This is a genomic window from Flavobacteriales bacterium (assembly GCA_016779935.1).
Classification (GTDB): Bacteria; Bacteroidota; Bacteroidia; order Flavobacteriales; family UBA7312.
Genome location: JADHMQ010000013.1, coordinates 1 through 45,270 on the forward strand (window position 1 = coordinate 1; position 45,270 = coordinate 45,270).

The following is a 45,270-nucleotide window of genomic DNA, read 5'->3' on the forward strand; positions in this document are numbered from 1 at the left end:
TCGTTTAAATCCCAATAGGATGTTCGAATACCTGATGTTAAATCAAACTTGCCTAACTGTTGACTGAACTGCATATAAGCTGTATGTCGGTTAGAATTTAAACTTATAGATGTTCTAAGTGCATCGTCTAAATAAAAAGGAGAGGAGTTTTGAATGCCAACACCTATTGAATCGGCAGGATGAGGAAGAGAAAAATCAGATGAATCTATAAGTGTCCATTCATTAATTTCATCTTTTATGATTTCCCTTTGTGATTTGATACCCCATCTAAACTCAAAATCATTTTTAAAATATACACCCTTATGCTCTGCATTGTAAACGGTAGCTTTAAGATAATTTCTAGCATGGTTTAAATGAGAGCCAACACCAATATTGAAGGTGGATTCACCAAAGGTTTCTGAACCCAAATCGTTATCCACTTCGGAGAGCCAATATTGCCCCAAAATATCAAAGGTTTCACTTTCAAATGTCTGAAAAGCTGAAAGCGTCATTTTAAGGTTTAAATTACTTTTAGGCGAATAGCTAAACTCTTGAGCGCCAAAAAACGTTTCATAGCTATCCACTTCTTGACCTTCAAAATAAATCCTCAGTTCTAAAGGCACACTTATAGTACCAAATCGAGTAGTCTTGTTTGTTGGAATGTGCTGATATTTATTTCTTGAGTAGTTGAGAAGAGTACTCATAGAAAATTTGTTGCTAAATTTATAATCAATGTATGACTGTAGATCTGTAAAAGTCGGTTTATACTCGCCTTGTGTTTCTAGACTATTTAAAAGGTATTGATTGGATTTATTTCTGACACCTAATAAATAGGATAATTTTTTAGTTTTATTAGCACCTTCTAAATGGAGATTAGCACCCAATAAACTTAAGGTTGCTGAGCCACCAAAAGAACTTGGTTTTTTGTATTGAATATCTAGTACAGAAGACATTTTATCTCCATACTGAGCACTGTAACCTCCAGCAGAAAATTTTATTGAGGATACCAAATCAGAATTGACAAAGGATAAGCCTTCTTGTTGTCCGGAACGAATAAGAAAGGGTCTGTATATTTCAATGCCATTTACATAGACAAGATTTTCATCGAAATTACCACCTCTAACCGAATATTGAGAGCTAAGTTCAGATGAAGAACTAACACCTGGGAGTGTTTTAATTAAACCCTCTACACCACCACTAGTGGAGGGAAGATTAACAGCATTTTTTACATCTACCTTTTCAAAAGTGTTTGTTCTAGTCTTTTGATCTTCAATTTCTACATTATCTATGGAGACACCTATTACATTTAGAGAGACGTTTAGCTTATAGGTTTGTCCATTTTTAAGCATAGGTAATTTAATCTTCTTAGACTTATACCCAACAAATGAAAAAATAGCTTCTTGAGTTTGATTTGCAGAAATTTTAAGAGAATAAAAGCCTTTTGAATCGGAAATTGTTCCTTTATTCTTATCAACAATAGAAATATTTGCACCTTCAATAGCCTCACCATTATCGGACATTAGAAATCCCTCTATGGTTTGTGCATTACTAGAGAATACAATGGTTAAGAATATGAGAATAAGAAAATGTTTCATTATCAGCTGACAAATGTATTAATAATCATCATAAAAAATCCCGTATTATTTTTCTTAATATTCTAACTTTGTTACCATTGATAACTTTCTAATTTTCAATATATTATTTATGAAGAAAATATTGGTTCTATGTACAGGCAATTCATGCCGCTCTCAGATGGTTGAAGTATGCTTGAAATCTCTTTTGTCTGAAGATAAATTTTCTGTTTTTAGTGCTGGGATTGAAGCTCATGGCATTAATCCATACATGAAAAAGGCTATGGAAAAGCTAAACTATTCTCTTGATGGTCATACGTCCAACACTATGGATGAATACGATGGAATGCATTTTGATTATGTCTTAACAGTTTGTGATCATGCTAAGGATAATTGCCCTTATTTCAAAGATGCTACTAACAGGATTCATCATTCTTTTGAAGACCCTGCAGATGCTGAAGGAACTGATGAGCAAAAGATGGTCGTTTATGAAAAAGTAAGGGACGAAATTATTGAATACTGTAAAGCTTTAGCAGGCAGTTTGTAAAATTTTTACCTGTAAAATTCAGCTTCGTATGTCGTTGAATTATCTACTTTATCAGTAACAATTAACTTGAACTGATGCTTTCCGGCTTTTAAATCGCTTTTAAAAAAGTGAGTTAATTCGTTGCTTTTAGGTTCAAATTCCATTAAAACCCATTGTCCATCAATGTAAGCATTATAGCTTTTGATACCACTAAAATCATCATATGTAGTCATTTTTAGAGTTGAGCTTTTCATGGTTTTTCCCGGATAGATATTTAGTCCAATAACAACTGGTGCAATTGTATCCACTGCAACGCTGTATTTACCGAAAGTATTAGTTTTGGTAGATATATATCCGTTTTCATATTTTCCTCCGATGTAACTTAATTTATCATCATCGTCTAGTTTACAGATGAATGCTTTAGGACGCAATGAGGCTGGAACATCCGTTTTCATATTAATAGAATAACTGTAATGAACAGCAGTTTTAGAATTATGAATATGGTGTATTGGAGAAAATAGTACTGAGTCTGAAGTCATTTTGTAGTCAAAATATAAATTATCATACAAAGAGTTGGCAGGAATGTCTATTGTTATATGTTCATTTTTAAAAAAATTTCTTTTGTTAAAAGGAAATTTCTTGACGTAAGTAATAGAATCTTTTGGAATAGATTCATCATATGGCACTTTATCAACGTGAAATGAAAGTAAAGATGAGTTTCCATGTAAGTCATCGATAAAAATTTCTACAAATTGCACACTATCATGAGGTGTTATGGTACCATCATTACTTAAAAAGTCATATATACTTAACTTATTATTAGGTTGAATAAGACACTTATGAAGTTTCGTATTACTTTCTGCTTTTTCAGAATAGTCTAAGTGTGAATTGATGTAACGACTTTCTTTGAAAGAAAATTCCTCCATACTTAATGAGTAAAATAAGAGGTTATCGACAAAGATTTCAATGGAATACACTCCATTCTTATTATTAGCACCATTTAATAGGTCATAGGTGTGAATACCTAATGCATAAGGCCCTGAAACTTTAACAGTATCTTTTAAAGTATACTCGCCACCACTGCCACCAATCACTTTTATAAGTTTGTCCGAACTTTGACCATCGATTTGTGTGTTCTGAGATTGAGAATACACTTTCAAACTCTTAATAATAGGAGAGATATCGTCTCTTACTTTTAGCCCAAAATGCAGTGCATTAATAGGGTTTTGATTACCACTGTTTCGAATTTCAAAGTGAAGGTGAGGAGCAAATGAGCCACCAGTATTTCCAGATAAACCGATAATATCGCCTTTTTTCACTCTAAATGAATCTACTTTAGGGAACAACTCAATTTCATATTTTTCAGAGGCATACTGTTGTTCAATAACATAGTCTTGAATTTTACCAGTGTATCGCATAAGATGAGCATATACAGAGCTAAAACCGTTATCATGTTTTACATATATAGCCTTTCCATAACCGCTCGTTGACACTTTAATTCTAGATATATAACCATCTGCAACGGCATATACCTTAAGCCCCGATTTACCTTGGGTTTTTAAATCTATTCCCGCATGAAAATGATTAGGTCTTAACTCTCCGAAAGTTCCAGATAAAAGCAAAGGTATGTCTAGGGGAGAGCGAAAAAAATCTTGTGGGTAGTCTTGCGATTTAACTTCCTTAATACAAAGGATAAAAATTATGCAAACTATTAACTTATGCATCTTAAATAAAATAAGGTAAATAATGTTGGGGCAAAAATAACACTAAAAAAATAACGTAATACTTTGCAATTATGTTATTCAATGTTAAATTTGCTAAATCGTTTCAATTGAACGTGATTTCGCGAAAATTATGAAAGCAACTATTCAAAGATTATATAGCAAAATGGAATCTTTGATTGCTAAGTACGAGTTTGTGAACGAGCAACATAAACTGTCGCTCGATCGAATTGATGAACTTTCTAAAGCGATAGAGCTTCATGAACAAGCCATCAAACAATTGGAAGAGAAAAACAAAATCTTAAAGCTTTCTACCTCTATTCAATCAGAACAAGGAGATAATAAAGCAGCGAGAAAGAAAATAAATGAGTTGGTGCGGGAAATAGACAAATGCATCGCTTTATTGAACAAATGATTTTAAGCGCTCTATGAAAGAGTTAAAGATAAAAGTAACAGTCGCAAACAGAGTTTACCCACTTACTATTAGAAGGGAAGATGAAGAAGGAGTGCGTAAGGCTGTGAAAACCATTGAGGATAGATTGAAAATCTATGAATCAAGGTTTGAAGCGAGAGACACACAAGACTTATTAAGTATGTGTCTGCTAGAAATGGCTGTTAAAGTTCTAGGTGATGAGCAAAAAGTGAAAGTTGACAGTAGCTTAGAAGATCAATTGTTAGCAATGGAGTCTATAATCGACAAACATTTATAAAAAAACGTTCTTTACATTTTAACCCGCATCAATCCAGTTTTTAAACTCAACACGTTTTAATCTGGGGAATGACTTATGCTTTCAAAAACCGGCCTCAACCTTCGTGGTTTCTATTTATAGGACAGTGGACTTTTGCGATTGTGTAGCAACCCCAATCATATTTTTAAGGAGTTTATTAGCTCAATGATTGGTGTGGGTTTTTTTATAATTCTAAAAACTAAAAACAATGAATGTATTCATTTTAATTTTATTGACACTTTTTGGTCTAATAGTAGGAGGGGTAGTGTCATATTTTATTTTTAAAAATAATCTAAAAACAAAATCAAACTCATTGCTATCAGAGGCTAAGAAAGAGGCCGAACAGATAAAAAAAGATAAAATTCTTCAAGCCAAAGAAAAGTTTATTGAACTTAAATCTGAACACGAGAAAGTCATTAATCAAAGAAATCAAAAGATTTCCCAATCTGAAAGTCGAGTAAAAGAAAAGGAAAGTAAACTATCCCAAAAACTTGGACAGGTAAATAACAAAGAAAAGCAACTCGATGAAGCCCGTAAAAATGTTGACAGGCAACTTTCTATTTTAAAAGATAAAGAAAGTAAATCAGAAAAATTATTACAAAAACAAGTAGAAGCTCTTGAAACCATCTCTGGTCTGTCTGCAGAAGAAGCCAAGAAAGAACTCATTCAAGCCTTACAAGATGAGGCAAAGACAAACTCTATGGCTTACGTACAAGAGATTGTTGAAGAAGCTAAGTTAACGGCTACTAAAGATGCCAAGAAAATAATCATTCAAACCATTCAACGTACGGCAACTGAACAAGCCATTGAAAATTCGGTTTCTGTATTCAACATCGATAGTGATGATGTAAAAGGACGAATTATTGGTCGTGAGGGAAGAAATATTCGATCTTTAGAAGCTGCAACAGGCGTTGAAATTATAGTTGATGATACACCTGATGCAATTCTTCTTTCATGTTTTGATCCAGTTAGAAGAGAGATTGCTCGTTTAGCCTTACATAAATTAGTCACTGACGGACGAATTCATCCTGCTCGAATAGAAGAAGTGGTTAAACAAACTAAAAAACAAATCGAAGAAGAAATAATAGATATTGGTAAGCGTACCTCTATTGACTTAGGCATTCATGGCTTACACCCTGAGATTATTCGAATGGTAGGGCGTATGAAATATCGTTCCTCTTATGGTCAGAATTTATTGCAGCACTCTAGAGAAGTGGCAAATATGTGTGCCACCATGGCTTCAGAGCTAGGCTTAAACGCTAAGGCTGCCAAAAGAGCAGGATTGCTTCACGATATTGGTAAAGTGCCAGATGATGAGCCAGAACTACCTCACGCTATTTTGGGTATGAAAATAGCACAGAAGTACGGAGAGAAAGAGCATATCTGCAATGCTATTGGTGCCCACCACGACGAAATTGAAATGACTTCTATGATTTCACCTATTGTTCAAGTTTGTGATGCCATTTCAGGCTCAAGACCAGGAGCTCGTCGTGAGATTGTAGAATCCTACATCAAACGAATTAAAGAATTAGAAAGTACTGCACTTTCATATCCAGGAGTTGTAAAATCCTATGCTATACAAGCAGGAAGGGAGTTGAGAGTTATTGTAGAAAGTGAAAAGATTTCAGATGCAGATGCTGAAAAACTATCATTTGAAATATCTCAAAAAATTGAAACTGAAATGACCTATCCTGGACAAGTAAAGGTTACGGTTATTAGAGAAACTAGAGCGGTTAACTTCGCGAAGTAGAACGTAAATTATATTGATTTAAAAAGCTGGAGGAATTTAACCATTTCTTCAGCTTTTTCTTTTTTACTTTGAAAAGTATAAGAGTGTAACAGATTATTTATTAATCGCTTTAATATTTCCTTGTTACCACATGGTGAAAAATACGTTGAAGACTCTTTTATCTTTTCCCTTTTAAGAAAGGTTTCTAAATCCTGTCTATTCAGTATAGTCCCTTTACTAAAAGGATTGATATAAAATTTAATAGAATCAACATCAAAATGATGTTCACTTTCAAAGCCCACAATAAAATGTTTCGGCATATTTATACCACAAACTGGAAGACCAATTTTTTGAGAAATATACATATAGATAATGCTCAGTGATAGGGGATTTCCTTTTCTGTTCTCAATCACGTCGTTGATGAAAGAATTTTCAGGTGAATGAAAATTTTTCACATTTCCTCTAAACCCATATCTGTTAAAAAGAATAGTATTTAAAGCAGAAATTTTCTCTATATCACTGTTGCACTTCTCAATAGCAGTTTGAGCTTCAAAACTAATTTTAGAAAGAATACCTTCAAAAGATTCTTTGTTAAGTTCAGGATACTGATACTTACTTACAATCAGCCAGCCATCAAGAATATCTTTAGGCGATGATATCCATAATTTGAGTTCGTCAAGCAAGCTTTTGAATTGGATTTCGTGAATGATTTCTTCAACTCTATCTTGAATGATTGAGTCAAAGTTCTTTTCCCAAGCCTCCTCTAGATTTGGAATGATATTAGTTCCTAAATCTACAAGTTCGTTTTTTACAGTTTTGTAAACTTCTTTGTCAGGATCTTCAAGTAATTCAATAAGAGCTGAAAGAACTTTTGGATTCATACTAATACAGTTTTGCAATTACAGTATCAATCATATTATCAATAGCAGATTTATAATATGTAGATTTTTCACCCGTTGCTCTGTTTGCCAGAATGGTACAAATAGTTAGGCATTTGTGTCCCATTAATTTGCCTAATCCATATAGGGCAGAGGTCTCCATTTCAAAATTTGTAACTCTTAAGCCATTGTGTTCAAATGATTTCAGTCGATCGTGTAAATCTTCAATAGCAAAAGGCAAACGCAATTTTCTTCCTTGTGGAGCATAAAAACCTGGAGCAGTAACTGTAATTCCACTTTTCAAATCTTTAAATTTTGAAAGTAACTCGTTATCAGCTGCGTATATGTATGGATTTGAAAGCTCTTTTGGCCATTTCAGTTGTTTGTCTATAGCTATTTGTAAGTCTTTATCAAATTGGTTGTCAGCATAGAAATGCATAAGATTATCAATTCCCAATCCATGAGTAGACACAACCAAAGAATGAATATCAATATCTTTCTGAATAGTTCCTGAAGTTCCTAATCTGATTAGATTAAGAGATACATCTTTGGGTACCAGAGAATCCAGTTCATTCAATACGATATCAATATTGTCAGTTCCAATACCTGTTGATAATGCACTTACCCTTTTATTTCCAATATAGCCTGTATGTGTAGTGAATTCTCTATTTGAAATCTTGTATTCAATAGAATCAAAACGTTTTGATATCTCACTTACTCTGCCTTGGTCACCAACTAAAAAAATGTCATTAGCTACGTGTTCGGCTAGTAAATTTAAATGATACACACCTTTTATTTCGCTAATACTCGATTTCATACTCATTTTTATTACTTTTGCATATATACAAAGCTATTCAAAATTATGAGTTCTACTAATGAAAAAATTCTTGTTCCAATTGGTTTTACCAATCAATCTATCCTAGCACTTAAACAAGCTGTTATAGTTGCCAATCATACTAATTCTGATTTAGTGCTTCTATCTGTTGTTGAAATGCCCTCAGCACTTCAGAAATTATTTTCTGATTACGAAGAAAAGCAAAAGGAATTCAAAGAAAAAGTAAGAGAAAATTTGAATGCTTTAGTAAGTGAGCATTGTACGGGAGTAAATGATGTGGAATGCTTGGTTGTTATAGGTAAGATTTACGAAAAAATCACCGAAACTGCTGAGATGATTGACGCTAGTTTGATAATTATGGGTACAGACGGTACGCCAAAAGAAATCAAAAAGAAATTTATTGGCTCGAACGCCAATAAGGTGGTTCGTTCAGCTTCTTGTCCAGTAATTACTCTTAAAGGAAAAGAGATTAAAAATCAATGTGACCTTATCGCGCTGCCATTAGATTTGAATAAAGAAACCAGAGAAAAGGTAACACATGCTATTAAGTTTGCTCGATTATTTAATTCGGCAGTTAGGGTATTTTCAGTTTCCTTTGATAATAACGATGATACTGTTAAGAATAAACTTAAAAGAAACCTATCTCAAGTAAATGAGTTTATTCAGTCTAAAGATGTTGAATGTTCAATGGAGTATGTTGAAATAAGCCCTTCTAAAAGTTTTTCAGGCTCAATAGTTGATTACACTCAAGATATAGGTGCTGACTTTTTAATGATAATGACAAAGGAGGAGGATAGTTTAGAATTAAACTTCCTTGGGTCTAACGCTCAAAAAGTGATAAATAAATCAGATATTCCAGTCATGAGTATACGTCCAGTTCCTAAAAAAGATACCAGCTCATTTATGGTCTAGTTAAACAGTTATTGTTCATAAAGTTTTTTATGCAATCTTCTTAAATCAATATTCATTTGTTAGTTTTGTTAACTCATTAATTGATATGAAATTTTTGTCGGCAATTATTGGTGTTATATTACTTCTTCTTACCTCTTTCCTAAATGAGGAGTCAACTGATGTTACAACTATCTCAGCCCCTATTTACCAAGCCGATACCCTTTGGGTTGATAGTGTGTTAACTTCTCTAACACAAGAGCAGAAAATAGCTCAATTATTTATGGTTGCAGCTTACTCTAACAAAGGAGAAAATCACCTTAAAGAAATTGAAAATTTAATTGAAAACTACCACATTGGTGGACTTATGTTTTTACAAGGTGGACCTATTCGCCAATTACGACTTACCAATCATTATCAATCCATAAGTCAAACTCCCTTAATGATAGCACAAGATGCAGAGTGGGGAGTATCCATGCGAATAGACAGTACCATTCGCTTTCCTTGGCAAATGACATTGGGTGCTATTCAAAACGATTCATTGATTTACCAAATGGGACGTCAAATAGGAAGAGAATGTAAGCGATTAGGTGTACATGTAAATTTTGCCCCTGTTGTAGATGTAAACTCAAACCCTAATAACCCCATTATAAACAATAGATCATTTGGGGAAGACCCCCAGCGTGTAGCTCAATTGTCTTTAGCGTATATGAATGGCTTGCAAGACGAAGGTGTTCTGGCTTGTGCCAAACACTTTCCAGGTCATGGCGATACGGACTCCGATTCTCACAAAACATTACCGACTATCAATCATTCAAAAGAACGATTAGACAGTATGGAGCTTATCCCTTTTAAATATCTGTTTGATAAAGGATTAGGCAGTGTAATGGTTGCTCATCTAAATATTCCTTCACTAGATGATACCGATTCTTTAGCATCTACACTATCTAAAAAAGTAGTAACCGATTTATTAAAAGACGAACTAGCCTTCAACGGACTGGTATTCACCGATGCTTTAAATATGAAAGGGGTAAGCAAATTTTTTGAGCCTGGAGAAGTTGATTTAAAAGCGCTATTGGCTGGGAATGATATCTTGTTATTTGCACAGGACGTTCCTAAGGCTATTGAAAAAATTAAAGAAGCTATTGAAAAGAAAATCATTTCTCAAGAGTACGTTGATGAACGATGTAGAAAAATACTCATGGCAAAACAATGGTTTGGACTAGATGAAAGTATTCATTTGAGTGAAGGTAATCTTGTCGAAGATTTAAATGCAAAGGAGTCTAGACTATTAAACCAAGAATTGATTCAAAAATCAATAACGGTACTACAAAACACAGATGATTTACTACCGCTTAAGCAGTTGGACACTTTACATTTAGCAGTCGTATGTATTGGCGAAAATTCTCAGCCCTTTGAAGAAATGCTGAGTCATTATGCTCCTTTAAAAATATATCACTTAACAGAAGAACACTCCGAAGAAGCACGTAATAACTTGCTTCGTGAACTGCAACAGTATAATCTAGTAATAGCATCCGTTCATAAATCCAATAAGAACGCTTGGAAATCCTATCATATACACAAGAACACGGATTTGTTTTTACAAACACTAGCCCTTCAGTCAAAGGTAATATTGAATGTCTTTGCAAATCCCTATTCCATTAGTGATTTATTGATGACTTATTCTTTTGATGGACTTATTTTGGGCTACCAAAATTCTAAAATAGCTCAAGAATCCCTTGCTCAACTTATTTTTGGAGGGATAGGAGCGAATGGTAAATTACCAGTTTCTAACGCTCATTTTAAAGCAGGAAGCGGGCTCAACATTACTGCCAACAGAATACGCTATACATCGACAGAATATATGGGTATATCACCCAAAATACTCATGAAAGTAGATAGTATTGCCCTAGATGCTATTGAGAAAGAAGCCACACCAGGTTGCCAAATCCTTGCTATTAAAGATGGAGCTGTTTTTTACCAGAAGAGTTTTGGACACCATACCTACAAAAAAAAGCAAGAAGTTAAGAATACCGATGTCTATGATTTAGCTTCATTGACAAAGATTATAGCCTCAGTTCCTTCCATAATGCATTTAGAAGAAAACAATACCATTGACTTGGATAAATCACTATCCAATTACTTTGAACTTGCCAATACTTCTGATAAAAAGGATTTGAAAATTAGAGAAATTCTAGCTCATCAATCTGGATTAGCGGCTTGGATTCCGTTTTATATTGAAACCCTCCAAGAAGATGGTAGTTTGAGAGATACTTTATACAGTACAACATACTCAGATACCTTTAATGTTAGAGTTGCCGAAAATATATATTTACATCGTGAATATCCTGATAGTATCATGGAGCGAATTTTGGTTTCCGAATTACAAGAAAAAGAGTACAAGTACAGCGATATAGGTTTTTATATTTTCAAAGATATAATAGAACAAAAAACCAATATGCCTTTGGAAACATTTGTTCACAACACCTTTTATTCATCCCTAGGACTGAGCACTATGGGGTATTTACCCAAATTACGCATTGACTCTAGTCGCATTATTCCAACAGAGTTTGATTATTATTTTAGAAGCCAGTTGTTAAGAGGTGATGTGCATGATATGGGTGCAGCGATGCTAGGTGGTGTTGGTGGTCATGCCGGTTTGTTTTCCAATGCTAACGACTTAGGCATTTTTATGCAAATGCTATTACAAGGCGGACAATATGCCGACAAACGCTATTTTGAAACTAAAACAGTCAATAAATTTACAGATTGCCAATATTGTACACTAGAGAATAGAAGAGGAGCTGGATTTGATAAGGCCGTGCTGGAAGGGCAAGAGGGAGGTCCAGCTTGTGATTGCAGTCCATCCTCTACAGCTTTTGGACATTCCGGTTTTACGGGCACTTTAGTTTGGGCAGACCCTGAAGAAAAATTTGTTTATGTATTTTTGTCCAACCGAATACATCCAACTTCTGAAAATAAAAAATTATTGAAGATGGATGTTCGCACAAAAATTATGGAAGTCTTTTACGATGCCATACGAACTACAGAATAGATGCAAAAGCAATTAAAGATAGGTGTAGTGTGTTACCCAACCTTTGGAGGTAGTGGAATCGTAGCTACAGAATTAGGCAAAGCTTTTGCAGAGCGTGGTCACGAGGTGCATTTCATTACGTACAGTAAGCCAGTACGTATGGATTTATTTACTGAAAACATGTTTTACCACGAAGTTTCTGTTTCCGATTATCCCTTATTTGAGTATGCTCCTTATGAGTTGTTGCTCTCTAGTAAACTTGTTGATGTGGCTATATCTCAACAATTGGATTTGCTTCACGTACATTATGCCATTCCACACGCTTCGGCAGCCTATTCAGCAAAACAAATTTTAAAAAGCAGAAATATTGATTTACCTTTTATTACCACACTACACGGAACAGATATCACACTTTTGGGTAAGAATAAATCGTATAAGCCAGTTATTGAATTTGCGATAAATCAATCCGATGCTGTAACAGCAGTATCAGAAAGTTTAAAAGAAGATACACACCGCTTTTTTGAAATTGACAAAGACATTAGGGTCATTCCAAATTTTGTCGATTTTTCACTCTATCAAAATGGCGTTAACTCTACATTAAGAAATACCTTTGCTAGTGAAGATGAGCGTATCGTTACACATATTTCAAATTTTAGAAAACTCAAGCGTGTGGACGATGTTATTCGTGTTTTCGAAGGCATACAGCATATGGTAGCTGCTAAGTTACTGATGGTTGGTGAAGGACCTGAGCTTGAAAGCGTAAAAGCTTTGGCAAAAAGCAAGGATTTAGAAGATAAAATCTTCTTTTTGGGCAAGTCCAAGCGAATAGAACAAATAACAGAAATATCTGATTTATTTCTATTGCCATCCGAAACTGAGAGTTTTGGATTAGTGGCTTTAGAAGCTATGGCCTCAAGTGTTCCGGTAGTGTCTTCAAATGTAGGCGGTTTGCCAGAAGTAAATATTGATGGTAAAACCGGATTCTTATGCGATGTAGGTGACATTGACGGCATGACTGCAGCTGCATTGACTATTTTGAAAGATGAAGCTAGCTTAAATCAGTTTAAGAAAAATGCTTTAGAACACGCCAAAACCTTCGATTTAGATACAATCATTCCATTGTATGAAGACTTATACCGTTCCTTAGTTTAGCCACCTACACGTTTGCAGAAATAGCCTTTATCATCTAGTAATTTCATGACTTTATCACGAACATTTCCTTGAATAATAATTTCTCCGTTTTTGGCACTACCTCCTACGCCACAAGCAGATTTTAGCATTTTGCCCAAATCCTTTAAATCTGATTCTGTACCTACAAAACCTTTGAATATAGTCGCTACTTTTCCGCCTCTATTTTTTTTATCCACCCAAGCTTCTAAGCGTTGCTCTGCAATGGGTAGGGTTTCTTGTTCGCTTTCGTATTCGTAGTCGTAATTTGAGTTGGTGGAATACATTACACCTATTTTCTTTTTATTCTTAGCCATGAGGAACAAATATATTTAATGATTTTGGAATTGTATCAATACGAATGTTTGAGCCTAAATCCACGCTTTCACCATCGAGGTGGCTAATCCCATACTGACAACTGATTTTAACGCTTTTGGTACGAATAATCTTCATGTATTTGGAGTGCTGAATACGTTCTGTAAACAAGCGGTACAAGAGTAGGGGAACCTTTAGTCGGTTAAAGTCTTTTAGTACACAAATATCTATAAGCCCATCATCCACAATACTATCAGGGGATATTTGAGCATTATTACCGAATTGTGTAGCGTTTGCCCATGAAATAATAACCGCTTCATGCGTTTCTGTTTTACCGTCGTATTCTAGCGTATATGTTTGAGCCGGATAAAAGGCACATTCGCGAAGCACCAGCTTAACGTAGGTCATAAAGCCCCTAACGTTAGTCGTGGCAAATAGGTTGGCAATATGTGCGTCAAAGCCTACACCAGAAACATTAAAAAAGGGCATGCCATTGGCAGTACAACTGTCAATACTTCTAAATTTACAGCTGTTCAGTTGTGCAATAGCTTTTTCTAAATCCGATTCCATCTTAAAATGAAGAGCAAAACCATTTCCAGAGCCGCAAGGCAAAACAGCTAATGCCGTTTTGCTTCCCAATACACCCTTTGCACATTCGTGCATGGTGCCATCTCCACCAACAGCCACAACAACATCAATGTTTTCGTCTGCAGCTTTTTTGGATAGTTCAGTGGCGTGTTTACTTCTTTCCGTAAATACGTAGTCGTAGTCAAAACGCTTAGTATCGATGTGTTTTTCCAGTAATTCTATGATGTGCTTATGCTTTCCACCACCAGAAATAGGATTTATGATAAATCTAATCTTCATTGACACGCATTTGATTTTTAACCATTCTACTGTTAAAATCCTGTTTTACAGATTGCAATAAGAGTTGCAAACTATCACTAGTTTCGGTCTTGTTCTTTAGTGCTTTGTCCGTAAAAGAGGAGTATTTCTCTTTTCTGTTCAACAGATAGTTTTGGTCAGATATTAAAAGGTACTTTCCTTTTAAAAATGAAATTGCCCAAGACTTATTGTCGAATATTGATTTACCAAAGCTAAAAAATTCTTTGTCATAGCCTATAATTTCTAGTATAGTGGGCATTATGTCAATTTGCTGACTTACGGTTTGTATCTTTCCTTTAAGTGACTGGTCGGCTTTCCAAAAAACAAGGGGGATGGAATACCTGCCAATTTTATTTTTATACTCCGAATCAGAAGATAAGGGGGAGGTGTGGTCGGCAGTGATTACGAATAGAGTATTCTCAAACCAATCCATTTGTTTGGCAGAATTGAAAAACTGCTCGACTGCATAGTCGGTGTAGCCAATGCTTTCGTGGATGTCGAGATTGCCTTGTGGAAACTTCCCTTTGTGTTGCTCTGGAATTTTGTAGGGTGGATGTGAGCTAAGTGAGAAAATTGTACTCAAAAACGGCTCACTTGTCTGTTTTAGATTTTGGGCAAAAAACTGAAAAAATGGCTCGTCATAAATTCCCCAATTGTTGTCATAATCGGCATCATTATTGTATTCTTCTCTACCGTAATAGTCTTGAAAGGCAGTTTTTTTGGTAAACTCATAAAAGCCCATAGTTCCACTTTCGCCACCATGAAAAAAGGAAGTGTTATAGCCTTCTTTTTGTAAGATACTGGCAATACTTTCAAAACTATTATTGGCGTAAGAAGTGGTAATAAAAGCCTCATTCATCAAAGAAGGGATAGATGCTGTAATGGCTGGCAATGCCTCTATGGAACGCACCCCATTAGCAAAGGCGTTTTCTACAACTAAGCCACTAGACATAATACTGTCTAAGAAAGGGGTGTAACCAATGCCATTATTGTGATAGCCTACGAATTCTTTTGAAAAACTTTCTAGAATAATAAGGACCACATTTTCCTTTGAAAAGGTATCCGAAGGGTGGTGGTGAATGGGGTTATAGATGTTTTTGTCAATCTCTTTTACATAATGGAATGGAATGAGGTTCTCTTTATTGTAAGAGTGTAAAACAGTAAAGGGCGTATTAAGTACCAAATCGGGTAAGCTGCAGGATGTTAGTACTCCAGCATGAATGGGTTTAATGGGTTTTAGCTGAGTACCGCCTCTAAGTCCAATTATCAACATCCCAACAGCTAATAAAAGTGTAGCAATTGAGTACAGCTTTCTTTGGCTTGAATGGGCTAGGCTTTTGAGAGAAAGCAAAAAGCTTATCTGAAAAATACTAAGTAAACTCACGTACCAATAGTCTATGACATATTTGAGGTAGACGTTTTTTACATCCGTATAGGTAATAAAGTTGAAAAAGTCGGCAGTAGAACGTTTGAGATTAAAGGTATAAAATGCAATATCAATATTATTCAACAGAATAAAGGGAATATTAATGCCGTAGAAAACGATATTAATCAGGCGGTTGAAAACCTTTTTTTGAGGACTGAAAAAGTGAGCAATCCACAATACAAATACAGGAAGGTTAATGTAGAGTATAGCTGATATATCAAAGCGAAGACCTTCGATGAGGGCTAGCATAAGTTCATCTAACTGACCGAAGTTATAGTTGTTGAAGAAAAATGCCAATCGACTTATGGCATAAATGACACATAAGGAAAGAATTCGTTTTAAAAAGCTAATCAAGTGATTTATACCCATATTTTATCCACAGTCGCAGTTGTTGTCACCACAGTTAGACTTAGGTTTGCGTAGTGTTTTAAACAGATAAAGGATGGCTGCAGCTACTAAAATACTAATGATGATATCTTCCCAATTCATAGGTCTATATTTATTGCACAAAGTAACGAATTATTATATTTTTACCACCTAACGAAGGCATTAGTTTATGATCTATAATCGTAAAGGAATTAGTGATGAGCAGCTAGTAGAGTTGTACACTTCCATCCTTAAACCTAGAATGATAGAAGAAAAAATGCTTATTCTTCTTCGTCAGGGCAAGATATCAAAGTGGTTTTCTGGCATTGGTCAAGAGGCGATTGCAGTTGGTGTAACTTCTGCTTTAGAGCAAGAGGAATACATTTTACCTATGCACCGTAACTTAGGAGTGTTTACCACCAAAGGCGTTCCTTTGCACCGTTTATTTTCTCAATTTCAGGGAAAGATGAATGGCTTTACCAAGGGTAGAGACCGTTCCTTTCACTTTGGAACTCAAGACTATAACATTGTTGGAATGATATCTCACTTAGGACCTCAGCTAGGGGTGGCAGATGGCATTGCCCTTGCCAATAAACTTAAAGACAATAAGCAAGTTACAGCAGTTTTTAGTGGCGAAGGCGGTACTTCCGAAGGCGATTTTCACGAGGCACTTAATGTTGCAGCCGTATGGGATTTGCCTGTAATATTCGTGATAGAAAACAACGGTTATGGTTTGTCTACCCCTATAAACGAGCAATTTCGCTGTAAAAAGATAGCCGATAAAGGCAAAGGCTTTGGCATGGAATCCTATTCCATTGACGGTAACAATATTTTGGAAGTGTACCGAACCATTAGCCAACTTAAAAAAGAAATGCAAGCCAATCCAAAACCTATATTACTAGAGTGTATGACCTTTAGAATGAGGGGGCATGAAGAGGCTTCAGGCACGAAGTACGTTCCTCAAGAAAAATTTGACGAATGGGCACCAAAAGACCCGGTTAGTAATTTTGAGGCATTCCTTTTGAAAGAAAAGGTATTAACAGAAGAAGTGATAGCCAAGGCTAAGGCGTCAATCAAAGAGGAGATTAATCAAGCCCTCGAAACAGCCTTTGCAGAAGAGGAGATAAGCTCTAGCGTAGAGCAAGAATTAGAAGATGTTTTTGCGGCTTACGATTTACAGCCACAATCCCCACAAAGCGATGCTGTTTCCAACATTCGCTTAGTTGATGCTATTTCTGACGGACTAAAGCAATCCATGCAGCGTTTTCCCAATTCTGTAGTGATGGGGCAAGATATTGCTGAATACGGAGGTGTATTCAAAATTACCGATGGCTTCATTGAGGAGTTTGGAAAAGAACGAGTACGAAATACGCCCATTTGCGAATCGGCTATTGTGAGTGCTTCTATGGGCTTGGCGATAAATGGGTACAAAGCCATTATGGAAATGCAGTTTGCCGACTTTGCCAGTTCAGGATTTAACCCCATTGTCAACTATTTAGCCAAGGTGCATTACCGTTGGGGACAAGCTGCCGATGTAGTGGTGCGTATGCCCACGGGTGCAGGTGTAGGAGCAGGGCCATTCCATTCCCAATCCAATGAAGCTTGGTTTACCCATACGCCAGGGCTAAAGGTGGTATATCCGGCTTTCCCTGCCGATGCTAAGGGATTGTTAGCAGCATCCATTGAAGATCCTAATCCTGTAATGTTCTTTGAACACAAAGCACTGTACAGAAGCGTTTACCAAGATGTGCCAGATGACTATTACACTTTAGAGTTGGGCAAAGCCAAAAAATTAAAAGAGGGCAAGGAAGTAACCATAGTGAGCTATGGTGCCGGAGTGCATTGGGCATTGGATGTTTTGGAGAAAAACCCCGGTATTTCTGCCGATTTAATTGATCTAAGAACCTTAGTGCCTTTGGATACTGACACCATTTTTGAGTCGGTAAAGAAGACGGGCAAAGTCATTATCTTACACGAAGACTGCGAAGTAGGAGGTTTTGGAGCCGATATTTCGGCACTTATTGCCGAGCATTGCTTCGAGTATTTGGATGCACCAGTAAGGCGTTCAGCCAGTTTAAATACGGCTGTTCCTTTTGCTAAAAACTTAGAAGCTAATTTCTTAGCTAAGAATAGCTTTGAACAAAAATTAAAAGAGCTTTTGAGCTATTAATATAATTTGTAAATTGTCAAATCAATTAAACCAACACATACTTATGAAAAAGATATTAGTTTTTTGCCTATCCTTTATGACTTTGAGCACTTTTGCTCAAACCTCTTCTGATGACGTTTTAAGACGTGCTGAAGTAATGCCTGTATTCCTAGAGTGCCAAGACGATCGTTTTGCGGATGCTCCATATCCTTGTACTATGAATCAGTTGTTTACTTACTTTAAAGAAGCTATACAAGTGGAAAACCCAGTAGGAAAAGTAACAAAATGCGTTATTTCTCTAGTAGTAGAAAAAGACGGTTCGGTTTCTGATGTACAGATGCCAAGAGGTGTTTTTGTTAATATGGACGATGCAGCTGCAAAAAGTGAGTTAGAAGAATCGCTTAATGCTAAGGTATTGGCAAAAGCCAAAGAACTACGTTTTAAGTCGCCAGGCTATCAGAATGGTGAAAAAGCAAGAGTAATAATTCAGTTTTCTGCAGGATTGAGTTACTAAATTATTGAATACCTAAAAGCGACTTTTTAGTCGCTTTTTTTTTGCCTTATTAGCCCATGAATCATGAAAAAAAATCCAAACTATAATACGCACCAGTCAAGCTACAGACTAAGGACAGTGGGGGCCGCTCTTGGCTTGTAATTTGCTGGTATCGCTCATAATTTGTATCTGAAAGAGTTTAGATAATTAATTAGTCGCCGTGGTCACATTACCAAAAGGGGCTAACTGATTTTAAGCTCTTTTATTTTTCTAAGGCAACGGGATACTAACGAAAGACTAACAGAGAAAGGACTCGTGGATTGATCCAATGACTACCTCCTCTGTTAGTCTTTCAACTTTTGCACTATTCCGTATTAATAGAAATCCCCCACTGTCCTTATACGAAGAAAATGATTGTTAATCCCCGCTAGCGTGAGCATCTTGCAAGTACTAAGAGTAAAAAGCTTTGAGTATAGATTACTTACTTAACCCCAAAGAGTTTTTTGTTAAGAATAATTTCACTAACACCTTCAGGCACACCGTCTTGCCAACCGTCTTCCTTCTTCTTGATTTTATGGAGGATATCTCTAGAGAAGATTTGTAAGACATTATCGTTGAACTTTAAGTCTTTTATCCTGCCGTTTTTAAGTAGGTAATCGTACAAGGGTCTCAATCGGCGATGGATAGGGATGTTCTTGCTGTTGAGCAGTTCATCGCTAACATCTGCTTGGTAAGGGTAGAGGTATATCTTTAAATCTCTGGTAAATAGAATTCCAAAAGCTTCCAGAATACCGCCATTGAGGTTGCGGTAATACTTATCGTCAAATATCTCTAAAAGGTTGTTCACCCCAATGATAAGCCCCATACGAGCTTTGGTATAGTTAGAGAAATATTCAATGAGTTTGTAGTATTTTTTATAATTGGAGATAAGTACGGTATGTCCTAAGGAGCAAAGAATATCGGCTCTATCCAAGAAATCATTCTCATCAATATCGCCTTCCATTTTCAGGTTGGATAGCGTAATTTCAAAGAGCAGTTGTACATTATCCTTATCCACTCTATTTTCTTCAATAAAGGAATTATAACCGTTTTCCATCATATCCAAATTAACTTTGGTAACAGGCCGAAAACTTCCTCTGATAGTCAGAATGTTTTTCTTGTAGAGTACATCCGAAGGCTGTTGGTTTTTTCCGTCAGGACCAAAGATAACCGCATCGGTCATGCCTTCTTTCACAAGAATTAAACTAAGCAGACGGTTATCTACATCTTTAAAATCAGGACCTTCCATCTGTATCATGTCCATCTCCACATTATCTCTGGTGAGGTTGTCGTACAAGGATTTAATGAAGGTCTTTGGTTGGTAGTAGTGGTTAAAGCAAGCGTAAATGAGGTTAGTACCCATTATGCCTATGGTCTCTTGCTGCAATTTTGCATCCGAGTCATTTAGTCGAACATGAAAAATAACCTCGTTAAACCCTTTGTCTGCAGCCGTCTGAAAACGACAACCCATCCAACCATGACCTTTTACCGTTTTGGTATAGTTTATGGTCGCTAGGGTATTGGCAAAAGAGAAGTACTTCTTATCAGGGTGTTCCTCTCGTCTGAGTCGGTTTTCTATCAGTCCGTATTCTTGTTTAAGAATCTTTTTTAATCGCGACTTAGAGACGTATCTGCCGTCAATCTCTTTTCCGTAGATGGCATCGCTAAAATCTTTATCGTAAGCCGACATGGTTTTGGCAATAGTACCGGAAGCACCACCGGCTCTAAAAAAATGCCTTACGACTTCTTGTCCTGCGCCGATTTCTGCAAATGTTCCGTAGATAGTGCTGTCCAGATTAATTTGGAGAGCCTTTTGGGTGGGCGATAGAATAACTGGTTTTGTCATTTTCAGATTCTTTCAACAAATGTAAAAACTGTCTTTTAAATAACAACTATATTAATCTTATTTTTGGTAAAATTTTTGACGATAATGAAATTAACCTTTTTAGGTACAGGAACTTCTCAAGGTGTACCTGTAATTGCATGTGAATGTGAGGTCTGTCTTTCTACGGATTCTATGGACAAACGCCTGCGTTCTTCAGTGCTTATTGAAAGCGATACTACATCGGTGGTTATCGATACTGGTCCTGATTTTCGTCAGCAAATGCTGAACCATGCAGTTAAAAAAGTCGATGCTTTGGTTTATACCCATGAGCATAAAGACCACGTTGCCGGTATGGACGATGTAAGAGCCTTTAATTTCAAATTCAAAAGGGATATGCCCATTTATGCTTCTGAAAGGGTGCAGGGAGCTTTAAAAAATGAATTTCATTATGTCTTTGGGGCAAATAGCTATCCCGGTACACCCAAAGTATTTTTTAATACCATTGATTCAGAATCTCAGTTTACCATTGGCAATATTCCGATTCAATCCATAGAGGTTTTACACTACAAAATGAAGGTCTTTGCTTACCGTATCAAAGACTTGGTTTATATGACTGATGCCAATTTTATTAGCGATGAACAATTTGAAAAGGTAAAGGGATGCAAAATACTGATTATAAATGCTTTAAGAAAAGAAAAGCACTTATCTCATTTCACTCTTGAGGAGGCTTTGGAGGTGGGAAAAGCTACAGGAGCAGAGCGTATTTACTTTACTCATATTAGTCACCTTATGGGTAAGCACCAAGACGTTAGTAAGGACTTACCAAAGCACGTTCAGATTGCTTATGATGGTTTGCAAATTGACTTTTAGAAAGAGGATTGTTTACCGTTAACTGTGCCTAAAACTTTTGTTCTAAAGGCTTTACCGATAAACGGACTGTTTTTGGATTTAGACGCAATAGCCTCTTCATCAAATACCCATTCATCATCCGTAGAGAAGCAGCAAAGGTTGGCCTTTTGTCCTTCTTCAATGCCGGAGCAATCAATTCCCAGTAGTTTTCTAGGGTTGTTAGAAAGTGCATTGACAATGGTTTCTAGTCCAATTTCTTTTTCAAGTTCACAAGCTAGAGGAAAGGCCGTTTGTGTGCCTATAATTCCAAAGTTAGCGTGGTCGAAGGTCAGCACCTTGTGTTCTGAGTCTTCAGGATTGTGGTCAGAGCAGATGGCATCAATAGTGCCGTCCTTTAAGCCTTTTTTCAGAGCTTTTATATCGCTTTCAGTTCGTAGAGGAGGAAAGACCTTATAATTGCTATCGAAAGTGGCACAGTCTTCGTCCTTTAAGATGAGGTTGTGTATGGCTACATCGCAGCTGATATTTAGACCACGTTTTTTAGCAGCTCGAATCATTTCCACACTTTTAGCAGTGGATATTCTATTTGCGTGTAGCTTACCCCCAGTGTATTCTGCCAGTTCAATATCTCTTGATAGCATAACTTCCTCGGCTAAGGCAGGGATGCCTTTTAAACCTAAACTAGTACTGCTAATGCCTTCGTTCATTTTTCCATTATTGCTAATGGTAGCATCATTGGGTTGATTCATAATTAAACCCTCAAAGTTTTTGGTGTAAAGGAGTGCCAACTTCATTATGTCGGTTTTTTGCACACTTCTTCGATCGTCGGTAAAGGCTTTAGCACCGGCTTGATTCATTTCAAACATTTCGGTTAATTCTTCTCCTTTATTCTCTTTAGTAATGTTTCCGGCAGGGACAATATTCACTAGTGAGTTTTTGGTGTTATTGAGTAAATATTCTACTTGAACTTTATTGTCTGTACTCGGCAAGTTGCTTGGCATGTATAATACGCCTGTAAAACCGCCTTTGGCAGAGGCTTTGATACCTGTATTTAAATCTTCTTTCCAGTCAAAACCAGGGTCTCTAAAGTTCACTTGCATATCAAATAAACCAGGAGAGAGGTGGAGGTTTTTACCTTCCACTACCTTATAGCTTTTATCGGCTTTAATAGAGGATTTAATGGATTCTATTTTACCATTTTTCACTAGTACATCCACCACTTTGTTGTGAAAGGATGAGTGTGTGTCAATTACTTTTACGGATTTGAATAAAATGCTCATAATAGTCGGATTAATAGGGTTTCAATAATCAAGAATAAGAGTGTTAGCATAATGCAGTATATCCAAAGGGGAGTACCTGTATTGAGGGTCTTTAAATACTTGCTGATGCTATCGCTGTTTTTGTCGATTAATAAGATATTACTATATCGTTGACTTAAGTCTGTTAAGTCGTCTTTTTCTAGAGTACTCAATTGGCTTTCTAATCGGTCGTAGTTAAAAGCCAAACGACTGATAAGTTTATTGTCATTATCCATTAAAGTGTAATGCCCAGCAGTATTTATTTGATTGCCAATAAATAGGCTTTTGGCTCGTGCATTAGGTATGCATTCAAATTCGCCTTGCTGAATGGTGAAAGGCTTTCTGAAGCCACTATTGATTAGTGGGATGCTTTTGTCACCAATGGTATAGTACAATTGTTGCTTACCACCAGAGTAGGAGGCAATATTGTAAAGTATAGGCACAAAAAGGGCGTGTCTACTAAAATTACTGAACGACTTGTCCAATCCTACTGCCGAAAGGTAGATAGTGCCTTCTTGCACCTTATATTCGCTTAAAAAGCTGGATTTATTATCCAGAGTTAGTATGGAGCTGGCGTTGGTTGAGTTTAATTGACTTATGGAATAGTAAGCGTCTACTTTTGGAAAGTTTAAGCGATCTTCAGTTTTCTCAAAAACCCCATCGAATAAGGCGTTTTTAAAATCAATTGTGCTAATGGCACTTGCTGTTGATTCTAAAGATTGGTAAAAATCAATCCCTAAAGAATTAGAAAAGGACTTATAACTTTCAATATCCATTTCATTAGAAGGGAATACCACAACGCTTTGTCCGTCTTTTAGTGCACTGAGTATGCTTTGTTTTAAACCTGATGATAGGCGTTCAACACCTTCTAAAATGATTAATTGATTTTGCGATAAATCGGTATAATTTATTTGGTTTACAGACTGAGAGGTGTAGTTAAAATAATCGTCTTTATCGAATAACTTAACCAGTGATGAATGGGCTTTACTGCCGTAAATGTGCTGAACATTAATTTGTGATTTTATCTCAAAAGTAAAATGAAATTCATCGTCAAAAGTAATTGGGTAATCTTGCAGGCTGAGTGTTCCGTTGTGCCATCCCAACTCATTGATGTTGAAGTTAAGTTCAACCACGCTTTCATCTTCTAAAAAAGTGTTGGCTATGGCACGTTGTTGATTGTCTATAGCTAGTTTAATACTTACATCCCGTTCATCAATGTTTTGTCCTTTTAATCTAGCAAATAGACTGATATTAGTCTGTACCTGTGGATTGGGTTTGCTTAACCAACAGCTATCTATGTAAACATTTCCATTTTCATAGGCATTGGCTTGAACAAGTCGTACAGAATAGATAGAGTCAGCAGCTTCTAAATCTAATTCGGCAATAGTCTTCTGAAAGTCAGAGATAATGTAAATGTCTTTCTTTTCGGCAGTGCTGTTTTCTAGGCTGTATTTTTGGCGTTTGAAAACTTGATTTAGAGAATGAACATTTGCACTTGTTTCTATAGCGTTAATCTCTTCAAACAATTGTTCTTTACCTAATTCTCTTTGGTGAATTGCTTTAAAGTCGTTATCTAAAAAATAAAAGTCATCGTTGGGAGAATAGGCATCAAATATAGCTCGAGCTTGCTGCTTGGCACTTTGTAATAATCTACCCGATTCGTTTTCACCATCCATACTAAAGGAATTGTCAATGTATACACTGACAGCGTGTTTTTTGGCTACTTCATCTGATTCATCACTTTTGAGGTAGGGCTGTGCGAAGGCAAAAACAATAAAAGCAATGGTTAGCATTCTCGAAATTAAAATGAGAATATGCTTGAGCTGAGATTGTGATTTTGTTTTTTCTTTTACAGATTTTAGAAACTGAACATTACTAAAGTAGACAGTTTTGAATTTTCTAAAATTAAATAAATGGATAATAATGGGGACAGCTACTAGAGCTAAGGCGTACAAAAAGGTTGAGTACAAGAATTCCATTAAAAGGCAAAGATAATACAAAAATTGATAGTGTTACCATTTTTAATTTTAACCCTCTTTTAAAAGGATGTAAATATGATATGAATCAGCTTTTTCGAGTCAAATAGGTGCAATCTTTGGCACTGCTTTTTAGCCTATACATTTCTAGTATTATTTTAATGTATGAACTAATTGAATATGTATAAATTTTGGAAAAAAATATCAGAAAAAAACATTCGACAAAAAGTATTTGGTGCTCTTGAGAAAAATGTGGATTACGATAAGGAAAATATTTTGGGTATTCCCGCTTCTTTTCTAGATGATAAAGTATTTAATCAAGATAGCTCCTTTTTGAAAGAAGCACCCTATATGTCAACACTCATTCAAAACCCAAACCATATTGGTTGCCATACATTAGGGAATTCTGAACGCTATTATATAGGAACTCAAGAGATAGAGAGGGATTTACTTGATATATGCGCTGTCGATATTTTGAAAGCTGAATGTGATAAATACGATGGCTATGTGGCATCTGGAGGAACTGAAGCAAATATTCAAGCCTTTTGGGTTTACAGAAATTACTTTAAAAATAAATATGCAGCAAAAAATAAGGAAATAGCTATTCTCTGTAGTGTTGATAGTCATTACTCTGTTGATAAAGCATCCAATTTGTTGGGCTTAGATATCTACAAAATAAATGTTGATGAAGATAATAGAGAATTAAAGGATATTGATGTTACTATAAATTTAGCTAAAAGCGATGGGAGGAAATATTTTATTGTACTTTCTAATATGATGACCACTATGTTTGGTTCGGTCGATAATGTAACTTATTTGTCAGATGAACTGTTGCGATTGAAATGCACTTTCAAACTACATATTGACGCTGCCTTTGGGGGCTTTTATTACCCTTTTACAAAAAGCGATAGTCAAATAACATTTCAAAACCCACATATTTCATCATTTACCTTAGATGCTCATAAGATGGAACAAGCCCCTTATGGTACAGGTATCTTCATTATTAGAAAAGGCTATATAGAACACATAAAAACGAAAGAAGCCAGTTACATTCAAGGAGATGATTTTACTTTATGTGGTAGTCGTTCGGGCGCAAACGCCATTGCTGCTTGGATGATACTCTCTAAAAATGGACCTTTCGCATGGCAGGAGAAAATATTTGTTCTTCAAAAAAGAACAGAATGGATGTGTAATCAATTGGAAAAATTGAATATTGAATTTTATAGATTTCCTTTTTCGAATATAATCACTATTAAAAATCGTTTTGTGAGTCAAGAAGTGTCCCAATCTTTTGGTCTAGTACCAGATAATCATAAAGACCCTCAATGGCAAAAAATTGTGATAATGGAACACGTGACTATTGAAAAGCTCAGTTTATTGGTGGGTGAGATAGAGAAGTCTTTAACAAATGTGGGGGTAAATTAAATAATATTACCATCCACCATCGTCAATTTACGGTCGGCCATATTTGCCAAATCCTTGTTGTGCGTAACAATTACACAGGCATGATCTGTTTCTTTATTGATATTTAGTAATATATCGTGTAACTGCTCGGCATTTTTGGAATCGAGATTGCCAGAGGGCTCATCCGCCAATAATACTGCTGGATTGTTTATTAATGCTCTTGCTACGGCTACTCTCTGTTGCTCTCCACCCGAAAGTTCATTAGGCTTATGGTGAGAGCGATCTTTGAGGTTTAACATTAAAAGCAATTTTTTTGCTCTTTTTTCTGCTTCCGTTTTTGGAACTCCTTTAATGAAGGCAGGGAGGCAAATATTCTCTAAAGCATTGAACTCTGACAGTAAATTATGGAATTGAAAAACAAATCCAATAGATTCATTTCTAAATGTAGACAGTTTTTTGTCGTTAAGGGATTGTAATGGATTGTTGGCAATTTCAATTTCTCCAGAATCGGCTTTGTCAAGGGTGCCAATAATTTGAAGTAAGGTAGTTTTGCCAGCACCAGATGCTCCAACAATAGAAACCGTTTCACCAGCTTTTACGCTGAGGTTAACGCCTTTCAGCACCTCCAAATCGCCATAACTCTTGAATATGTTATTTACTTTTATCACTTCTTTTTCAAATATTGATAATCTAAAAAATATCGAACTCTCAAAGATAAACTATTCTCTTGAGGGTTGTTCAATAGTGCCTCTAAATTATCGTTGTAGTAGCTTTCGATTCGTTCGCCAGAACTTAGAATTGAGTTTTTCCAAACTAAACTGATTTCGCTAGCAGGAGCAAACCAATAATTGAAATTTAAGTCAATGTTCCAGGCGTTAAAATTCACGTCTTCTAGCCTCTTATAATCACTAGCTTGCAAATAGCCATCATCGTCAAGAGTGTGAAAGGAATAATTTTTGACTTGTTCCCAATGGTGTCGGAATTTGAAGTCGAAACTCATCTTTGTATTGAGAACATATTGAGCTTGTAACACATTGGTAAAGAATTGTTTTTTACGAGTAGAAAAGATAGAGTTATCGTCAGTATCTTTGGTAATAAATCCGGTTTCATTTTCGGTCATACTCGTAGAAAATACATAGTAAGCAAATAGTTTTTCGCTAAAACGAAAACGAGGAGATATCCGATAAAATAGGGTGTATTCATCGTATAGAGGAGCTTGACCACCACCAAAGCTGACATCTAATGCTAATTTCTTTCTATAATCGCTTGAGAAAAACATCCGACCTATATAATTGGCAGACCGTTTGAAGACATCATCAATGCCAGACCTTGACTCAAAATAATCGTTTCCTTCAGTCAAGTCTCCACTAGATGAAACGCCCCAGGTTAGAAAATTCTTGAAAGTAGAAACCTGACGCACTTCATAACTCAATTCATTGAATAAGCGAGGTTTGTATAATTGCTCGTAGCTCAAGACTGCCGAACATTTAAAATCAACCAAGCGTTGGGTAGATTCGGTAATGCGATAGTTGATATCAGCCGATATATTAAACTCATTATTATTATACAAGAAACCCATATCGTTGGGGTTGTAAGTATCGCTTTCAATATTGTTGGAAAGTCCAAATTGGAGTTTACCTGCTACTTTGCTAACATTCATATAAGAAGCAAAGCCTTGTTCGGTATCTTCTATTCCTTTTACATGACTGAATCTATAGTTACCAAAAAATTGATAGCTATTATTTTTATTTCTCAATACCGATAATAAGCCAGTTACATTAGCAAAGTCACCACCTTTACGTTGTACATTAGTGTTGGTTAGGGTCAAATAGGAGTTATTGGACAAGGATTGATCTAATACAAGGATATTGTAATTACTTCGCGGATCGTTATCGGTTTCATCCGTTACTGCATTCAAAACACCTATGGCTAAGTTATTTTTATTTCTTCCCGTTACCTTGGTAGCATTCAACAAATTGTCGCTAATCCTTCGAGAATAGAACAAATAACCCTTGTCAAAAAGTTCTGTTCCTTCAGTGAAAAAGGGTCTTTTCTCGTCGTATTGTATCTCAAAGGGCGATAGGTTAAGCACTTGATTGTCAAAGCCGACTTGCCCAAAATCAGGGATCAAAGTCATATCCAGGGTAAAACTTTCATTGATGCCGTATTTTACATCCATACCACCATTGAAGCTAAATTCCGTTTCACCATCGTAATTAGTGGCATAAGAAGAAACATAAGGTAAGAAGGATAGCCTTAAAGGAGGTTCTATGTTTTTAAAACCCTTAATTGTACCTGCTTGAGAGCTAATATTTTCGTTGGTGAAATCGATGGGGTTCCAAGCGTAGTTAGCTCTATACCTTCTTATGTGTCTAACGATATTAACACTCCAATCTTGCACCTCACTTTTGGGAAAACGCAAAGCAGAATAGGGGATTTCAAATTCGGCATACCAGCCTTTATCGTCTCTATGGGTAGCGCTTTTCCAAACCATATCCCAATTAGAGTCTTCATCATAGGTGGTAAACTTTACATCCTCCTGCACACCAAGAGGCGATAATCTAAAGCCGAAGTCGGTCTGACCATCACCATAAGGATTAATGCGTATCAAAATGTTATCGTTATTACTGCCTTCAACTCTATCTCTTTTGCATAATTGACTCATGATACTATCCGGTCGAGGGTCGTACATTGATACTGCAAAATAGATAGCCTGATTGTCATAAGTGGCTTTCCATTCCGTTTTAAATCCTGTAGGCATTTTGGCGCCACTGATAGGGTAATAGCTAATAAACTCTCCAGCAGTTCGGTGCATAGACCATTCTACCTGTTCGATAACACCATCTGTCGTAGGGCTTTTTTCAGTCCTTTGAATGGTGTATTCTTTAGATTGTGCCAATAAACAGAAAGGTAGACTTAAAACAAATAGAATCAGATACTTCATCAAGTGTTAATAATTAAGGGGACAAATTTACCAAATAATGCCATTCTGTTGTTTCATTATTCCAAACATTAATTTACTTTTGCTCAACTAAAATTTTCATTATGAATTTACACGAGTATCAAGGAAAAGAAATTCTAAATAGTTTTGGAGTACGTATTCAAAACGGTATTGTTGCTAGCACTCCTGAAGAGGCTGTACTAGCGGCAAAAAAACTAAACGAAACTACTGGAACTTCATGGTGGGTAGTTAAGGCCCAAATTCATGCTGGTGGTCGTGGCAAAGGCGGTGGCGTAAAACTTGCCAAGTCTATAGATGAGGTAAAGTCTATTGCTGATGAAATTTTAGGCATGCAATTGGTTACTCCTCAAACGTCTGCTGAAGGAAAAACAGTTCATCAAGTATTAATCGCTGAGGATGTTTACTATCCTGGTGAAAGTGAAACTTCAGAGTTTTACATGTCTGTATTACTGAACCGTTCTACAGGAAGAAATATGATTATGTATTCAACAGAAGGTGGTATGGATATTGAAGAAGTAGCCGATAAAACTCCTCATTTAATATTTACTGAAGAAATAGACCCTAAAGTTGGTTTACAAGGTTTTCAGTGTAGAAAAATTGCCTTTAACTTAGGCTTAAGTGGAACAGCATTTAAAGAAATGACAAAATTCGTTTCTGCCTTGTATTCTGCATACGATGGCATTGATGCTTCATTATTTGAAATAAACCCAGTTCTTAAAACATCTGATGATAAGATATTAGCAGTAGACTCTAAAGTAGCTCTTGATGGAAATGCATTATTTAGACACAAAGACTTTATTGAATTAAGAGATAAAAGAGAAGAAGACCCAACTGAAGTAGAAGCTGATGAATACGGACTTAACTTCGTGAAACTTGACGGTAATGTTGGATGTATGGTTAATGGTGCTGGATTGGCTATGGCAACCATGGATATCATCAAACAAGCAGGAGGTAACCCAGCTAACTTTTTGGATGTAGGTGGTACTGCCGATGCTGCTCGTGTAGAACAGGCTTTTAGAATCATAATGAAAGACAGTTCCGTAAAAGCAATTTTAGTAAATATCTTTGGTGGTATTGTTCGTTGCGATAGAGTAGCGCAAGGTGTTGTTGATGCTTATAAAAATATTGGAGAAGTTAATATTCCTATTATTGTGCGACTTCAAGGAACTAACGCTATACAAGCAAAAGAATTAATCGATGCAAGTGGCTTAAAGGTAATATCTGTTGTTTTATTACAAGAGGCTGCCGATAAGGTTAAAGAAGTCCTTTCTTAGATAATCGTTCAAAAAATATAAAGCAGCTTTTTAGCTGCTTTTTTTTTAATACTATATTTATAAAATGAAAAAGATATTAATTGCTAATAGAGGAGAGATTGCGTTAAGAGTTATGCGTTCTGCAAAAGAAATGGGAATTGATACAGTAGCTATCTTTTCAGAAGCAGATAGAACTTCCCCTCATGTAAAATATGCCGATGAGGCAGTGTGTGTAGGGCCGCCTCCTTCGTCGGAATCATACCTTAATGTTGATAAAATAATAGAGGTATGTAAAGAACTAAAGGTAGATGCAATTCATCCTGGATACGGTTTTCTTTCTGAGAATGCCGATTTTGCTAGGCGCTTATATAAAGAAAATATAACACTTATTGGTCCGTCTGCAGAAGCTATGGAAATGATGGGCGACAAACTGAAGGCTAAAGCAGCAGTAAAACAATACGATGTCCCCCTTGTTCCAGGAACAGATGAAAAAATCACAGATATAGCACTGGCTAAAGAAATAGCTAATGACATAGGTTACCCCATTCTCATTAAAGCTGCTGCTGGTGGTGGTGGAAAGGGAATGAGAGTTGTAGAAACGGCAGAATCTTTTGAAGAGCAAATGAAATTAGCTGTAAGTGAAGCGACTTCTTCATTTGGCGATGGTTCTGTATTTATTGAACGTTATGTAGGTTCCCCACGCCATATAGAAATTCAAGTATTAGCAGATGGCCATGGGAATGTGGTGCATTTGTTCGAAAGAGAATGTTCTGTACAAAGAAGGCATCAAAAAGTGATTGAAGAAGCACCGTCTGCAGTGCTTACTGATGAAATGAGAGATGCTATGGGACAGTGTGCTGTCAATGTAGCCAAATCATGTAATTATTTAGGTGCTGGAACGGTAGAATTTTTGCTTGACGAAAACAAAGAGTTTTATTTCCTAGAAATGAACACTCGTTTGCAAGTGGAGCATCCCGTTACAGAAATGATTACAGGAGTTGATTTAGTCAAAGAACAAATATATATTGCAATGGGTAAACCATTGTCTTTTTCGCAAAATGACTTGCACATTCAAGGTCATGCTATGGAAGTAAGGGTGTATGCTGAAGACCCTATGAATAATTTTGCGCCAGATATTGGTCTATTAAAAACCTATCAGTTACCTGAAAGCATAGGTGTTCGTGTAGATAATGGTTTTGAAGAAGGTATGGAAATCCCAATTTATTACGATTCTATGATTTCTAAGCTAATAACGTATGGTAAAGATAGGGAAGAGGCAATTAGTAAAATGATACGAGCCATTAGAGACTATACTATTGTTGGTGTAAAAACAACATTGCCTTTTGCTGATTTCGTCATGCAAAACAAACACTTTGTTTCAGGAGACTTTGACACTCACTTTATAAAAAAGCATTTTAACGCTAAAGATTTAGAAGATTCAAGAGAAGATGAAGCCCATGTTGCAGCATTACTAAGCAAACACATATTCAAAAACCACAAAAAATCAATGAGTATAAGTAGTGGTAAGCCTTCAGTAAGTAAGTGGAAAAAGAATAGACTTTAAATTATTTGCCTCTACCTTCTAGAATTATGAGGATGGTATGAATCATAATTTTAAGGTCAATCAGTAGCGACATATTTTCGATATATAATATATCGTATTTAAGACGTTCAAGCATTTCATCCACATTTTCGGCATATCCATATTTTACCATTCCCCAAGAAGTGATTCCAGGCTTTACTTTGTAAATATGTTTGTAATGTGGTGCTCTTTCAAGTATTTGTTTGGCAAAGAAATCACGTTCTGGTCGAGGTCCTACAAAACTCATATCTCCAAATAAAACATTAAAAAACTGAGGGGTTTCATCCAAACGAATTTTTCTCATAATTCTACCCCATGCGGTTACTCTACTATCTGTTTTACTCGAAAGCTGAGGGCCATTTTTTTCAGCATCTGTAAACATAGACCTAAACTTGTAGATATTAAATTCCTTTCCATGTTGTCCCAACCTCTTTTGCTTGTAGATAATTGGACCTTCTGAGCTTAACTTAACGAGTATTGCACAAATAAGGTAAAGAGGACTAAAGGCTAAAATGATTATAAAAGACAAAACAATGTCTATTGTATTTTTTATTAGTAATTGCGACTGTGTTTGAAGCTTATGATTAATCTCTATAAGAGGAGTTCCAAGAATAGAATTCATTTTTACAGTACCAGAAAGAATATCGTAAACGTCAGGTATAATTTTAATAAAGATATCTATATTTTCAAGTAAGTTTAATATATTTTCAATTTTACTGTGCTCTGAAGATTCTATAGCTATGATTACATCTTCTATTTCATACTTTTCTATAATGTCTTTAATCTGATTGCAATTTCCTAGACGAGGGATGTGTTCTTCCAGCTTATAATGTTTTTTCTTTTCCAAGCTAACGAAGCCTTTAAGAATATGTCCACTTGATTTTTGCTCATTTTCTAAATCATGAAAGAGTTGAATAGCCTTTTCATTATCACCAATAATCAATGTATTAAAGCCTATTATCTTTTTATGAACTTTTCTGGCAGTGTAGCTTGTAAGTAATAATCTAAGGAATGAGGTTAATCCAAAATGGATACAAAATATGGCTAGAAAAGATGAATAATACTGCTTATAACTTACTATGAAATCATCTAGTAATACAGCAAAGAATATAATAGTTACTCCAATAATAGAAATAATAAAAATTTGTGAGAGTTCTTTAAGTCTCGATTTTCTGTAAATATTAGAATAGGAGCCACTGAGTAGGTAAAAAACGAACCACAGTAAATTGATTAAAAAGAGACCCAAAATACGATCCTCGTTCATAAAAAACGATTGACCTTCTTCTAAATAAACTGTTCTATAATATAGAAAAATTAACCATGAGGCTGAAGCGCTTATTAAGTCAAGAGCAATGTATTTGATGGTATGCAGAAGGTTATTCTTCATATACAATTCTAATATTATCTAGATACATTTCATTTTGAATTAGGCTCGTATCACGTGGCATACCAAAAAAGAGCTTGAAACTCTGAGCATTACTGTAATTGGAGATAACTTCACTTAAAGAGAGGTATGTTTTGTTCCAGTCTTCTTTTACGTTTAGGTAAATGACTGCTGATTTATTTACTTGACTAGTCATATTAGCATAAATACCAATAACAAGGGTTGAGTTGCATTTATAATCTAGCTCTAGATAAACTTGTTTGTTAGTCGGTAAAATAATATCTGCAGTAGTGCATTCGAATATTTCGTTTTGGTCTCCTGAAATAACACTTTTAATATGCTTATTTCCAAATGCTGGATTCGAATTATCATATATAGGCTCTAATGCATGATTTAAGGAGTCAGTGACAACTTCTAAAATAGTTCCAACACCTTCAAAATCTTCCACATAAGGAAATGAACTAACAGAGTAGTTTACATTTGGATTAATAGTAACAGTTTCATTGGGTTTTAATTCAGTATCAATACTGTATGTAGAAAAGTAGGGATAAGATACTCTGCTAGATGATATGCCATTTTTTTTAATCCCAGCTTCAATAAGAATGGTTTGGTTACCAGTCTTCAAAGTTGGAAAAGAAGCGGGTAGAGGATATACCCCTTGAAATTCATCGTCGATATAAATCCAGGCATCTGTAATATTTTGGGTGTGATCTCCATCAAGAGAAAAAGTATCTATTTCAATAATAGCTGGTATACTTTCATCAGTGTTTATGATTTCACATCCACATAAAATAACAATCAAAAAAGAATAAAATAGTTTCATTGTTTTTAGGTTAAACGTTAATTGTGAAAAAGTATTACACTAAATTCATTTGATGACTATCTTTCATCTTTTCAAGAATCGTTTCAGCAAGTTCCAAGGCACGTAATCCATCATTTATGGTAACGACTGGCTCCTTACCAAAAAGTACAACTTCATGAAAACTTTCTAGTTCATCTTTTATGGCGTTAGTTTCTTCTACCTCTGGATTTTCAAAGTAAATTTGTTTTTTTCTTTTTCCTTTTCCTAGGTCAAGCACTATTGCTAAAGGGTCAATCTTTTCAGAAGGTTTTAAGTTTTTCAATCGGATAACTTCTGTTTTCTTTTCTAATAAATCAATTGAAATATAGGCGTCTTTTTGAAAGACTCTTGTCTTACGCATGTTTTTTAAGGACATACGACTAGCAGTTAGATTACAAACGCATCCGTTATTAAACTCAATCCTAGCATTGGCAATATCTGGAGTGTCGCTGATAACAGCTACTCCTGATGCACTGATATTTTTAATAGAAGATTTTACAATTTTTAGGATGATATCTAAATCATGAATCATTAAATCCAATACAACGCTCACATCAGTTCCTCGTGGATTAAATTCAGACAGACGATGGGTCTCAATAAATAGAGGCTGATCTATAAAGTCTGCAGCCTTCTTAAAAGCAGGATTAAAACGTTCAACGTGACCAACCTGAACTTTGACACCAGCCTCTCTAGAAAGTTTAGTGAGTGTTTCGGCTTCTAAAACAGTATGAGTTAGGGGTTTTTCTATGAAAACGTGTTTATTAGATTTGATAGCCTTCGATGCACATTCAAAATGCGATACGGTAGGAGATACGATATCTACTACGTCAGATTCATAAATAAGTTGGTCAATAGTTTTGAAGGATTTAACTCTAAAGGTTCTGTTGACTATCTTGGCGTTCTCTCTGTCTGGGTCGTAAAAGCCAACTACTTCGTACTTATCTTTTAACTCTAATAATAATTTAAGGTGAGTTTTCCCCAAATGACCAGCTCCTATGACCCCGATTTTTATCATTAAAAAATATTATTTCTGCTAAAATAGAATTTTTATACACACTAATAAGTATTTTTGGAAGCGATTAAAGATGAATGATAACTTTAGACATCAGGGCTTACGTTTTAAACTAGTAGAGCTATTAAGAAATAAGGGGATAACCAATGAAAAGGTACTAATGGCAATAGCCAAGATTCCTAGGCATTTGTTCTTAGATAAAGCCTTTATAGACTTCGCCTATCAAGATAAAGCCTTTCCCATTGCTGCTGGTCAAACCATATCTCACCCATATACTGTAGCTTATCAAACTGAATTATTGGAGGTAAAACCTCGTGAAAAGGTTCTGGAAGTAGGAACAGGCTCTGGCTATCAGACTGCTCTGTTATTGGAACTGAAGGCTCAAGTGTTTTCTATCGAAAGACAAAAAGAACTTTACCAAAAGACAAAAGCGTTTTTGCCAAAGCTTGGCTACCATTGTATGTTTTTTTATGGAGACGGCTACAAGGGCTTGACGAATTTTGCTCCTTTTGATAAAATTATTGTAACAGCAGGTGCGCCATTTCTTCCAGAAGATTTAGTGAAGCAATTGAAAGTTGGGGGTAGGATGGTTATTCCTGTTGGGGATTCGGACAAGCAAAAAATGATTTTAATTACAAAGAACTCGGAAGACAATATAGAACAGAAGGTATTAGGTGATTTTTCTTTTGTTCCGCTTTTACCGAAAAAGAGCCAATAGTATTTATTACTTTTGCTCGAAATAAAACAAACGTATTATGAAACATATTGGTGTTATTGGTGCAGGTACAATGGGTAATGGTATTGCTCATGTCTTTGCACAAAGTGGATACTCCGTTAGATTAATAGACTTATCTCAGGAAGCTCTTGACAAAGCTTTGGCAACCATTTCTAAAAACTTAGATAGAATGTTGGCTAAGGAAAAGATTTCGGAATCTGATAAAGCCAATACCTTGAGTAATATTGAGACTTTTACCGATATGTTAGCGGCTGTTAAAGGATTAGACTTGGTAGTAGAAGCTGCAACGGAAAATATGGATATCAAACTCAAGATATTCTCTCAGCTCGATGAGCTATGTGACGAGAATACCATTTTAGGTTCTAATACTTCTTCAATATCAATTACAAAAATTGCCTCCGCTACTCAGCGTCCAGATAAGGTAATAGGTATGCACTTCATGAATCCTGTACCAGTAATGAAGTTGGTAGAGGTTATTCGTGGTTATGCTACTTCTGATGATGTAACACACAAAATAATGGAAGTATCCAAATCTTTGGGTAAAGTTCCTGTGGAAGTAAACGATTATCCTGGTTTTGTTGCCAATAGAATATTGATGCCTATGATTAATGAGGCTATCATTACCCTTCATGAGGGTGTAGCAGGTGTCGAAGAAATTGATACCGTTATGATGCTAGGAATGGCTCACCCTATGGGACCCTTGCATCTGGCTGATTTTATTGGCTTGGACGTTTGCCTATCTATTTTGGAAGTGATGCATCAAGGCTTTGGGAATCCTAAATATGCACCTTGTCCATTGTTAGTTAATATGGTAACTGCTGGCAAGTTAGGGGTGAAGTCTGGTGAAGGCTTTTACGATTACTCGGATGGACCTCGTAACAAAAAGCTATCGGTACAATTTGTGAGGTAATTACTCAATTATCCCTTGTTGTTTAGCATCATTCAAGATGTATTCTATCCATTTATCCTCTTCAACAGTTTGGGGTTGGTAGGGCGTTTTTAGGTTATTGTCATATAATCGAGCTAAGCTCTGCCAAAAAAAGGCTTGAAAACCACCCCTCAAATCCTTAATGATTTCATAGGTACTGATATTGGTTTCTCTGTAAATCAATTTCGAGAGTATTCGCCCTTCCCATCTTGAAAGTTTTTTTAAATCTTCAGCTAATTCTTCTTTTGCCCATTTCTCTACTGCTTTTATGTAGGCTTTTTGTTTTCTACGTTTAGGAATACTATCCAAATCGGCTAAGACACTATCCAATTTTGAAGAAGCTAATTTGGCATAAGGATAAACCTTTAGTGTTTTGTACTGTAGTCGTCTAAAATACCTTTGGTCTTCCTTATTTTTAAAATGCAGAATTTGAACTTCATCAATTTCACTTAATACAAGAGTATCTTTTTTGTCATAATACATTTCTTTAATCATAAAAGTATCTACTTGTGATAAGCATACAAAAGGAAAAAGTAATATGATAAGAATTGATTTCACTATACAAAGATATAGTAATCAAACATGCAATGAAGTGAAATTAGTATGGGGAGACTATAAATATAAATCAATAAGTCCGTCGGGCGTATCTAAAACGATTTCCTTTTTTTCTTTGTCTATCTTGTGAATGAAGGGTTCGGCAATGGGAATGAGTATCTCTTTTCCCTTAAAATCAATGACAAAAAGCTGTTGACCGCTATTGTCTTGAATATTTACGACCTTACCGAGATTTCTGTGTTTTAAGTCGCTTATGGAAAAATTAATGACCCCAATAAAAGGACTTTCATCCTCTGGAAGAAAATTAATTGGGAGATAGGTTTCTTTATTGATTAATGATGTGGCTTCTTCATCACTATTAACGTCCTCAAATTTTACAAGAGCAATTCCTTTGTTCTTAAAGCGAAATGTGCTAATAAAGAAAGGAACTAAGCTACCATTCATATCAATGAACAAGTGACTTAGTTCCTTAAATTCAGGAGATGAGATAACATCTAATTTGATATTTAGCTCTCCCTTGTATCCGTGTTTTCGACTGATCTTGCCAAGAAAGAAACATTCTTCCTTTTTCATAATCCGTTTACTCAGCAGAATCTTCTTTCTTTTCTTCAGCAGCAGGAGCTTCTTCAGCAACAGGAGCTTCTTCAGCAGCAGGTACTTCTTCAGCAGCAGTTACTTCTTCAGCAGCAGGAGCTTCTTCAGCAACAGGAGCTTCTTCAGCAGCAGGAGCTTCTTCAGCAACAGGAGCTTCTTCAGCAGCAGGTACTTCTTCAGCAGCAGTTACTTCTTCAGCAGCAGGAGCTTCTTCAGCAACAGGAGCTTCTTCAGCAGCAGGTACTTCTTCAGCAGCAGGTACTTCTTCAGCAGCAGGTACTTCTTCAGCAGCAGGAGCTTCTTCAGCAACAGGAGCTTCTTCAGCAGCAGGTACTTCTTCAGCAGCAGGAGCTTCTTCAGTAACAGGAGCTTCTTCAGCTAGCTCAGCATTAGCTAATTCTTTCGCTCTGTTTTCACTGATTTCTTTTTCAGCAGCTAATCGTGCTTTTTTGTCGTCTTGTTCAGCTTTAGAAAGAGCATCTTTCTTAGAAATGATTTTCTCTTCTTTTTCAGCTAACCAAGCTTCAAAACGATTTTCAGCTTCTTCTTCATTGAATGCTCCTTTAGCAACACCACCTAAAAGGTGTTTTTTCATCATTACTCCTTTGTATTTCAAAAGAACTAAAGCAGTGTTAGTTGGTTGAGCACCTTTCATAACCCAATCCAAAGCTCTATCGAAGTTTAAATCAACAGTTGCAGGATTTGTGTTAGGATTGTACTGACCTAAATTCTCAATGAATTTACCGTCTCTTTTTGCACGGCTATCAGCAACAACTATTTTGTAGATTGGCTTTGATTTTTTACCGTGTCTTTGTAATCTAATTTTTGTAGGCATAATTTTTCAGTTTAACTATCTCTGTAGTATCTGGTTAATAATTAGGGCGGCAAAGATGCAATTATTTCTTTGAAATAGAAAGAAAAACTATATTTTAATACTTATCAACAATGGGTATTATTATTAGCTTAATTTTTACTTTTACAAGGCATTAACTCAAACAGACAAAGTGTACTTAATTTTTGATACAGAAACCACTGGATTACCTAGAAGCTGGAAGGCGCCTATTACGAATGTAGAAAATTGGCCTAGGTGTGTTCAAATTGCTTGGCAGTTGTATGATGATATGGGTGTCTTGATAGAGCAAAAGGACTTCCTAATTCGTCCTGATGGTTTTAATATTCCTTTTGAAGTTGAGAAAATTCATGGTATTTCTACGGAGCTTGCTCAACAAAAGGGTCACGATTTGGTAGAAGTCATCGCTGAATTCAAGAAAGCGATTGACAAAACAACTTTTTTAGTTGGTCAAAATGTAGGTTTTGATGTTAATGTATGGGGTTGTGAATTCCATAGATTAGAGGAAGATTTAGCATGGACTAAGCTTAAGGTTTTGGATACCTGTACCGAAAAGACTGCCTCGCTTTGTCAACTACCAGGTGGTAGAGGAGGAAAGTTCAAATTACCCAACCTAACGGAATTACACCATTACTTATTTCAAGAGTCTTTTGATGAGGCTCATAATGCTACTGCCGATGTTGAAGCCACAAGCCGCTGCTTTTTAGAACTTCTAAGAAAGGAACACTATTCTTTGGAAGAACTTGGGCAAGTCACATCGTATTTCTCAGAATTTCAATCAGTAAATCCTTCTATTATACAGCCTTTGGGTCTTAAGCACTTAAACCTTAAGCAAGAAAGCGCGAAACTTGTAAGAGTTGAAGATGTAAAACCTGAAACCTCAGTTGATGATGATACTGATTTAAGCTCTTCTCCATTTGTTCATTTACATAACCATACGCAGTATTCTGTATTGGAGTCAACCACCAAAATTCAATCTATGATTGATAAAGCGGTTGAGTTTGATATGCCTGCTGTTGCCATTACAGATTATGCCAATTTGTACGGTGCATTCCATTTTGTTGACGCCATCCATAAACATCCTTCAAATAAGGAGGTTATTGAATATAATAAAGCTGTTGATAAGGGAGATGAAAATGGACCTAAAAAAGAATTATCTATAAAAGGAATTATAGGTTGCGAACTATCTATTTGTAGAGACCATGCCAATAAGGATACCAAAGACAATGGCAAATCCATGGTTTTTTTAGCAAAAAATAAAGAAGGCTACCATAATTTGTCTAAGATGAGTTCTTTGGCATTCACCGATGGTTTTTATTACGTTCCTCGAATAGATAAGGAAATTGTAAAGAATTACAAGAAAGACCTTATTGTTATTAGCGGTGGTGCAAGTGGTGAGATTTCAGATTTAATTTTATCAGTTGGTGAACGACAGGCTGAAGAATCCGTTATATGGTGGAAGGAACAATTTGGTGATGATTTTTACATTGAGCTTGTACGTCACGGCATAGAAGAAGATAAACGACTAAGCGATACTCTTATTCGTTTAGCCAAAAAACATTCTGTTAAACTAATTGCAGCAAATAACTCTCATTATCTTAATAAAGAAGACGCTAACGCACACGATATTTTGTTGTGTGTAAAAGACGCTGAATTGCAGTCTACCCCTATTGGTAGAGGACGCGGCTTTAGGTATGGATTTCCAAATAATGAGTACTATTTTAAATCTCAAGAGGAGATGAAAGTGCTATTCAAAGACATTCCAGAAGCTATTTCAAATATTAGTGAAATTGTTGCTAAAATAGAGAGCTATCAACTTAAAAGGGACGTTCTACTTCCAGCCTTTGATATACCCGAACAATTTATAGTAAAAGAAGATGAAGAGGATGGTGGTAAGAGGGGCGAGAATGCTTATTTAAGACACTTGTCATACGAAGGTGCAAAGGAAAGGTATCCAGAAATTACGGATGAAATTCGAGAGCGTCTTGATTTTGAACTTGAAACGATTGCCAAAACTGGCTTTCCAGGTTATTTCTTAATTGTTCAAGACTTTACCAGTCAGGCACGAAAAATGGGCGTTTCAGTAGGACCAGGCAGGGGGTCTGCAGCTGGTTCTGCAGTAGCGTATTGTGTTGGCATTACTAATGTTGACCCTATTAAGTACGACTTACTTTTTGAGCGTTTTTTGAATCCAGATAGGGTATCCCTCCCGGATATTGATATTGACTTTGATGATGAAGGTAGAAATAAAATTATTGATTGGGTAGTCAATAAATACGGTCAAAACCAAGTAGCACAAATTATTACCTACGGTACTATGGCGGCAAAATCTTCTTTAAGAGATACTGCTAGAGTTCTGGATTTACCCCTTTCTGAAGCCAATGGTTTAACCAAAAAAATGCCAGATATCAAGTTGAATAAACTTTTCAACTTTGATGATAAAGAATTGAAGGATAAGCTTAATAGCGAGCAGTTCAAGATGGCTCAAGAGTTCAAGGAATTAGCCGAAGGAAATGATTTACAGTCTAAAACCATTAAACAAGCCACTATACTCGAAGGTTCCTTAAGAAACATTGGATTACACGCTTGTGGTGTTATCATTACTCCTGATGATATCTCTAAATTTATACCCGTTCGTAAAGCGAAAGATACTGAGCTATTAGTTACTCAGTTTGATAATAGTGTTGTTGAGTCAGCAGGGATGTTGAAGATGGATTTTTTAGGACTAAAAAACCTAACCATTATCAAAGATTGTTGTAAAATCATCAAGCATATTCACGAAAAGGATATAGACCCAGATAAAATTCCTTTAGACGATGAGTTAACTTATCAGCTTTTTCAAAGAGGGGAAACCAATGGAATTTTTCAGTTTGAATCTCCTGGAATGCAGAAAAACCTCAAATCTCTTAAGCCAGATAAGTTTGATGACTTAATAGCTATGAACGCCTTGTATAGACCAGGTCCAATGGATTACATTCCTAATTTCATTGCTCGTAAGCACGGAAAAGAAGATATTATTTACGATTTGCCTGAGATGTCTGAAATTCTTTCAGATACTTATGGTATTACGGTTTATCAAGAGCAAGTGATGCTTTTATCTCAGGAGCTGGCAGGTTTTTCCAAAGGTGATGCCGATGTTCTTCGAAAAGCTATGGGTAAAAAGATTTTTGCTTTACTGGAAAAGCTCAAGCCAAAGTTTTTAAATGGCTGTAATGAACGGGGTCATGACGTAGAAATTGCTGAAAAAATATGGGGCGATTGGGAAGCCTTTGCAGCCTATGCTTTTAATAAATCGCATTCTACTTGCTATGCTTTGATTGCGTTTCAAACCGCTTATTTAAAGGCTCATTATCCGGCTGAATACATGGCGGCTTACCTAACTCATAACATGAACGATATAAAGAAAGTTACTTTTTATATGGAGGAGTGTAAACGAATGGGTATTAAAGTTTTAGGTCCAGATGTAAATGAGAGTTTTTACAAATTTGCGGTTAACAAAAAAGGAGAAATCAGATTCGGTTTAGGTGCTATTAAAGGCGTTGGTGAAGGTGCAGTAGAAACGATAGTAAACGAGCGAAAAGAAAATGGAAACTACCAATCTATATTTGATTTGAGTAAACGAATTGATTTGAGAGCTGCCAACAAACGTGCTTTCGAAAGTTTAGTTTATGCTGGAGGATTTGATAGCTTTGGTCATAAACGTTCCACCTATTTTTATGATGATGGTACGGGTAGTATATTCATGGAACGAGTCATGAAATACGGTCATAAATTTCAAGAAAATTTAGATTCTGCTCAAGTATCTTTGTTTGGTGAGTCTTCCGAAGAAGTCCTTTTAGAACCTAAAGTTCCGGAGGTTGAGCCTTGGAATACATTAGAGATGCTAAATAAGGAAAAAGAAGTGGTTGGCTTTTATATTTCTGGACATCCATTGGATGATTACAAACTTGAAATGGAAAGCTTCTGTAACTTTAATATTTCTGAGATTAAAGATTTCCCAGCAATTAAGGGAAGAGATATTCTTATTGCTGGTATGGTAGCGCAGGTAGAGCACCGATTCACAAAAGGAGGTAAGCCTTTTGGTACTATTACCTTAGAAGATTATCACGACCAAATTACCTTTTTCTTATTTGGCGATGATTACCCAAAGTTTAAGGCCTATATGACTGAGGGCTGGTTTATCTATGCTCAATGTAGGGTTCAAGAGCGAAAATGGAGTAAAGAAAATGAACTAGATATTAAGTTAGTGAATGTGGAATTGCTTTCTGAAATAAAAGAAAAAGCCATTCGTTCAGTGTGTGTGAATATAGAATTAGACGATTTAACACCGGATATTATTAACAGAATTCAGGCTTTAGCAGAGGATAATGTTGGTAAACATAACCTAAAAATTATAGTAAACGATTCATCTGAAGGGTATGCGGTTTCTTTACGTTCAAAGAAATTTAAAATCAGTCTTGATGAAGATTTTATATTTGGTCTAAAACAAATTCCAATGTTGGAAATTCAAATCAATTAATTGTGTAATTTTGTGACAGGAAATAATCCAAATTAAATAATAAAAAAATCGATAAAATGGCATTAGAAATCACTGACAAAAATTTTAAGGAAGTAGTATTAGATTCTGACAAACCTGTATTAGTTGACTTTTGGGCGACATGGTGTGGTCCTTGTAGAATGGTTGGTCCTATTGTTGATGAATTATCAAACGATTATGAAGGAAAAGCGGTAGTAGGTAAGGTTAATGTTGACGATAATTCTGCAGTACCTTCAGAATATGGTATTAGAAACATTCCTGCACTGTTAATTTTCAAAAATGGTGAGATTGTTGATAAGGTAATCGGTGCCGTACCAAAAAATGTATTAGCTGAAAAATTAGACGCTCAGCTGTAATAGTTTTTTAAATGATAAAAAAGGGCGTTAAGCCCTTTTTTTTTGAGATGATTGATAGAAAACACATAGAGAAATTTAAAAATTTAGAGCTGCTTGCTAATCAAGTAGTAGAAGGTTTTATTACTGGACTTCACAAAAGTCCTTTTCATGGATTTTCTGTTGAGTTTGCAGAGCATAGACTTTATAATTCTGGAGAAAGTACGCGTCATATTGATTGGAAGTTATTCGCTCGAACAAACAAGTACTTTGTTAAACGCTATGAGGAGGAAACTAACCTAAGATGTAGGATAATTATCGATCAATCCTCATCAATGTATTTTCCAAAAGTTGATAATCCTTCCTTAAAAACACCAAATAAAGTTTTTTTCTCGGGTGTCTGTTCTGCGGCTCTTATGAATTTACTAAAACGCCAAAGGGACGCTATTGGTTTAAGTGTATTTTCTGATAAAGTTTATCTTCACACTACTGAAAAAACGAGTACCAAACATCATCAGTTTTTGATGCACCAGCTGGATAATATCGTCAATGATTCATCTACTTTGAAAACATCAAGAGTTACAGAAGCTCTTCATCAAATAGCTGAAAATATTCACCAACGTTCTTTAGTTGTGCTCTTCAGTGATATGATGGATAATTCGGAGAATACCGATGAGTTGTTTTCTGCCCTTCAGCATTTGAAGTTTAACAAACATGAAGTCATTTTATTTCATGTTATGGACAAGTCAAAGGAGTTAGAGTTTGACTACGAAAACAGGCCTTATAAGTTTGTTGATATGGAAACAGGAGAGGAGTTAAAGCTATCTCCAAATGAGGTTAAAAAGAACTACAAAGAACAATCGCTATCTTTTCTTAAAGAGTTAAAGTTGAAATGTACACAATACCGTATTGATTTTATTGAAGCCGATATTAATGAAGGATATGATAATGTCTTGTTATCTTACCTTGTCAAACGATCAAAATTATATTGAGTTTTTTTTGTGATAATCTTGTAAGTAATTCAAAAAACAATTTATATTTGCACCTCTTCATTTTTGAAGATGTTCTTTTATAGAAACGGTCTGGTAGTTCAGTTGGTTAGAATACATGCCTGTCACGCATGGGGTCGCGGGTTCGAGTCCCGTCCAGACCGCAACCTAAAACACATTTAGGAACATTTACCCTGCAAACTTATTGTTTGTGGGGTTTTTTTATGTTTTTACATCTCAAAATTCATATTAATTCTCACTAAAAAGGTGCCCAAATCGGTGCACTTATTAACAATTAAGGATTTTAACCCATTTTATGCCCTAAAATGTTGAAAACAGGCATAAAATGTGAGAAGATAGTACAGTTAAAATTAATGAATAACGAGTAAAAAATGTTATATTTACTCTAGTAGTTTGAATTTATGAAAAATACATTTTCAATATTATTTTACTTAAGACACAGTAAGCTTAGAGCTGATGGAACCACACCAATATATGTCAGAATTACAATTCGTGGTAAACGCTCAGATTTTTACTCTAAAAGAAGTATTATTAAGAGTAAATGGTGTCCAAAGAAATGTAGAGTTAAAGGGACTAGCGAAGAAGCTAGAATTCTTAACTTATACCTAAATAC

The 45,270-nt window shown here is 35.7% G+C and carries 37 protein-coding genes and 1 tRNA gene; 20 read left to right on the forward strand and 18 right to left on the reverse strand.

From position 1 onward, the window contains the following. Positions 1-1,574, reverse strand: a 1,574-nt coding sequence (locus tag ISP73_06795; GenBank protein ID MBL6658289.1) for a TonB-dependent receptor, incomplete at its 3' end; no start/stop codon positions are given. Positions 1,575-1,683: 109 nt separating this feature from the next. On the opposite strand from ISP73_06795, the gene ISP73_06800 reads away from it, so the two are divergent. After that, the gene (locus ISP73_06800; GenBank protein ID MBL6658290.1) at positions 1,684-2,097 is read left to right on the forward strand and encodes an arsenate reductase ArsC; all 414 of its coding nucleotides are present in this window, start codon (positions 1,684-1,686) and stop codon (positions 2,095-2,097) included. 5 nt (positions 2,098-2,102) lie between these two features. Here the strand turns inward: ISP73_06800 and ISP73_06805 are convergent, their stop codons facing one another. Next, on the reverse strand, positions 2,103-3,800 hold the full coding sequence (locus ISP73_06805) for a M23 family metallopeptidase (protein MBL6658291.1): 1,698 nt from the start codon (positions 3,798-3,800) through the stop codon (positions 2,103-2,105). Positions 3,801-3,963: 163 nt separating this feature from the next. Here ISP73_06805 and ISP73_06810 point away from each other — a divergent pair, with 163 nt between their 5' ends. The 3 genes from ISP73_06810 (at position 3,964) to rny (ending at position 6,275) form a co-directional block, all read left to right on the forward strand. After that, a complete protein-coding gene (locus ISP73_06810) occupies positions 3,964-4,212 on the forward strand; it encodes a hypothetical protein (GenBank protein MBL6658292.1) in 249 nt (82 codons plus the stop codon). 13 nt (positions 4,213-4,225) lie between these two features. After that, positions 4,226-4,507: a cell division protein ZapA gene (locus ISP73_06815; protein ID MBL6658293.1), complete on the forward strand. Its 282-nt coding sequence runs from the start codon at positions 4,226-4,228 to the stop codon at positions 4,505-4,507. Between the two features lie 226 nt (positions 4,508-4,733). Next, on the forward strand, positions 4,734-6,275 hold the full coding sequence (rny, locus tag ISP73_06820) for a ribonuclease Y (protein MBL6658294.1): 1,542 nt from the start codon (positions 4,734-4,736) through the stop codon (positions 6,273-6,275). A gap of 8 nt (positions 6,276-6,283) precedes the next feature. On the opposite strand, the gene ISP73_06825 is transcribed toward rny, so the two are convergent. Both ISP73_06825 and ISP73_06830 read right to left on the reverse strand, forming a co-directional pair. After that, positions 6,284-7,135 (reverse strand): transglutaminase family protein, encoded by an 852-nt coding sequence (locus ISP73_06825; GenBank protein ID MBL6658295.1) that lies wholly within the window; start codon positions 7,133-7,135, stop codon positions 6,284-6,286. Between the two features lies 1 nt (position 7,136). Continuing rightward, the gene (locus tag ISP73_06830; GenBank protein ID MBL6658296.1) at positions 7,137-7,955 is read right to left on the reverse strand and encodes a nucleoside phosphorylase; all 819 of its coding nucleotides are present in this window, start codon (positions 7,953-7,955) and stop codon (positions 7,137-7,139) included. A 39-nt stretch (positions 7,956-7,994) separates the two neighbouring features. Between ISP73_06830 and ISP73_06835 the strand changes: the two genes are divergently transcribed. From ISP73_06835 to bshA, 3 genes are all read left to right on the forward strand, one after another. Continuing rightward, complete coding sequence (locus ISP73_06835) at positions 7,995-8,879, forward strand: universal stress protein (GenBank protein MBL6658297.1); 885 nt, start codon at positions 7,995-7,997, stop codon at positions 8,877-8,879. A gap of 85 nt (positions 8,880-8,964) precedes the next feature. Continuing rightward, complete coding sequence (locus ISP73_06840) at positions 8,965-11,910, forward strand: serine hydrolase (GenBank protein MBL6658298.1); 2,946 nt, start codon at positions 8,965-8,967, stop codon at positions 11,908-11,910. Next, positions 11,911-13,041, forward strand: coding sequence for an N-acetyl-alpha-D-glucosaminyl L-malate synthase BshA (bshA, locus tag ISP73_06845; GenBank protein ID MBL6658299.1), 1,131 nt, complete (start codon positions 11,911-11,913; stop codon positions 13,039-13,041). On the opposite strand, the gene ISP73_06850 is transcribed toward bshA, so the two are convergent. The 3 genes from ISP73_06850 to ISP73_06860 are packed head-to-tail and all read right to left on the reverse strand — an operon-like array spanning position 13,038 to position 16,051. Further along, positions 13,038-13,373, reverse strand: a complete 336-nt coding sequence (locus ISP73_06850) for a translation initiation factor (protein ID MBL6658300.1) — start codon at positions 13,371-13,373, stop codon at positions 13,038-13,040. The two genes, bshA and ISP73_06850, sit on opposite strands and share 4 nt — an antisense overlap. After that, positions 13,366-14,238 carry a diacylglycerol kinase family lipid kinase gene (locus ISP73_06855; protein MBL6658301.1) on the reverse strand — a complete coding sequence of 291 codons (873 nt, stop codon included), beginning with the start codon at positions 14,236-14,238 and terminating at the stop codon, positions 13,366-13,368. The genes ISP73_06850 and ISP73_06855 overlap by 8 nt, the downstream gene beginning before the upstream one ends. Next, on the reverse strand, positions 14,228-16,051 hold the full coding sequence (locus ISP73_06860; protein ID MBL6658302.1) for a sulfatase-like hydrolase/transferase: 1,824 nt from the start codon (positions 16,049-16,051) through the stop codon (positions 14,228-14,230). Before ISP73_06860 ends, ISP73_06855 begins: the two co-directional genes overlap by 11 nt. 187 nt (positions 16,052-16,238) lie before the next feature. Here ISP73_06860 and ISP73_06865 point away from each other — a divergent pair, with 187 nt between their 5' ends. After that, positions 16,239-18,218, forward strand: a complete 1,980-nt coding sequence (locus ISP73_06865) for a dehydrogenase E1 component subunit alpha/beta (GenBank protein ID MBL6658303.1) — start codon at positions 16,239-16,241, stop codon at positions 18,216-18,218. 43 nt (positions 18,219-18,261) lie between these two features. Continuing rightward, entirely contained in the window at positions 18,262-18,711 is a 450-nt protein-coding gene (locus ISP73_06870) for a hypothetical protein (protein ID MBL6658304.1), read from the forward strand. Positions 18,712-19,171: 460 nt separating this feature from the next. Here ISP73_06870 and ISP73_06875 read toward each other — a convergent pair whose 3' ends face one another. Continuing rightward, the gene (locus tag ISP73_06875; GenBank protein MBL6658305.1) at positions 19,172-20,575 is read right to left on the reverse strand and encodes a TonB-dependent receptor; all 1,404 of its coding nucleotides are present in this window, start codon (positions 20,573-20,575) and stop codon (positions 19,172-19,174) included. An 84-nt stretch (positions 20,576-20,659) separates the two neighbouring features. Here ISP73_06875 and ISP73_06880 point away from each other — a divergent pair, with 84 nt between their 5' ends. Continuing rightward, a complete protein-coding gene (locus ISP73_06880) occupies positions 20,660-21,424 on the forward strand; it encodes an MBL fold metallo-hydrolase (protein MBL6658306.1) in 765 nt (254 codons plus the stop codon). On the opposite strand, the gene ISP73_06885 is transcribed toward ISP73_06880, so the two are convergent. Both ISP73_06885 and ISP73_06890 read right to left on the reverse strand, forming a co-directional pair. Further along, the gene (locus ISP73_06885) at positions 21,421-22,683 is read right to left on the reverse strand and encodes a dihydroorotase (GenBank protein MBL6658307.1); all 1,263 of its coding nucleotides are present in this window, start codon (positions 22,681-22,683) and stop codon (positions 21,421-21,423) included. The two genes, ISP73_06880 and ISP73_06885, sit on opposite strands and share 4 nt — an antisense overlap. Then, complete coding sequence (locus tag ISP73_06890) at positions 22,680-24,680, reverse strand: BatA domain-containing protein (protein ID MBL6658308.1); 2,001 nt, start codon at positions 24,678-24,680, stop codon at positions 22,680-22,682. The genes ISP73_06885 and ISP73_06890 overlap by 4 nt, the downstream gene beginning before the upstream one ends. A gap of 177 nt (positions 24,681-24,857) precedes the next feature. Between ISP73_06890 and ISP73_06895 the strand changes: the two genes are divergently transcribed. Further along, positions 24,858-26,102, forward strand: a complete 1,245-nt coding sequence (locus ISP73_06895; protein ID MBL6658309.1) for an aspartate aminotransferase family protein — start codon at positions 24,858-24,860, stop codon at positions 26,100-26,102. On the opposite strand, the gene ISP73_06900 is transcribed toward ISP73_06895, so the two are convergent. Both ISP73_06900 and ISP73_06905 read right to left on the reverse strand, forming a co-directional pair. Continuing rightward, entirely contained in the window at positions 26,099-26,749 is a 651-nt protein-coding gene (locus tag ISP73_06900; protein ID MBL6658310.1) for an ABC transporter ATP-binding protein, read from the reverse strand. The two genes, ISP73_06895 and ISP73_06900, sit on opposite strands and share 4 nt — an antisense overlap. Then, a complete protein-coding gene (locus tag ISP73_06905) occupies positions 26,746-29,025 on the reverse strand; it encodes a carbohydrate binding family 9 domain-containing protein (protein MBL6658311.1) in 2,280 nt (759 codons plus the stop codon). The genes ISP73_06900 and ISP73_06905 overlap by 4 nt, the downstream gene beginning before the upstream one ends. Positions 29,026-29,126: 101 nt before the next feature. Between ISP73_06905 and sucC the strand changes: the two genes are divergently transcribed. Then, positions 29,127-30,317 (forward strand): ADP-forming succinate--CoA ligase subunit beta, encoded by a 1,191-nt coding sequence (sucC, locus tag ISP73_06910; protein ID MBL6658312.1) that lies wholly within the window; start codon positions 29,127-29,129, stop codon positions 30,315-30,317. 64 nt (positions 30,318-30,381) lie between these two features. Continuing rightward, the gene (accC, locus tag ISP73_06915) at positions 30,382-31,860 is read left to right on the forward strand and encodes an acetyl-CoA carboxylase biotin carboxylase subunit (GenBank protein ID MBL6658313.1); all 1,479 of its coding nucleotides are present in this window, start codon (positions 30,382-30,384) and stop codon (positions 31,858-31,860) included. A gap of 1 nt (position 31,861) precedes the next feature. Here accC and ISP73_06920 read toward each other — a convergent pair whose 3' ends face one another. From ISP73_06920 to ISP73_06930, 3 genes are read right to left on the reverse strand one after another with little or no spacing between them, the layout of a single operon-like run. Continuing rightward, on the reverse strand, positions 31,862-33,265 hold the full coding sequence (locus tag ISP73_06920; protein ID MBL6658314.1) for a sugar transferase: 1,404 nt from the start codon (positions 33,263-33,265) through the stop codon (positions 31,862-31,864). Continuing rightward, positions 33,255-34,085 (reverse strand): hypothetical protein, encoded by an 831-nt coding sequence (locus ISP73_06925; protein MBL6658315.1) that lies wholly within the window; start codon positions 34,083-34,085, stop codon positions 33,255-33,257. Before ISP73_06925 ends, ISP73_06920 begins: the two co-directional genes overlap by 11 nt. A gap of 34 nt (positions 34,086-34,119) precedes the next feature. Beyond that, on the reverse strand, positions 34,120-35,118 hold the full coding sequence (locus ISP73_06930; GenBank protein MBL6658316.1) for a Gfo/Idh/MocA family oxidoreductase: 999 nt from the start codon (positions 35,116-35,118) through the stop codon (positions 34,120-34,122). A 70-nt stretch (positions 35,119-35,188) separates the two neighbouring features. Here ISP73_06930 and ISP73_06935 point away from each other — a divergent pair, with 70 nt between their 5' ends. Next, positions 35,189-35,833, forward strand: a complete 645-nt coding sequence (locus ISP73_06935) for a protein-L-isoaspartate(D-aspartate) O-methyltransferase (protein ID MBL6658317.1) — start codon at positions 35,189-35,191, stop codon at positions 35,831-35,833. 37 nt (positions 35,834-35,870) lie between these two features. Next, a complete protein-coding gene (locus ISP73_06940; GenBank protein ID MBL6658318.1) occupies positions 35,871-36,761 on the forward strand; it encodes a 3-hydroxybutyryl-CoA dehydrogenase in 891 nt (296 codons plus the stop codon). On the opposite strand, the gene ISP73_06945 is transcribed toward ISP73_06940, so the two are convergent. The 3 genes from ISP73_06945 to ISP73_06955 are packed head-to-tail and all read right to left on the reverse strand — an operon-like array spanning position 36,762 to position 38,763. Further along, entirely contained in the window at positions 36,762-37,337 is a 576-nt protein-coding gene (locus tag ISP73_06945) for a DUF4294 domain-containing protein (GenBank protein ID MBL6658319.1), read from the reverse strand. Positions 37,338-37,391: 54 nt separating this feature from the next. After that, complete coding sequence (gene rimM, locus ISP73_06950) at positions 37,392-37,907, reverse strand: 16S rRNA processing protein RimM (protein MBL6658320.1); 516 nt, start codon at positions 37,905-37,907, stop codon at positions 37,392-37,394. Between the two features lie 7 nt (positions 37,908-37,914). Next, a complete protein-coding gene (locus ISP73_06955; GenBank protein ID MBL6658321.1) occupies positions 37,915-38,763 on the reverse strand; it encodes a 30S ribosomal protein S16 in 849 nt (282 codons plus the stop codon). A gap of 169 nt (positions 38,764-38,932) precedes the next feature. Here ISP73_06955 and dnaE point away from each other — a divergent pair, with 169 nt between their 5' ends. From dnaE to ISP73_06980, 5 genes are all read left to right on the forward strand, one after another. Then, positions 38,933-43,297, forward strand: coding sequence for a DNA polymerase III subunit alpha (gene dnaE, locus ISP73_06960; GenBank protein ID MBL6658322.1), 4,365 nt, complete (start codon positions 38,933-38,935; stop codon positions 43,295-43,297). 56 nt (positions 43,298-43,353) lie between these two features. Beyond that, positions 43,354-43,671 (forward strand): thioredoxin, encoded by a 318-nt coding sequence (gene trxA / locus ISP73_06965; GenBank protein ID MBL6658323.1) that lies wholly within the window; start codon positions 43,354-43,356, stop codon positions 43,669-43,671. A gap of 47 nt (positions 43,672-43,718) precedes the next feature. Further along, positions 43,719-44,639, forward strand: a complete 921-nt coding sequence (locus tag ISP73_06970; protein MBL6658324.1) for a DUF58 domain-containing protein — start codon at positions 43,719-43,721, stop codon at positions 44,637-44,639. A gap of 87 nt (positions 44,640-44,726) precedes the next feature. Continuing rightward, positions 44,727-44,800 (forward strand) — tRNA-Asp (locus ISP73_06975). 258 nt (positions 44,801-45,058) lie between these two features. Then, positions 45,059-45,270 (forward strand): site-specific integrase (locus ISP73_06980; protein ID MBL6658325.1); only part of this gene is annotated, 212 nt, incomplete at its 3' end.

Excerpts from the sequence above, each read along its gene's own strand:
- ISP73_06865 (MBL6658303.1), top strand. The coding sequence starts at position 16,239 with ATGATCTATAATCGTAAAGGAATTAGTGATGAGCAGCTAGTAGAGTTG.
- ISP73_06880 (MBL6658306.1), top strand. The coding sequence starts at position 20,660 with ATGAAATTAACCTTTTTAGGTACAGGAACTTCTCAAGGTGTACCTGTA.
- rny (MBL6658294.1), top strand. The coding sequence starts at position 4,734 with ATGAATGTATTCATTTTAATTTTATTGACACTTTTTGGTCTAATAGTA.
- ISP73_06815 (MBL6658293.1), top strand. The coding sequence starts at position 4,226 with ATGAAAGAGTTAAAGATAAAAGTAACAGTCGCAAACAGAGTTTACCCA.
- accC (MBL6658313.1), top strand. The coding sequence starts at position 30,382 with ATGAAAAAGATATTAATTGCTAATAGAGGAGAGATTGCGTTAAGAGTT.
- ISP73_06905 (MBL6658311.1), bottom strand. The coding sequence starts at position 29,025 with ATGAAGTATCTGATTCTATTTGTTTTAAGTCTACCTTTCTGTTTATTG.
- ISP73_06935 (MBL6658317.1), top strand. The coding sequence starts at position 35,189 with ATGAATGATAACTTTAGACATCAGGGCTTACGTTTTAAACTAGTAGAG.
- ISP73_06875 (MBL6658305.1), bottom strand. The coding sequence starts at position 20,575 with ATGACAAAACCAGTTATTCTATCGCCCACCCAAAAGGCTCTCCAAATT.
- ISP73_06925 (MBL6658315.1), bottom strand. The coding sequence starts at position 34,085 with ATGAAACTATTTTATTCTTTTTTGATTGTTATTTTATGTGGATGTGAA.
- ISP73_06930 (MBL6658316.1), bottom strand. The coding sequence starts at position 35,118 with ATGATAAAAATCGGGGTCATAGGAGCTGGTCATTTGGGGAAAACTCAC.
- ISP73_06970 (MBL6658324.1), top strand. The coding sequence starts at position 43,719 with ATGATTGATAGAAAACACATAGAGAAATTTAAAAATTTAGAGCTGCTT.
- ISP73_06870 (MBL6658304.1), top strand. The coding sequence starts at position 18,262 with ATGAAAAAGATATTAGTTTTTTGCCTATCCTTTATGACTTTGAGCACT.
- ISP73_06920 (MBL6658314.1), bottom strand. The coding sequence starts at position 33,265 with ATGAAGAATAACCTTCTGCATACCATCAAATACATTGCTCTTGACTTA.
- bshA (MBL6658299.1), top strand. The coding sequence starts at position 11,911 with ATGCAAAAGCAATTAAAGATAGGTGTAGTGTGTTACCCAACCTTTGGA.
- trxA (MBL6658323.1), top strand. The coding sequence starts at position 43,354 with ATGGCATTAGAAATCACTGACAAAAATTTTAAGGAAGTAGTATTAGAT.
- ISP73_06955 (MBL6658321.1), bottom strand. The coding sequence starts at position 38,763 with ATGCCTACAAAAATTAGATTACAAAGACACGGTAAAAAATCAAAGCCA.
- ISP73_06835 (MBL6658297.1), top strand. The coding sequence starts at position 7,995 with ATGAGTTCTACTAATGAAAAAATTCTTGTTCCAATTGGTTTTACCAAT.
- ISP73_06830 (MBL6658296.1), bottom strand. The coding sequence starts at position 7,955 with ATGAGTATGAAATCGAGTATTAGCGAAATAAAAGGTGTGTATCATTTA.
- rimM (MBL6658320.1), bottom strand. The coding sequence starts at position 37,907 with ATGAAAAAGGAAGAATGTTTCTTTCTTGGCAAGATCAGTCGAAAACAC.
- ISP73_06940 (MBL6658318.1), top strand. The coding sequence starts at position 35,871 with ATGAAACATATTGGTGTTATTGGTGCAGGTACAATGGGTAATGGTATT.
- ISP73_06805 (MBL6658291.1), bottom strand. The coding sequence starts at position 3,800 with ATGCATAAGTTAATAGTTTGCATAATTTTTATCCTTTGTATTAAGGAA.
- ISP73_06825 (MBL6658295.1), bottom strand. The coding sequence starts at position 7,135 with ATGAATCCAAAAGTTCTTTCAGCTCTTATTGAATTACTTGAAGATCCT.
- sucC (MBL6658312.1), top strand. The coding sequence starts at position 29,127 with ATGAATTTACACGAGTATCAAGGAAAAGAAATTCTAAATAGTTTTGGA.
- ISP73_06855 (MBL6658301.1), bottom strand. The coding sequence starts at position 14,238 with ATGAAGATTAGATTTATCATAAATCCTATTTCTGGTGGTGGAAAGCAT.
- ISP73_06850 (MBL6658300.1), bottom strand. The coding sequence starts at position 13,373 with ATGGCTAAGAATAAAAAGAAAATAGGTGTAATGTATTCCACCAACTCA.
- ISP73_06840 (MBL6658298.1), top strand. The coding sequence starts at position 8,965 with ATGAAATTTTTGTCGGCAATTATTGGTGTTATATTACTTCTTCTTACC.
- ISP73_06890 (MBL6658308.1), bottom strand. The coding sequence starts at position 24,680 with ATGGAATTCTTGTACTCAACCTTTTTGTACGCCTTAGCTCTAGTAGCT.
- ISP73_06895 (MBL6658309.1), top strand. The coding sequence starts at position 24,858 with ATGTATAAATTTTGGAAAAAAATATCAGAAAAAAACATTCGACAAAAA.
- ISP73_06860 (MBL6658302.1), bottom strand. The coding sequence starts at position 16,051 with ATGGGTATAAATCACTTGATTAGCTTTTTAAAACGAATTCTTTCCTTA.
- ISP73_06810 (MBL6658292.1), top strand. The coding sequence starts at position 3,964 with ATGGAATCTTTGATTGCTAAGTACGAGTTTGTGAACGAGCAACATAAA.
- ISP73_06885 (MBL6658307.1), bottom strand. The coding sequence starts at position 22,683 with ATGAGCATTTTATTCAAATCCGTAAAAGTAATTGACACACACTCATCC.
- ISP73_06800 (MBL6658290.1), top strand. The coding sequence starts at position 1,684 with ATGAAGAAAATATTGGTTCTATGTACAGGCAATTCATGCCGCTCTCAG.